This window comes from Methylophilus flavus (assembly GCF_042678905.1).
GTDB lineage: Bacteria > Pseudomonadota > Gammaproteobacteria > Burkholderiales > Methylophilaceae > Methylophilus > Methylophilus flavus.
This window is the reverse complement of record NZ_JBHTLN010000001.1, coordinates 173,015-230,359: the sequence shown is the minus strand read 5'-3', so window position 1 is coordinate 230,359 and position 57,345 is coordinate 173,015. Positions and strand designations below refer to the sequence as shown.

Annotated in this window: 57 protein-coding genes and 1 tRNA gene (2 of these 58 only partly in view); 35 read left to right on the top strand and 23 right to left on the bottom strand. The window is 49.8% G+C overall.

Translation table 11 applies throughout. From position 1 onward, the window contains the following. The 5 genes in view from ACFQ2T_RS01085 to der are tightly spaced (at most 34 nt apart) and all read left to right on the top strand, a layout consistent with a single transcriptional unit that may run on beyond the window. Positions 1-146, top strand: partial view of an ATP-binding cassette domain-containing protein gene (locus ACFQ2T_RS01085; protein ID WP_379029325.1) — the final stretch only. 679 nt of this gene lie to the left of the window's left edge; 146 of the gene's 825 nt are visible here — the last part of the coding sequence; the start codon falls outside the window, past its left edge; it ends in the stop codon at positions 144-146. A 10-nt stretch (positions 147-156) separates the two neighbouring features. Next, positions 157-966: an ATP-binding cassette domain-containing protein gene (locus tag ACFQ2T_RS01080; RefSeq protein ID WP_379029322.1), complete on the top strand. Its 810-nt coding sequence runs from the start codon at positions 157-159 to the stop codon at positions 964-966. 32 nt (positions 967-998) lie between these two features. After that, positions 999-1,637: a YfgM family protein gene (locus ACFQ2T_RS01075; protein WP_379029319.1), complete on the top strand. Its 639-nt coding sequence runs from the start codon at positions 999-1,001 to the stop codon at positions 1,635-1,637. Positions 1,638-1,671: 34 nt separating this feature from the next. Continuing rightward, positions 1,672-2,859, top strand: coding sequence for an outer membrane protein assembly factor BamB (gene bamB / locus ACFQ2T_RS01070; RefSeq protein ID WP_379029316.1), 1,188 nt, complete (start codon positions 1,672-1,674; stop codon positions 2,857-2,859). Continuing rightward, a complete protein-coding gene (der, locus tag ACFQ2T_RS01065) occupies positions 2,859-4,292 on the top strand; it encodes a ribosome biogenesis GTPase Der (protein WP_379029313.1) in 1,434 nt (477 codons plus the stop codon). Before bamB ends, der begins: the two co-directional genes overlap by 1 nt. Before the next feature lie 95 nt (positions 4,293-4,387). Here der and ACFQ2T_RS01060 read toward each other — a convergent pair whose 3' ends face one another. The 5 genes from ACFQ2T_RS01060 to ACFQ2T_RS01040 form a co-directional block, all read right to left on the bottom strand. Further along, entirely contained in the window at positions 4,388-4,846 is a 459-nt protein-coding gene (locus tag ACFQ2T_RS01060) for a GNAT family N-acetyltransferase (RefSeq protein ID WP_379029310.1), read from the bottom strand. A 90-nt stretch (positions 4,847-4,936) separates the two neighbouring features. After that, a complete protein-coding gene (locus tag ACFQ2T_RS01055; protein ID WP_379029308.1) occupies positions 4,937-5,917 on the bottom strand; it encodes a S49 family peptidase in 981 nt (326 codons plus the stop codon). Positions 5,918-6,008: 91 nt separating this feature from the next. Further along, the gene (locus ACFQ2T_RS01050) at positions 6,009-6,359 is read right to left on the bottom strand and encodes a Rieske (2Fe-2S) protein (RefSeq protein WP_379029305.1); all 351 of its coding nucleotides are present in this window, start codon (positions 6,357-6,359) and stop codon (positions 6,009-6,011) included. Continuing rightward, complete coding sequence (locus tag ACFQ2T_RS01045) at positions 6,356-7,027, bottom strand: HAD family hydrolase (protein ID WP_379029302.1); 672 nt, start codon at positions 7,025-7,027, stop codon at positions 6,356-6,358. Before ACFQ2T_RS01045 ends, ACFQ2T_RS01050 begins: the two co-directional genes overlap by 4 nt. A 33-nt stretch (positions 7,028-7,060) precedes the next feature. After that, complete coding sequence (locus tag ACFQ2T_RS01040) at positions 7,061-8,179, bottom strand: pseudouridine synthase (protein ID WP_379029299.1); 1,119 nt, start codon at positions 8,177-8,179, stop codon at positions 7,061-7,063. Between the two features lie 606 nt (positions 8,180-8,785). Between ACFQ2T_RS01040 and ACFQ2T_RS01035 the strand changes: the two genes are divergently transcribed. Next, entirely contained in the window at positions 8,786-11,569 is a 2,784-nt protein-coding gene (locus ACFQ2T_RS01035) for an Rne/Rng family ribonuclease (RefSeq protein ID WP_379029297.1), read from the top strand. 126 nt (positions 11,570-11,695) lie between these two features. Here the strand turns inward: ACFQ2T_RS01035 and crcB are convergent, their stop codons facing one another. Beyond that, positions 11,696-12,067 (bottom strand): fluoride efflux transporter CrcB, encoded by a 372-nt coding sequence (gene crcB, locus ACFQ2T_RS01030; RefSeq protein WP_379029295.1) that lies wholly within the window; start codon positions 12,065-12,067, stop codon positions 11,696-11,698. 94 nt (positions 12,068-12,161) lie between these two features. On the opposite strand from crcB, the gene glgA reads away from it, so the two are divergent. After that, complete coding sequence (gene glgA, locus ACFQ2T_RS01025) at positions 12,162-13,616, top strand: glycogen synthase GlgA (RefSeq protein WP_379029292.1); 1,455 nt, start codon at positions 12,162-12,164, stop codon at positions 13,614-13,616. Positions 13,617-13,762: 146 nt separating this feature from the next. Here the strand turns inward: glgA and orn are convergent, their stop codons facing one another. After that, complete coding sequence (orn, locus tag ACFQ2T_RS01020) at positions 13,763-14,329, bottom strand: oligoribonuclease (protein ID WP_379029290.1); 567 nt, start codon at positions 14,327-14,329, stop codon at positions 13,763-13,765. 118 nt (positions 14,330-14,447) lie between these two features. Here orn and ACFQ2T_RS01015 point away from each other — a divergent pair, with 118 nt between their 5' ends. Genes ACFQ2T_RS01015 through rsgA form a run of 3 tightly spaced genes read left to right on the top strand, consistent with a single transcriptional unit; the run spans position 14,448 to position 16,868 of the window. Next, positions 14,448-15,695 (top strand): M48 family metallopeptidase, encoded by a 1,248-nt coding sequence (locus tag ACFQ2T_RS01015; protein ID WP_379029287.1) that lies wholly within the window; start codon positions 14,448-14,450, stop codon positions 15,693-15,695. Then, positions 15,692-15,991 (top strand): cytochrome c, encoded by a 300-nt coding sequence (locus ACFQ2T_RS01010; protein WP_325240868.1) that lies wholly within the window; start codon positions 15,692-15,694, stop codon positions 15,989-15,991. Before ACFQ2T_RS01015 ends, ACFQ2T_RS01010 begins: the two co-directional genes overlap by 4 nt. Before the next feature lies 1 nt (position 15,992). Further along, complete coding sequence (gene rsgA / locus ACFQ2T_RS01005; protein ID WP_379029284.1) at positions 15,993-16,868, top strand: ribosome small subunit-dependent GTPase A; 876 nt, start codon at positions 15,993-15,995, stop codon at positions 16,866-16,868. A 202-nt stretch (positions 16,869-17,070) separates the two neighbouring features. Here rsgA and ACFQ2T_RS01000 read toward each other — a convergent pair whose 3' ends face one another. Beyond that, entirely contained in the window at positions 17,071-18,942 is a 1,872-nt protein-coding gene (locus tag ACFQ2T_RS01000; protein WP_379029281.1) for a PQQ-dependent dehydrogenase, methanol/ethanol family, read from the bottom strand. Between the two features lie 372 nt (positions 18,943-19,314). On the opposite strand from ACFQ2T_RS01000, the gene ACFQ2T_RS00995 reads away from it, so the two are divergent. Beyond that, positions 19,315-20,442: a GntR family transcriptional regulator gene (locus ACFQ2T_RS00995; RefSeq protein ID WP_379029278.1), complete on the top strand. Its 1,128-nt coding sequence runs from the start codon at positions 19,315-19,317 to the stop codon at positions 20,440-20,442. A gap of 334 nt (positions 20,443-20,776) precedes the next feature. Here ACFQ2T_RS00995 and ACFQ2T_RS00990 read toward each other — a convergent pair whose 3' ends face one another. The 5 genes from ACFQ2T_RS00990 to ACFQ2T_RS00970 form a co-directional block, all read right to left on the bottom strand. Further along, positions 20,777-21,304, bottom strand: coding sequence for a PepSY domain-containing protein (locus ACFQ2T_RS00990; protein ID WP_379029275.1), 528 nt, complete (start codon positions 21,302-21,304; stop codon positions 20,777-20,779). Between the two features lie 175 nt (positions 21,305-21,479). Continuing rightward, positions 21,480-22,274 carry a thymidylate synthase gene (locus ACFQ2T_RS00985; RefSeq protein WP_379029273.1) on the bottom strand — a complete coding sequence of 265 codons (795 nt, stop codon included), beginning with the start codon at positions 22,272-22,274 and terminating at the stop codon, positions 21,480-21,482. A 14-nt stretch (positions 22,275-22,288) separates the two neighbouring features. Further along, positions 22,289-23,722, bottom strand: coding sequence for a threonine synthase (gene thrC, locus ACFQ2T_RS00980; RefSeq protein ID WP_379029270.1), 1,434 nt, complete (start codon positions 23,720-23,722; stop codon positions 22,289-22,291). 62 nt (positions 23,723-23,784) lie between these two features. Beyond that, the gene (locus ACFQ2T_RS00975) at positions 23,785-25,098 is read right to left on the bottom strand and encodes a homoserine dehydrogenase (RefSeq protein ID WP_379029267.1); all 1,314 of its coding nucleotides are present in this window, start codon (positions 25,096-25,098) and stop codon (positions 23,785-23,787) included. A gap of 60 nt (positions 25,099-25,158) precedes the next feature. Continuing rightward, the gene (locus ACFQ2T_RS00970; protein ID WP_379029264.1) at positions 25,159-26,385 is read right to left on the bottom strand and encodes a pyridoxal phosphate-dependent aminotransferase; all 1,227 of its coding nucleotides are present in this window, start codon (positions 26,383-26,385) and stop codon (positions 25,159-25,161) included. 161 nt (positions 26,386-26,546) lie between these two features. On the opposite strand from ACFQ2T_RS00970, the gene ACFQ2T_RS00965 reads away from it, so the two are divergent. Next, a complete protein-coding gene (locus ACFQ2T_RS00965; RefSeq protein ID WP_379029261.1) occupies positions 26,547-26,936 on the top strand; it encodes an Mth938-like domain-containing protein in 390 nt (129 codons plus the stop codon). A gap of 10 nt (positions 26,937-26,946) precedes the next feature. Here the strand turns inward: ACFQ2T_RS00965 and ACFQ2T_RS00960 are convergent, their stop codons facing one another. Further along, positions 26,947-27,495, bottom strand: a complete 549-nt coding sequence (locus ACFQ2T_RS00960) for a DUF1439 domain-containing protein (RefSeq protein ID WP_379029258.1) — start codon at positions 27,493-27,495, stop codon at positions 26,947-26,949. Between the two features lie 79 nt (positions 27,496-27,574). Between ACFQ2T_RS00960 and ACFQ2T_RS00955 the strand changes: the two genes are divergently transcribed. Continuing rightward, a complete protein-coding gene (locus tag ACFQ2T_RS00955) occupies positions 27,575-28,072 on the top strand; it encodes a Tfp pilus assembly protein FimT/FimU (protein WP_379029255.1) in 498 nt (165 codons plus the stop codon). 92 nt (positions 28,073-28,164) lie between these two features. Here ACFQ2T_RS00955 and fabB read toward each other — a convergent pair whose 3' ends face one another. Continuing rightward, positions 28,165-29,388, bottom strand: coding sequence for a beta-ketoacyl-ACP synthase I (fabB, locus tag ACFQ2T_RS00950; RefSeq protein ID WP_379029253.1), 1,224 nt, complete (start codon positions 29,386-29,388; stop codon positions 28,165-28,167). A 64-nt stretch (positions 29,389-29,452) separates the two neighbouring features. Next, positions 29,453-29,968, bottom strand: a complete 516-nt coding sequence (gene fabA, locus ACFQ2T_RS00945) for a 3-hydroxyacyl-[acyl-carrier-protein] dehydratase FabA (RefSeq protein WP_379029250.1) — start codon at positions 29,966-29,968, stop codon at positions 29,453-29,455. 264 nt (positions 29,969-30,232) lie between these two features. Between fabA and ACFQ2T_RS00940 the strand changes: the two genes are divergently transcribed. The 7 genes from ACFQ2T_RS00940 to ACFQ2T_RS00910 all read left to right on the top strand — a co-directional run bounded on the left by ACFQ2T_RS00940 (position 30,233) and on the right by ACFQ2T_RS00910 (position 36,891). Further along, the gene (locus ACFQ2T_RS00940; protein ID WP_379029247.1) at positions 30,233-31,249 is read left to right on the top strand and encodes an AAA family ATPase; all 1,017 of its coding nucleotides are present in this window, start codon (positions 30,233-30,235) and stop codon (positions 31,247-31,249) included. 27 nt (positions 31,250-31,276) lie between these two features. Next, complete coding sequence (locus ACFQ2T_RS00935; RefSeq protein WP_379029244.1) at positions 31,277-32,134, top strand: DUF58 domain-containing protein; 858 nt, start codon at positions 31,277-31,279, stop codon at positions 32,132-32,134. Positions 32,135-32,146: 12 nt separating this feature from the next. Continuing rightward, positions 32,147-33,160, top strand: a complete 1,014-nt coding sequence (locus tag ACFQ2T_RS00930; protein WP_379029241.1) for a hypothetical protein — start codon at positions 32,147-32,149, stop codon at positions 33,158-33,160. A gap of 4 nt (positions 33,161-33,164) precedes the next feature. Beyond that, positions 33,165-34,151: a vWA domain-containing protein gene (locus ACFQ2T_RS00925; protein ID WP_379029238.1), complete on the top strand. Its 987-nt coding sequence runs from the start codon at positions 33,165-33,167 to the stop codon at positions 34,149-34,151. Next, positions 34,136-34,675: a hypothetical protein gene (locus ACFQ2T_RS00920; protein WP_379029236.1), complete on the top strand. Its 540-nt coding sequence runs from the start codon at positions 34,136-34,138 to the stop codon at positions 34,673-34,675. Before ACFQ2T_RS00925 ends, ACFQ2T_RS00920 begins: the two co-directional genes overlap by 16 nt. Positions 34,676-34,714: 39 nt before the next feature. Further along, a complete protein-coding gene (locus ACFQ2T_RS00915) occupies positions 34,715-35,743 on the top strand; it encodes a vWA domain-containing protein (RefSeq protein ID WP_379029233.1) in 1,029 nt (342 codons plus the stop codon). Between the two features lie 113 nt (positions 35,744-35,856). After that, the gene (locus tag ACFQ2T_RS00910) at positions 35,857-36,891 is read left to right on the top strand and encodes a VWA domain-containing protein (protein WP_379029231.1); all 1,035 of its coding nucleotides are present in this window, start codon (positions 35,857-35,859) and stop codon (positions 36,889-36,891) included. A 10-nt stretch (positions 36,892-36,901) separates the two neighbouring features. Here the strand turns inward: ACFQ2T_RS00910 and ACFQ2T_RS00905 are convergent, their stop codons facing one another. After that, positions 36,902-37,402, bottom strand: a complete 501-nt coding sequence (locus ACFQ2T_RS00905) for a hypothetical protein (protein ID WP_379029228.1) — start codon at positions 37,400-37,402, stop codon at positions 36,902-36,904. Positions 37,403-37,459: 57 nt separating this feature from the next. On the opposite strand from ACFQ2T_RS00905, the gene ygfZ reads away from it, so the two are divergent. Then, positions 37,460-38,464: a CAF17-like 4Fe-4S cluster assembly/insertion protein YgfZ gene (ygfZ, locus tag ACFQ2T_RS00900; RefSeq protein WP_379029225.1), complete on the top strand. Its 1,005-nt coding sequence runs from the start codon at positions 37,460-37,462 to the stop codon at positions 38,462-38,464. A 66-nt stretch (positions 38,465-38,530) separates the two neighbouring features. Here ygfZ and ftsB read toward each other — a convergent pair whose 3' ends face one another. The 4 genes from ftsB to ACFQ2T_RS00880 form a co-directional block, all read right to left on the bottom strand. Continuing rightward, positions 38,531-38,905, bottom strand: a complete 375-nt coding sequence (gene ftsB, locus ACFQ2T_RS00895; protein ID WP_379029222.1) for a cell division protein FtsB — start codon at positions 38,903-38,905, stop codon at positions 38,531-38,533. 43 nt (positions 38,906-38,948) lie between these two features. Continuing rightward, positions 38,949-40,235, bottom strand: a complete 1,287-nt coding sequence (gene eno / locus ACFQ2T_RS00890) for a phosphopyruvate hydratase (RefSeq protein ID WP_379029219.1) — start codon at positions 40,233-40,235, stop codon at positions 38,949-38,951. A 67-nt stretch (positions 40,236-40,302) separates the two neighbouring features. After that, complete coding sequence (kdsA, locus tag ACFQ2T_RS00885; RefSeq protein WP_379029216.1) at positions 40,303-41,142, bottom strand: 3-deoxy-8-phosphooctulonate synthase; 840 nt, start codon at positions 41,140-41,142, stop codon at positions 40,303-40,305. An 18-nt stretch (positions 41,143-41,160) separates the two neighbouring features. After that, positions 41,161-42,798, bottom strand: coding sequence for a CTP synthase (locus ACFQ2T_RS00880; RefSeq protein ID WP_379029213.1), 1,638 nt, complete (start codon positions 42,796-42,798; stop codon positions 41,161-41,163). Between the two features lie 87 nt (positions 42,799-42,885). Here ACFQ2T_RS00880 and ACFQ2T_RS00875 point away from each other — a divergent pair, with 87 nt between their 5' ends. Then, positions 42,886-43,770 carry an NAD(P)H-hydrate dehydratase gene (locus ACFQ2T_RS00875; RefSeq protein WP_379029211.1) on the top strand — a complete coding sequence of 295 codons (885 nt, stop codon included), beginning with the start codon at positions 42,886-42,888 and terminating at the stop codon, positions 43,768-43,770. 31 nt (positions 43,771-43,801) lie between these two features. Here the strand turns inward: ACFQ2T_RS00875 and smpB are convergent, their stop codons facing one another. Further along, the gene (gene smpB / locus ACFQ2T_RS00870; RefSeq protein WP_379033855.1) at positions 43,802-44,290 is read right to left on the bottom strand and encodes an SsrA-binding protein SmpB; all 489 of its coding nucleotides are present in this window, start codon (positions 44,288-44,290) and stop codon (positions 43,802-43,804) included. Between the two features lie 47 nt (positions 44,291-44,337). Between smpB and ACFQ2T_RS00865 the strand changes: the two genes are divergently transcribed. Both ACFQ2T_RS00865 and ACFQ2T_RS00860 read left to right on the top strand, forming a co-directional pair. Then, on the top strand, positions 44,338-44,772 hold the full coding sequence (locus ACFQ2T_RS00865) for a type II toxin-antitoxin system RatA family toxin (protein ID WP_379029208.1): 435 nt from the start codon (positions 44,338-44,340) through the stop codon (positions 44,770-44,772). An 8-nt stretch (positions 44,773-44,780) separates the two neighbouring features. Then, on the top strand, positions 44,781-45,134 hold the full coding sequence (locus tag ACFQ2T_RS00860) for an RnfH family protein (protein ID WP_379029205.1): 354 nt from the start codon (positions 44,781-44,783) through the stop codon (positions 45,132-45,134). Positions 45,135-45,151: 17 nt separating this feature from the next. On the opposite strand, the gene ACFQ2T_RS00855 is transcribed toward ACFQ2T_RS00860, so the two are convergent. Beyond that, on the bottom strand, positions 45,152-45,637 hold the full coding sequence (locus ACFQ2T_RS00855; RefSeq protein WP_379033853.1) for a DUF4124 domain-containing protein: 486 nt from the start codon (positions 45,635-45,637) through the stop codon (positions 45,152-45,154). A gap of 169 nt (positions 45,638-45,806) precedes the next feature. Here ACFQ2T_RS00855 and guaB point away from each other — a divergent pair, with 169 nt between their 5' ends. From guaB to ACFQ2T_RS00800, 11 genes are all read left to right on the top strand, one after another. After that, complete coding sequence (gene guaB, locus ACFQ2T_RS00850) at positions 45,807-47,264, top strand: IMP dehydrogenase (protein WP_379029202.1); 1,458 nt, start codon at positions 45,807-45,809, stop codon at positions 47,262-47,264. 118 nt (positions 47,265-47,382) lie between these two features. Beyond that, the gene (gene guaA / locus ACFQ2T_RS00845) at positions 47,383-48,990 is read left to right on the top strand and encodes a glutamine-hydrolyzing GMP synthase (protein WP_379029199.1); all 1,608 of its coding nucleotides are present in this window, start codon (positions 47,383-47,385) and stop codon (positions 48,988-48,990) included. Between the two features lie 44 nt (positions 48,991-49,034). Further along, a complete protein-coding gene (trpS, locus tag ACFQ2T_RS00840; protein WP_379029196.1) occupies positions 49,035-50,054 on the top strand; it encodes a tryptophan--tRNA ligase in 1,020 nt (339 codons plus the stop codon). 71 nt (positions 50,055-50,125) lie between these two features. Beyond that, entirely contained in the window at positions 50,126-50,623 is a 498-nt protein-coding gene (locus ACFQ2T_RS00835) for a GreA/GreB family elongation factor (RefSeq protein WP_379029193.1), read from the top strand. A 6-nt stretch (positions 50,624-50,629) separates the two neighbouring features. Further along, positions 50,630-51,235, top strand: coding sequence for a nitroreductase family protein (locus ACFQ2T_RS00830; protein ID WP_379029190.1), 606 nt, complete (start codon positions 50,630-50,632; stop codon positions 51,233-51,235). A gap of 60 nt (positions 51,236-51,295) precedes the next feature. Further along, the gene (locus ACFQ2T_RS00825; protein WP_379029187.1) at positions 51,296-52,891 is read left to right on the top strand and encodes an ABC-F family ATPase; all 1,596 of its coding nucleotides are present in this window, start codon (positions 51,296-51,298) and stop codon (positions 52,889-52,891) included. A 253-nt stretch (positions 52,892-53,144) separates the two neighbouring features. Further along, on the top strand, positions 53,145-53,639 hold the full coding sequence (locus tag ACFQ2T_RS00820; RefSeq protein ID WP_379029184.1) for a Spy/CpxP family protein refolding chaperone: 495 nt from the start codon (positions 53,145-53,147) through the stop codon (positions 53,637-53,639). An 81-nt stretch (positions 53,640-53,720) separates the two neighbouring features. Beyond that, positions 53,721-54,482: a response regulator gene (locus ACFQ2T_RS00815; protein ID WP_379029181.1), complete on the top strand. Its 762-nt coding sequence runs from the start codon at positions 53,721-53,723 to the stop codon at positions 54,480-54,482. 13 nt (positions 54,483-54,495) lie between these two features. Then, positions 54,496-55,878, top strand: coding sequence for an ATP-binding protein (locus tag ACFQ2T_RS00810; protein WP_379029178.1), 1,383 nt, complete (start codon positions 54,496-54,498; stop codon positions 55,876-55,878). 75 nt (positions 55,879-55,953) lie between these two features. Continuing rightward, positions 55,954-56,044 (top strand) — tRNA-Ser (locus ACFQ2T_RS00805). Positions 56,045-57,298: 1,254 nt separating this feature from the next. After that, positions 57,299-57,345: the start of an acetamidase/formamidase family protein gene (locus ACFQ2T_RS00800; RefSeq protein WP_379029176.1), read on the top strand. The gene runs 1,411 nt beyond the window's last position; 47 of the gene's 1,458 nt are visible here — the first part of the coding sequence; the start codon lies at positions 57,299-57,301; the stop codon falls past the right edge of the window.

The following is a 57,345-nucleotide window of genomic DNA, read 5'->3' as shown; positions in this document are numbered from 1 at the left end:
GCGAGATTGTGGAAGTGGGCAGCGTCACCCAGGTTTTAAACCAACCGCAACATCCCTACACCAAAGCTCTGCTGGCCTGCGTGCCGGATGCAGAGGGTAAAAAAACACTGCAGCCCATGACCTATGACTGGTTAACACCGGCCTGATGGAGCGTACATGTCTGATTTAATTCTGCAAGCCCGCCACCTGACTAAAACCTATATCCAGCGCACTGGCGCACTAGGCCTGGGTAACCAGAATATTCATGCACTGGACGATGTCAGCCTGCAACTCAAACGAGGCACGACGCTGGCTATCGTTGGTGAATCCGGCAGTGGAAAATCTACACTGGCGCGCGGCATTTTACGGTTATTACCGCTGGATAGCGGTGAAGTCGAGTTTGATGGCATCAACTTCCTGGCATTGGATAAAGCGGCATTGCGCAGTGCCCGTCGCGATATCCAGATGATTTTCCAGGACCCGTTTGCCTCGCTCAACCCAAGAATGCGCGTTGGCGACATTATTGGCGAAGGCCTGGTGATACACCGCATAGGCACTGCCAGTGAGCAAAAAGACATGGTCAGCCAGATACTGAAAAAAGTGGGCTTGCAGGCAGAGGATGCGCAAAAATACCCGCACCAGTTTTCCGGTGGCCAGCGTCAGCGTATAGGCATCGCACGCGCCCTGATTTTGCAACCAAAACTGGTGGTGTGCGATGAACCGGTATCGGCACTGGATGTTTCGGTGCAGGCACAAATTTTATTGCTTTTAAAGCAGTTGCAAAAGGAAATGGGGCTCAGCTACCTGTTTATCACCCACGATTTAAGGGTGGTCAGGCATATTGCCGACGAGGTACTGGTGATGCAAAAAGGCAAAGTAATTGAGCAAGGAAGCGTAGAAAACATTTATAATGCACCCCAGCAAATTTATACACAACAATTACTTAGCGCAATTCCCGGTCATGGCTTGCGTGCAGCAACCGCATAATCAATCAAACAAAAAACAAGCAGGAAAATAACATGGCGTACGATTTGGAAGAACAGGAACAACTGGACGAATTCAGAGTTTGGTGGAACAAGAACGGCAAGATGGCGATCCGCCTGATAATAGCCGCTATCGTGGCCTATGCCGGATGGCAGGGCTACCAGTCCTGGATGAACAGCAAGGCAACCGCAGCTTCTACTGCTTATCAAACCCTGGTCAGCAATTCATTGCAGGATGTAGATACTAAAAAAGCCGGGCAAATCAGCAAAGAGGCTGAAGTCATCCAAAAAGATTACAGCATGACGCCTTATGCTGGCAGAGCAGCTTTGTTTGCTGCGCGCGCACTGCATCAGGCCAAGCAAGGCGAAGCGGCTGAGAAACAGCTGCAATGGGCAGTGGCTGAAGCCAAAGAGCCAGCGATCAAGCAAATGGCAGCGATTGAAATTGCCGGCCTGCAAATCGAGCGCAATGCACTGGATGATGCCAAGAAAACGCTGGAAGCCATCAACGACAGTGGTTTTGACGGCCTGAAAAACAGCATGCTGGGTGATATATATATCGCGAAAAAACAGGAAAAAGAAGCGAAACAGGCTTATATCCAGGCACTTAAAGGCCTGGACCCGGAAGGTAAGCTGTTCTACCTGACACAGCAAAAACTGGATGCACTGGGGTAACATGCGACGCTTTTCCCGCCTCTCTGCCGTGGCTATGAAAAAGCCAACCTCGCTAAACACATTGGCGCTGGCCGCCTTGTTGTTGCTTGGCAGCAGCCTGACTGCTTGTACTGCATTCAATGATGTAAAAACCAACTTAAGCGAAAGTATTTTTGGCGCAGAACCTGCTAATCCGCCAGTAGAGCTTGAAGAAATCAAGAGTTCTTACGAAATGCGTACTGCTTGGTCTACCGACGTAGGTGAACCGGGGCGTTTTACTTATGCGCCAGTGCTGGCAGACAACCTGATTTATGCTGTCAATGCTGAAGGTACAGTCACGCAACTGTCTGCAGATAACGGTAAAATATTATGGCAAACCGAGCTCAACGAGCCTATCAGTAGCAGTGCTGGCCTGGGCGGTGGATTAGTATTGGCAGGCACCAGCAAGGGGCATTTATATGCGCTGAATGTGAATGGCAAAAAACTGTGGAGTGCCATCCTCAGCAGCGAAATTCAGGGACAGCCACGCTATTTTGATGGTACGGTGATTGTACGTACCAGTGATCATCACATTTATGGCATTGATGCCGCCGATGGCCGCCGCAAATGGGTATATGAACGCGCCACCCCTTCACTCTCACTGAAGAATCAGGCCGGCATTGTGGTCGATGGCGGTGCTGTCTATGCTGGCTTTCCTGGTGGCAAACTGGTGGCCATTCGCGCAGATAATGGCAAGCTGCTGTGGGAAGCCACCGTTGCCCAGCCTAAAGGCGTGACCGAAATCGAGCGCATTGCTGACATTACCAGCCTGCCGTTTGTCGATGGCGCTTTCGTCTATGTGGTCGCCTATCAGGGCAAAGTCGCGGGCGTTGACCGCCAGCGTGGCCAGATTGCCTGGAGCCGTGATATTTCCAGCTATGTAGGTCTGACCGTTGATAACAGCAAGATTTATTTAAGCCACACCATTGGTTCTGTCTATTCACTGGACAATACCAATGGCAAAACCTTCTGGCGCCAGGGTAACCTGGGCTACCGCCACCTGACCGTACCGCTTCCATTGAGCAATGTGGTGGCGGTGGGTGATCTTGAAGGCTATATACACCTCCTCAGTCAGGATGACGGCAGCTTCGTAGGCCGCACTCAGCTTGGCTCCAAACCAATCATGTCACTGGTTGCAGGGACTAATAACCAGTTTCTGGCTCAATCACGTGATGGGCACATTTATGCCGTCACATACAAGTAATGTTACCTACCATTGTTCTAGTTGGCCGACCAAACGTCGGCAAATCCACTTTATTTAACCGCCTGACTAGGTCGCGGGATGCGCTGGTTGCAGACCTGCCCGGCCTGACACGCGACCGCCACTATGGCCGTGGCCTTGGCGCCAGCCAGCCATACCTGGTCATTGATACCGGCGGCTTTGAACCCACTGCCGATAGCGGCATCCTGAAAGAAATGGCCAAGCAGACCCTGCTTGCCATTGATGAAGCCGATGTCATCATTTTCCTGGTTGATGCACGCGCCGGTCTCACGCCACAGGAATTTACCATTGCGCAGACTTTGCGTGTTGCACAACGCCCTGTGCTTCTGGCCGTCAATAAAACCGAAGGCATGCGTAAGGCCGTGGTCAGCGCAGACTTTCACGAACTTGGTATAGGCGAACCACTATCCATTTCTTCAGCGCATGGCGAAGGCGTGCGTGACCTGATCGAAATCGCGCTGGAAACCATTGCCGATAAGATCGAAGAAGAGTCTGCACCAATTAACCCGGATACGCCCAGGATCGCCATTGTTGGCCGCCCAAACGTCGGCAAATCTACCTTGGTGAATGCCCTGCTGGGTGAAGACCGCGTGATTGCATTCGACGAGCCAGGCACTACGCGCGATTCAATTGAAATCGAACTTGAAAAAGACGGCAAGAATTACATCATTATTGATACTGCAGGCGTACGCAAGCGCGGCAAAGTGTTTGAAGCGGTAGAGAAATTCTCTGTTGTTAAAACCATGCAGGCGATTGAAGATGCCAACGTCGCCATCCTAGTGGTCGATGCCAAGGAAGGCATCACCGAGCAGGATGCGCACGTCGCGGCCTATATCCTGGATTCAGGCCGTGCACTGGTAGTTGCCATCAATAAATGGGATGGTTTGCAAGACGATGAGCGCGAGTGGATCAAGCGCGAAATCGACCGTAAATTGCAATTCCTGGACTTTGCCAAATTCCACTATATTTCAGCCTTGCGTAAAAAAGGCCTCAACGAATTACTGGGTTCGGTAGATGTCGCATTCAAGGCCGCCATGGCCAAACTGGCAACGCCACAATTGACCCGTGTACTCGGTGAAGCAACCACACAACACCAGCCGCCAATCACGCGTGGCATACGCCCAAAATTGCGCTATGCGCACCAGGGCGGTAGCAACCCGCCGATTGTAGTCGTGCACGGCAACCACATCGATGGCATTAAAGATAGCTATACACGCTACCTGGAAGGCATCTTCCGCAAAGCCTTCCAGCTGGTGGGTACGCCATTACGCGTGCAATATCACAAAGGCGATAACCCGTTTGATAAAGAAGATGAACGCAAGCCAGGTGAAGGTCTGGTGACCATGCGCCGGCGTAAGAACGAGTTGCGCGCTAAGTTGAAGCAACGCAACGAAAAGAATAAAACCAAAAAATAATGCTTTATTGAATCAGGTTTTGACCCGGATATACGGGGGTTAAAACCTGATATAACCGTTCTGGCTTAATGGTCTGATTTAAAAAACGCTGTCATTCAAAGTTGTATCTGATAAGTCTGCCAGTGCGTGTGCTCTGCGATCCTGTCATAACAAGCCCTGGCGGGCTGATTATCATCTGCTGTCACCCAACGTACCACTGACCACTGCTGGGTCTGCCCAATACCAACAACCGCTGTAATCAATTGCCCGGCAATCCCCTGCCCTCTTGCTTCAGGCACGACGAATAGATCGTCCACATAGCCGCCCATACTGGCCGCCAAAGGGCGCACAAATGTCCGGTAATGCAAAAACCCTAGTACATTCCGCTCTTCATCCACCGCAACCAGCCCATAAATCAATGGTGCTGATTGATGCATCCACTGCCAAACCTGATCACGCATGACCTGCGTTTGCTCAACGTCATAAAACTCAGCATACGCGGCATATAATTGATTCCAACCGGCGTAATCATTTGCCTCAATTGTGCGTATCGTGAACGGGAGATTATGTGTCATACCGTGACATTCCAATGAATAAAACAACGTTAAAAACAATAAAAAAAGGGACCTAAAGTCCCTTTTCAAAAATTAAGAAGATGCTGGTGATTATCGCAACATAGGTAACAGGTTTTTAGCGTTCAGGCCAAGCTCTTGCCCCATACTCGCGCCCAGCTTTTTGGCAAAACGGTCAACCACTGTTTCCTGATACGTGAAATCCACAATCTCGGACTGCTTGATCACTTCACGCGCGACATAATCCGCACTGCCTTCTGCATCAGCCAGGCCAAGTTTGATACTTTCTTCACCATTCCAGAACAGGCCGCTGAAAGTCTCTTCATTTTCTTTTAGGCGGTTACCACGGCCTTCACGCACGACCTTGATGAATTGCTGGTGAATCTGGTCCAGCATGTCTTGTGCAAAAGCCTTTTGTTTTGGATTCTCAGGCGAGAACGGATCCAGCATGCCTTTGTTTGCACCGGCAGTCATCAGACGACGCTCTACGCCTATTTTTTTCATCAGCTCGGTAAAGCCATAGCCATCCATCAACACACCAATAGAACCGACGATACTGGCTTTATCGACAAATATTTTGTCAGCTGCCACAGCAATGTAATAACCACCTGAAGCGCAAATATCTTCTACCACCGCATAAACAGGCACGTCAGGATGCAATTTGCGCTGGCGGTGGATTTCATCGTTGATGATACCTGCCTGTACCGGACTGCCGCCCGGGCTGTTGATACGTAAAATAATGCCTTTTGTGCCTTTATGGTCGTAGGCATCTTTCAGGCTGCTGATAACGGCGTCAGCATTCACCTGACCACCAGCTTCAATCACGCCATTGAGATCAATCAATGCTGTATGTGCCAGTGATGAGTTTTTGTTTGCTCCTACCCAGCCCAGCAGCATCAACAGCAGAAAGAACAGGTAGATAAAGGTTAAAGATTTGAACAAGACCGACCAGCGTCTTGATACTTTCTGCTCTTGCAAGCCGGCCAATGCTATTTTTTCCAGGCTGCTAATCGCAGAACCCTGCGAATGCTGGCTATTTTTCAGTTCTGGCGACTGCTGGTTTTCTTCTTGCATAACTCAACTTTCATTAATAAATTTTAGTCACTCTAACAATTCTAATCAGTTTGCCACTATTTAGTCATCATGCCGTAAAAATAAAACTGTTTTAGAACTGATCCAGATGTACCGTCACGATGCCATCTCGCTCGCTCACCGGAATCGGCGACAGCGATTTACCCTGGCATGGACCGACGATACAACGCCCGTTTTGTGGTGAATACATGGCGCCATGGGTCGCACAAATCAACCACTCCTGCGTCATATTGAAAAATTTTCCGTGTTCCCAGTCCAGTTCCACCGGCACATGCGCGCAACGGTTGACGTAAGCATAGACTTTGCCCTGAAAACGAACGACAAATCCACTGGCGTGCGGCCCCAATGCAGGCATGGGAAAACGCAGGCCATCGCCTTTTTCCAGCAAATCCGCACTATCAAATGTCAACACGGCTTCACTCATGTAGATGCCAGTAACCAGGCACTCAATGCTGCCACATCATGAAACATGTTATCCGGGGAATACTGCTGCAAATGCGTGGCAGTTTGCGAGCCGTAAGTCACCGCGGCTGTGATCACGCCGGCATTTTTACCCATTTGCATATCGTATTGCGAGTCGCCTATCATCAAGGTACGTTCCGGCATCACCACCAGTTCATCCATCAACTCATCCAGCATTTGCGGATGCGGTTTTGAAAAGCACTCATCCACCGTTTTCGTGGCGCTGAAATATTTAGCCAGACCGGAAAGCTGTAAGGCAGCATTTAGTCCGCGACGGCCTTTACCGGTCGCCACCGCCTGCTTACAGCCTTTTCGGGCAATACTGGCAATCGTTTCCGTAATGCCGGAAAACAGCAGGATAGTTTCTTCAGCCGCGTAATAGTTGCGGTTGTAATGGGTAATCAGCGCTTGTGCCTGTTCACTAGGGATACTGCCATAAAGCACTTCAATCGATTCACGCAGGCCCAGGCCTATGATGCTGCGCGCACGCGCTTCACTAAGCGCAGGCAAGCCTGCCTCATCGGCGGCCTTGATCAATGCCTGTGTGATCATGCCAGTAGAGTCGGCAATCGTGCCATCCCAATCCCAAACAATCAAATCAAACTGCTTCACAGTGTCGCTTTCTATCATTTATTTCGATTCTTTTATTATTTAGCACTACCATTATTTACTACTAAGTTGACGCTGATGTTGCAAAAAAGCGTCCAACTCTGCCGGTAATGGTGCAACCAGGTGCAGAGGCTCACCGGTCAGGGGATGCGCGATCCGCGTTTCACTGGAGTGCAAATACATCCGCTTCAATTTTTGCTTGCTCAACTGTTTGTTGAGCGTGAAGTCACCATATTTATCATCGCCAAGGATGGGAAAACCCAAATGCGATAACTGTACGCGCAACTGGTGTGTACGTCCGGTGATCAGTTTGGCCTGTAGCAGGCTGAACTGCCCCAGTGCTTCCTGCAGATAAAACCAGGTTTCAGAAACCTGTGTTTCAACTTCGAACCTGCCTTTGGAAGCCTGCTGTTTGGCAATCACGCCAGCAGATTTGAGCGATTTCCTGCCGCCTGGTTCATTGTTGAGCAAAGGCTGGTCGACGACATGCACACGCCGCTCGCCACTTTCAGTCACATACTTTTGCAGATCCAGAATGACTTTCTTTTTTGCTTCCAGCCACTGTCCCTGTACCATCATGACATAACGTTTATCCATTTTGTGCTGGCGCATGGCTTCATGCAGCGCCGTCAATGCAGAGCGTTTCTTGGCAATCATCAGCACGCCGGAGGTTTCCCTGTCCAGCCTGTGCACCAACTCTAAAAATTTAGCCTGCGGGCGTTCCAGGCGCAACTGTTCAATCACACCGAGGCTGATGCCGCTGCCGCCATGCACAGCCATGCCCGCTGGTTTATTCAGGGCCAGCATGGCGTCATCTTCATAAATCACCATCTCGGCGAGCTTGGGTCTTACTGAAGGCAATCCAGGTTTAGGAGCGGCTTCCGCCATGCGGATAGGCGGTACCCTGACCTCGTCACCCAGTTGCAGGCGATATTCGGCCGTGACGCGTTTTTTATTCACCCGGACTTCGCCGCTGCGCAATATACGGTAGACGTGACTCTTGGGCACGCCCTTCAGCACTTTGGCCAGGTAATTATCCACGCGTTGTGTTTCAGAGGCCTCATCCACCAGCAGCAAGGTCACTCTGTCACTTGCTGGTTTATCCTGGTGGACGTGCTTTTCAACGCCGTCGGACGAGGCCTGTATTGGTGATTGTGTTGAATTGGAGGTCATATGCAGGTCTTGCTTTGCTTTATCAGGACTTATAGATATACTGTCGGCATTCTGGGTCTGCGTTTTTTCCGGTATCGTCAACAATATTTCACATTGCTGACAGCGAAATAACCTTTGCGACAGCGGCCATTTTACTGGCCCTGCGTGTCAATTCAGAATCAAAAAATTTTGGTGAATACCGCTCGCCATCAAGTAGCGATAATTAATAGAAATACAAAACGCGAAAGCTCAAGCAGAATAATTAACGATATGAGCCCGGCGTTTGCCAAACCCGAATTTTAACGAATTTAGACTCTGCATAGGGTTTTATTTTAGTAGATAAATAGCGTTGGATCACACAGGTGGATAACATTGACACACCTGCCAGGCCTTTCATCAAGCTAAACTCTGTCAGATATATTGAGTATCAATATGATTGCCCTAGTGGTTCATTGACATACTTAAAGATTGTGCATATCGATGCCTGCAATGCTTCATTAGCTTTGCAATTGCCATTGCACTGGCCTCAAGTTGAATCTGGCCTCACGTTAAATTCTGGTGGTTGATTCACAACCCTGGCTCGCCCTGTACTCATTTGTATTCTGCAGCTTCGCCAAGGAGCACTGCATGAAAAGAATGTTGTTTAACGCAACGCAATCAGAAGAATTACGCGTTGCCATTGTCGATGGACAAAAACTGATAGACCTGGATATTGAACACGCTGGTAAAGAACAGCGTAAAAGCAATATCTACAAAGGCGTTATCACCCGCATTGAACCCTCACTTGAAGCCGCGTTTGTCGACTACGGTACTGACAGACACGGCTTTTTGCCTTTCAAGGAAATCTCCCGCAGCTACTTCCAGGACAAACCAGAAGGTCGCGCCCGCATCCAGGATGTGATCAAGGAAGGCCAGGAAGTCATTGTTCAGGTGGACAAAGATGAGCGCGGCAGCAAAGGCGCGGCCTTAACCACGTTTATTTCACTGGCTGGCCGTTACCTGGTGCTGATGCCTAACAATCCACGCGGAGGCGGTGTTTCCCGTCGCATTGAAGGTGAAGACCGCAATGAACTGCGCGACACCATGGCGCAACTGGAAGTGCCTAACGGCATGAGCATCATCGCGCGTACCGCTGGTATTGGCCGTACCGCTGAAGAGCTGCAATGGGATCTGAACTACCTGACACAACTGTGGCAGGCGATTGAAGATGCATCCAATTTCCAGCCTGGCGCTTACCTGATTTACCAGGAAAGCAGCCTGGTTATCCGCGCTATCCGTGATTACTTCAGTGCCGATATCGGAGAGATCCTGATCGACACCGCAGATGTACATGAACAGGCCTTGCAGTTCATGAATCACGTGATGCCGGGTAATGTGACACGCGTCAAACTGTACCAGGACGAAATCCCCCTGTTCTCCCGCTTCCAGATCGAGCATCAGATTGAATCTGCATTCTCGCGTGAAGTACGCCTGCCTTCCGGCGGTGCGATTGTGATCGACCACACCGAAGCATTGGTGTCTATCGACGTCAACTCCGGTCGCTCCATCAAGGGTGCCGATATTGAGCAAACGGCATTTAATACCAACCTGGAAGCGGCTGAAGAAGTTGCGCGCCAGATGCGTCTGCGTGACCTGGGCGGCCTGGTCGTGATTGACTTTATCGACATGGAAAACCAGCGCAACCAGCGCGAAGTTGAAAATGCGCTGCGCGATGCATTGCACCACGACCGCGCCCGAGTGCAAATGGGCAAGATCTCCCGCTTTGGCTTGCTGGAGCTGTCACGTCAGCGCCTGCGCCCTAGCCTGGGTGAAACCAACCATATGACCTGCCCACGCTGTAACGGAACTGGTCATATCCGTGGTATTGAATCCACTGCATTGCATATCCTGCGTATCACGCAAGAAGAAGCGATGAAGGACAACAGCGCGATTATCCAGGTGCAACTGCCTGTTGAAGCGGCGACTTTCCTGCTTAATGAAAAACGTGCCGATATCCACAAAATCGAACAGCGCACCGGTGTTGAAGTCATCCTGATTCCTAACATTCATATGGAAACGCCTAACTACAATATCGTGCGTATCCGTCTTGACGATGTGAATGAAGAAACCAATCAAGCCAGCTACAAAATGGTAGATCTGCCAACCGAGTCAGATTACCAGCACCGTCTGGAGCAAGCGGCTGCACCAGGCAAGGTTGAAGCCCTGGTGAAAGGCATCACCCCGGCAACTTCTGCACCTATCGTGGAAGAGAAGCCTGTGGTAGTGGCTGTAGATGCTAAAAAATCATTCTTCGGCGTGATCAAATCCTGGTTAGGCCTGGAAGAAAAAGAGGTTGTTGAGGAAACTGCGAAGCCAGCGCGTGAAAACAAGGATCAAGGTCGTGACCGCAATAAAAACCGTAACCGTCGTGACCGCGACCGTCAACGCGAACGTCCACAACAGGAACGCGGCGAACGCCCGGCTAAAGATCAGGAAGCTGCTAACAAGCCAAGACAGGACAGATCTCAGCAGGAAAGACCGCAACAATCTGCCGGTAAAGATAGACAAGACAGGCCTGACAGACAGGAAAGACAAGACAGACTGCCACGTCAGCCTGCACAGGAAGTAGCGAAAACTGACAGCAACCAGGCCGCGTTGACCGCTCAGCCAGGCGAGAACAGGGAACGTAGCGAGCGTGGCAACCGCCGTAACCGTCATGGCCGTCGCGACCGTCGTCCTCGTGATGAGTCAACTGGCAATGAGAATACTGAAGGCTTGAACAACAACGCCCAGGTGATTGAATCGCAACCGGTAGCCGCACAAGCGCCGGCCAGTGCTGAAGTGATTAGCCAGCCAGCGCCACAAGTGACTGAAGCAAAAACGATTGCGCCAGCTGAAGCGCAACCTGTTGCGAAAGTTAGCAACGTAGAGTCTGCTGAAACAGTTGCGCCAGCCAAGGCTGCCGCAGAAGCGAAAGCAACGGAAACTGCAGCAACTGACGAAAGCAGTGCAGAGAAACCTGCACGTAATCGTTCACGCGGTGGAAAAACCGGCAACAAGGCACGCGGTAAAGCAGCAGCAGAAACTTCTGAAACAGCGGCTCCAGCAATTGAACTGGTTGAAACAGCGTCATCTGCCAAAACAGCAAGCAAACAAGAAGCTTCTGCTGAAAAAGCAGAGACTGCGGAAAAGAAACCGGCAGCACGCAAACGCAAACCGGCAGCAGCCAAAACAACAGGCAATACCACTACGGCTGATACAGGCATACAATTAGTAGAAACCAAGTCTGGTGACACTAAGCCTGCAGAAGCTCCGGCAGCAGATGCGCCAGGCAAAGCCAAAAAGCCACGCTCAGCGGCCAAGTGGAAAAAAGATGAAGCCGCCGCTGGTGAAGCCAACGCTATGGTGATGGTTGAAACGCAAAAGAAATAACCAGCGTCAGCCAACAACCACTGGTTTCAAAATAAAACAGAAACCAGCAGCAATAAAAAAAGAGAGCCAGTAATGGCTCTCTTTTTTATATAACTTGCAAGATCAAGTCTTAACTCAAATCCTCGCTCACTGCCACCGCAGCACACACCAATAGCCGATTACGGTCAGCACTATCGATGCGATGACATGGCTGCTGATGTAAAGTATGGCCCAGCCGTAATGCTGCTTTTGCAGGAGTGTGAATGCTTCAGCCGAAAAAGTGGAGAATGTGGTTAATCCGCCTAGAAAGCCGGTGGTCATCAGCAAGCGCCATTCCGGTGATAAACTCGGCACTGTGTGCAAGACGCCCAATGCTACGCCCATCAATAAACCACCTACCGCATTTGCCAGGAATGTACCCATCGGGATCACCCCTATCCCATTCAGGCCAACCGACAAGCCCCACCGAATCCAGGCGCCTATACTTGCGCCAACCGCCACTGCTAGCCAGGATTTCATTTTAATGTCCTTCTAAAACCATTTCAGGCAATGTATCATAACTTGCTAGTGCCACTGCCTATCCCATTCATTCTGTTGATTTAAAGAGATTCCCTTGCGTTTATTATTTGCCACTTCAGAAATTTTCCCCATCATTAAAACAGGAGGCTTAGCAGACGTCAGCGGTGCATTACCAACTGCATTATTTGCCACCGGCCTTGACATTCAAATCGTTCTGCCTGCGTACCGTGGCATTCTCGCCACTTGTGAATCACCACACTTGCTTGGCTCACTACAAGTGTTTCACGATATCCGATGTGATATCTACCAGACCACACTGCCCGGCACGCAGATTCCATTGCTGTTGATCGACTATCCAGAACTATATGACCGCGAGGGCGGGCCTTATCATCACCCGCAGTATGGTGAATGGCAGGATAATGCCTTACGTTTTGGCGTACTCTCCAAAGTTGCCGCCCTGCTGGCGATGCCAAATGATTTACAGGTATGGCAACCGGATGTGATCCACTGTAATGACTGGCAAACCGGCCTGACACCTTATTATCTGCGCCAGATGGGCAGTAAAACCAGATCCGTATTCAGCATTCATAACTTAGCCTTCCAGGGTAACTTTCATGCCGACTGGCGCCACCGCCTGACTCTGGATGAGCAGGACTTTAAATCCGAAGGTTATGAATTCTTTGGCCATGTTTCCTTTATGAAAGCGGGATTGTACTACGCCGATGCGCTGTCTACAGTCAGCCCGACCTATGCCAAGGAAATCCAGACCGAGCAGTTCGGTTTTGGCTTTCAAGGGTTGTTGCGCTACCGTTCAGCAGATTTGACCGGCATCCTCAATGGCATAGATACGCACGTGTGGGACCCGGCAACCGATGCCTATTTGCCAGTGCACTACAGCGTCAAAAAAATGCGCTGCAAAAAAGAAGTCAAACATGCGTTACAGACCGAACTGGGGCTGGCCCTGAATGCCGACGCGCCTTTGCTTGGAGTTGTGAGCCGCCTGACGCACCAGAAAGGCCTCGATATGCTGGCGACCATTGCCCATCAACTGCTGGACAACGGCTGTCAGCTGGCGGTGCTGGGGAGTGGTGAGCCCGCGCTTGAACAGCAATATCAAACCCTGATGCAACTGTATCCCGGGCAAGTCTCGGTCACCATAGGTTATAACGAACCCCTCTCGCACCGCATCATGGCGGGTACCGATATTTTCGTCATGCCTTCGCGTTTTGAACCATGCGGGCTCAACCAGATGTACGGCCTGCGTTACGGCACTATTCCTGTGGTAGCCAACACGGGTGGCCTGGCAGACTCTGTGCATGGTGGCGTATTGAATGCGGAAGGGAAAGTGCCTGCAAAAATGACAGGTTTTGTAATGCCTTATCATAACCCCTGGACACTTTTGGTCACCTTGCGTCAGGCGATTGCGATATTTGCCAATTCTGGTCAGTGGTTACAACTACAAAAACAGGCGATGCGACAGGATGTCAGTTGGGAAACGCGGGCAAAACACTATCAAAAACTATATGAGACGCTGTTTCCAGGTGGATAAGCGCTATAAACGAAATGAGGGAGGAAAGTTGGCACAGAAGATGCTAATTACTAATCAAGCTTCTCCAAAGCTAACTTCTCCTCCCTCAAGGCGCCCAAGTAGGCGTCTTTTTTTTATCCTGCATTTGCTGCTTATTCTGGTGCCGCTTACTCTGGTTTGGCTGGCGGTGTCATGACCAGGAAATGCTCACGGTAATATTTAAGCTCATCAATAGACTCATAAATATCTGCCAATGCTTCATGACGGCTGGCTTTTTTAAAACCTGAGTAAATATCCGGGCGCCAGCGACGTGATAATTCCTTGAACACGCTGACATCTAGGTTGCGGTAATGAAAAAACTGCTCCAGCCTCGGCATGTAACGCGCCATAAAACGTCTGTCCTGACAGATAGAATTACCACACATAGGTGATTTGCTGGCAGGCACATGCTCTTTCAGAAAGGCAAGCATGGCATCCGTCGCCGCTTCTTCATCCAGGGTGGATGCTTTCACTTTTTCAATCAGGCCACTGCGCCCGTGTGTGCCCTTATTCCATGCATCCATGCCATCCAGTACAGCGTCAGACTGGTGAACCACCAGTACCGGAGACTCTGCAATCACATTCAATTGCGCGTCCGTCACCACCGCTGCCAGCTCAAGAATACGATCAGACTCTGGCAACAAGCCACTCATTTCCATATCCAGCCAGATTAAATTGTCCTGATTAGTTGCCAATTGTGTGCCTCACGTCATGATTTCCATTAAAATGAAACATTATATTCAGTTCAGTGAACAAGGTGGATATTAATCCATCAAAATAGCTAACCGAAATTACTTAGCCAATCAGATTGATATGCCTGAACTCTTTACTCAAATTTTTATTACTGTCATTGTCATCAGTCTTGCTATCCGTGTCTGGCTTGGCTTAAGGCACATCCGGCATATCCAGCAAAACCGCCAGCAGGTGCCTCAGGCTTTTGAGGAAACAATCAGTTTGGAAGCGCATCAACGTGCGGCCGATTACACCACTGCCAAAGTCAAACTGCGTTTAAGTGAAACCATCATTGAATCGGTGGTGCTAGTTGTCCTGACGCTGGGCGGCGTATTACAAAGCCTTGACCAACTCTGGCAACAATGGCTACCTGCGCATGAGATCATCCGTGGCGCCCTGGTGATTTGTTCGGCAATGCTCATATCAGGTGCTGCGACATTGCCGTTTGATTACATTCAAACCTTTAATGTCGATGAAAAATTTGGCTTTAACAAAATGTCGCGCGGCATGTTTTTTGCCGATTTGATCAAACACAGCGTGGTGGGCCTGCTATTGGGCGGGCCTCTCCTGTTCGTCGCTTTATGGCTCATGCAAGGCGCAGGCGACTGGTGGTGGTTGTACCTGTGGCTGATCTGGAGTGCCTTTAACCTGTTTATGCTGGCGGTGTACCCGATCTGGATCGCACCACTCTTCAATAAATTCACGCCTATGGAAGACCAGAGCCTGAAAGCCCGCATCGAAGCATTGATGAAAAAATGCGGCTTTGCCAGCCAGGGTTTGTTTGTGATGGATGGTTCTACCCGCTCAGGTCACGGTAATGCCTATTTCACCGGTTTCGGTAAAAACAAGCGCGTAGTGTTTTTTGACACCCTGCTTGAGAAACTCAACGCCGATGAAATCGAAGCTGTGCTCGCCCACGAACTGGGGCATTTCAAGCATAAACATGTGATCAAACGTATCGTCATGATGTTCGGCCTTAGCCTGCTCGGTCTGGCATTACTGGGTTTCCTCATGAAACAGGACTGGTTCTATCATGGCCTGGGCGTGGCACAGGCCAGCAACCATATGGCTTTATTGCTGTTTATGCTGGTTAGCCCGGTATTTATGTTTATCCTGCGTCCTTTGCTGGCGGCGTATTCACGCGTCAACGAATTTGAAGCGGATCAATATGCCTCGCAGCAGTCTCGTCCACAGTACCTGATTGATGCGTTGGTCAAACTCTACCGTGATAATGCGTCTACGCTGACGCCAGACCCATTACACTCGGCATTCTACGATTCGCACCCGCCTGCCAGTTTGCGTATTGCCAAATTGCAAACTTACGCATGAAATCACTCGCCATCACTGTTTTCTTAACATTGCTAGTCACAAATGTACAAGCGGCTAGCAAAGCTGATCTGCTGGCAGGCGAAAAACTGGTGAAAACGCATTGCATCTCCTGCCATGCCAGTAGCTTTGGCGGGGATGGCAGCGGGATTTATACCAGGGAATACCGGAAAGTACGTTCTTTCAATGGCCTGAAAGCTCAGGTCACCAACTGCAACACCATGCTCAATCTCAAGTGGTTCGATGACGATGAGCAACAGGTGGTGCAGTATCTTAATCAGGCTTACTATCATTTCTAATATGCTGGAAGAAGGCTTGATTGTCGCTGCCTTTGGCAAGCGCTATAACGTTGAGCTGGCCGATGGCCGCAAACTCAGTTGTGTCACGCGCGGCAAGAAAGTCGATAACGCCGCAGGTGACCGTGTCTCCGTCAAACTCACTTCCAATAAAGAAGGCGTCATCGAGAAAACCGCTGAGCGGGAAACGCTGCTTTATCGCAGTAATGCCTTTAAAAGCAAAATCCTGGCGGCCAATGTCACACAAATACTGATCGTACTGGCAACCCAGCCGAGCTTTTACGAAGACTTGTTAAACCGTTGCCTGGTGGCAGCAGAGGCCGCTGGCATACGCGCAGTGATCATCCTGAACAAGAGTGACCTGCCTAACCCGGATGCGGTGGAGAAGCTGGCCAGATATGCACAGCTAGGCTATATCTCATTACCACTCAACGCCAAAGAGTCGGTAGATGCATTAAGACCCATGCTCGCCGGACATACCAGCATATTGGTCGGCCAATCGGGCATGGGAAAATCGACTATCATCAACGGTTTATTGCCCGAAGTACGTAGCAAGACACAGGAAATCAGTACCACGCTGGATAGCGGCAAGCACACCACAACGGCGACACATCTATATCACCTGGATGGTGACAGCGCCATCATAGACTCACCCGGCTTGCAGGAATTCGGCTTATATCACATCGATAGCATCGCCCTTGAGTATGCATTCCTAGAATTCAGGCCGCATATTGGTCACTGCAAGTTCAATAACTGCACGCATACACACGAGCCTGGATGCATGATCCTGGAAGCGGTTGCCAAAGGTGAGATCGCCCCGGCTCGACATCAGATTTTTCAGCAGATACGTGCTGAAAACGCTGTGCATATCTACGGCTAGACGCTTAACACCATTCTCTTCAGGCCAAGGACGTTTTATGGCCGGTTACATTTCCAGCGCATACTCAAGCTCAGCACACAACTTATTCTATATTTTTGCTGCTTAATTCTATTGTTGACCTATCACAAAGCAAAACACCCTGCCGAAGCAGGGTGTTTCTAAGTCAACGTATTTCTAAAGTAACTCTGAGATAAATCTCAAATTACAGTGCAAACACGTTCAGTGCACCGCCGCCAGGAGCAGCGTTGTACTTGGTCAACTCTTTGTAACCACCAGCAGCACCCAGTGCATCGGTGTCACTTGTCATACCCAAGTTCATCGCCACGCCAGCCCAACCACCGATACCTGAGAAGATACCAACGTATTGTTTGCCTTTGTTACCGTAGGTGAATGCGTTACCGATCGCACCTGAACCCACCTGGAATTTCCACAGTTCTTTACCAGATTTGGCATCAACGGCTTTGAACCAGCGGTCCAGGGTACCGTAGAACACCAGGTCAGTTGCAGTTGTCAGCGCACCACTCCATGCGGAGAATTTCTCTTTGTTGTACCAGACTTTTTTGTTGGTCATTGGGTCATAAGCAGCAAAGCCACCCATCACGCCGTCAGGACCAGCAAACATAGTCAATGTAGCACCAACCCATGGTTGACCAGCAACATATTTAGACTCAACTGGTTCGTATGTCATACACACATGGTTCAGTGGAGAATACATCAAACCGGTTTTTGGTGAGTAAGCAGCTGGCTGCTGGTCTTTAGTACCCAACGCAGCCGGGCAGATACCTTTAGCGTTGTAGTCCTGGTGAGTTGAATAACGGCCATCTTTGCTTGGTACGCCAGTTTTCAGGTCTACATCAGCAGCCCAGTTAACAAACGGGTGTACTTTTTCAGCAGCAATCAAAGAACCGGTGTTTGCATTCCATGTGTATGCGAAACCGTTACGGTCATGGTGCCATGCGTATGTTTTGCCACCTTTGTCGAACAGGATGACTTCGTTCACGCCATCATAGTCCCACTCATCGTGTGGTGTCATTTGCATCGCCCACTTGGCTACACCTGTGTCCAGGTCACGAGCAGTCACTGTCATAGACCATTTGTTGTCGCCTGGACGTACGTCCGGGTTCCACACAGATGGGTTACCAGCACCGTAGTAAACCAGGTTTGTTTTGGCATCATATGGCCACCAGCCCCATACGGAACCGCCACCATGTTGCCAGCCATCTTTGATCGCCTGTGGTTTCAGCCAGGTACGTGTACCCAGTTCTTTTTCACCACCTTTGATTTGTGAGGCTTCAAGACGCTTGAATGAACCGCCTTCTTTGTTACCACCGTTTACGTCCTGGTAAACGGAAAGCGCGTTATACAACGGATTGTCTTTGTTGGTGTTTGCGTCGTGCAATGTTTCAGCATCCGGGCCTGTTGAGTAGGCTTTCCATGCCAATGAACCATCTTTCAGGTTGTATGCAGCGATAAAGCAACGTACGCCGAATTCAGCACCTGAACAGCCGGTCAAGACTTTGTCTTTGATCACGTGTGGTGCGTTAGTATTAGTCGCGCCAACTTTTGGATCAGTGTTTTTCACTTCCCAGATTTTTTTGCCGTCTTTAGCATCTAAAGCAACCAGCATACCGTCGTTCTGTTGCAGGAAGATTTTACCGTCGCCAAAACCCAGGCCACGTGTCACGTTATCACAGCACAAAACAGCCTGAACGCTAGGGTCTTGTTTTGGGAAATAGGACCAGACGATTTTCTGGTTATCGTTCAGATCCAGCGCATAAATGTTGTTCGGGAAAGCAGATACCAGGTACATCATATTGCCTACAACGACTGGAGAACCTTCGTGGCCACGGTTAACACCGGTAGCGAATGTCCAGGCAGCTTTCAGGTTTTTGATATTACCTTTGTTGATTTGTGCCAGGCTGCTGTAGCCCTGGTTATTGTGTTGACCGCGTGGATGTGCCCAGTTATTCGGGTCTTTCATAGCGGCTTCCTGGTCAGCAGCGGCAAAAGCCAGTACTGGCAAGGCAATTGCTACGCTGGCAGCTACGCCAAAAGCAGTTTTGATTTTCATCATAGTTATATCTCCGGAGATAAATCACATGTAGCAATATTGTAAAAATATTGAATAAACGTAAAAACATATACGCGACGCTTAGTTTGCTACCGGACTAGGCTTCCAGTGCTGTTACTCATCCTGTTACAGATGTATCACTTTATTAAGCGGTTGTAACTGTAATATAGATAAGGCGTGATGACAGCCAGCCAGTTTCGGGTTTTATTCATGGGCCAGACAAGGAATTTTTCCGAAAACTTTGTTGAATTGCATTTCTTTTGTATCATGCCTGCATTGGAGGACACGTCCTAGTGTGATCTTCAGGTAATTGCGGCACCTTCTTCAAGAGGGTATCGCGTTTTTACTTGATAAGAATGAAGGCAAACACTGGCCGTGCTCAGACCCTGGCATTATTCCCTGGTATTAGATAAAGAAGCTGCTGCCTCTATCCATCAGCAATTGATAGTCCATTTCCGCACCATGATCGAAGGCGGATCGTGGCTGGGCGGCAGCGCCCTCCCCAGCTCGCGCGATATTGCGCAACGTCTTGGCATCAACCGTAAAACGGTTTCCCGTGTCTATGAAGAATTATCAGCACTGGGGCTGATTTATACCCAGCCCAAGCGCGGCACCTTTGTCACGTTAACCGCGCGTGCCAAAGACGCATCTACGGCGGTGTCACCTGATTTTGATAGCCATGCAGCTGCCTTGCCTAGGCCACAGGCAGACCTTAACTCCCATAGTATCCACACCCTGATCCAGAAAACCAGCCTGCATCATATCAGGCGCGCTGCATTGCATATGCACAAATTGCAAACGCATGATTACGATGCGACCGGCCTGTTTAACCTAAAGCATATGCTGGCAAACTTGTTAGCGCATGAAAAACGCTTCCTGGTATCGCCTGACCATATTGCCTGCGGCAGTTGGCTCGCGCTCCAACATGCGGTGCTCCACAGCCTCAGCCCTGAAGACGGTTTACTACTGGTAGACCATACTATCAGCCAAACACTGGTTACTCTCCTGCAAAAACAGGGGATTCATGTGATTAAAATGGCGGAAACCGCAGGCAACAAGGCATCCATTTTTGCCGAACAGATCGAGAAATATTGCATCAACTATCCGGTATCCGCCTTATGGTGCAACACTTCTGCCCTGTTCAATAACCAGAATTATGTGGCGGATCAGGCTTTGCTGGCGCAAAAACTGGCTGACTATCGCCTGTTGCTGATTGATGACCAGCGCAGCAGCTTTCCACTGAGCCAGGAAAGCCCGCCGCCATTAGCCAGCAAATATGCCAGAAGCCTGATGCTGGGAAGCTTGTACGGCGACTTTTGCGATACTTTTAACCTTTGCTATGTCGCCAGCAACGAAAACCTCTCCAGCGCTTTCCTGGGCGCATTGAATGAGCAGCACCAGCAAGCTTCCTTACTGAATATGCTGGCGCAAAGTGAGCTGATCAAACGCGGTGAATATAAAAAGCTGCTGACGGGAATACATCGCTTTTTGCAGGCTGCTTGATCCAGACAAGAACTAACTGGTTGTAAAAAGGCAAAAATACAACCAATCGGTTGTAATAAACCACCAATAATTCGGGAAAATTTCCCATTGACACAAAAAAACGTTTTTTCAATCATGCGCTTAAAAAGCGGCTTCAGCCTGGCATGTAAAATGCTATTTATCAGACAGGGAGTGAACTATCACTAGGACCGATATGAGCAACTGCAAACTTGCTCCTATCGGGGTAGACGCTCCCTAACTTGCATATTGATCTCATGCAAAAAAGGCACCGCGCATGCGGTGCCTTTTGACTGACATGAATGCCGGCTTAAAAGCTGGCAATTCAAATAAGTTATTACTCTTGGCCGATTTGGTAGACTTCGTAGCTGGTTTCAACGATTTTACCAGTGGTCGCATCAACTTCCACTTTCACTTCTTCGTTATCAGCTTCCAGAATATCAAACTCGTAAGATGCTTTACCGTCTGGCTCAAGCTCATACTCTGTTTCAACTACTTTACCTGGATGTGCAGCCAGTGCAGTTGCTTTCGCATCTTCTTCAGATACTTTGGCTAATGCCTTGAATCTTTCGTCATCAGCAGTCACTTCTTCTTCTACTTCAGTGACCTTGCCAGTTTTGGCATTGCACTCGATATCCCATGCTTTGCCATCGTTAGATTGCACGTCAAACTCGTATACTAATTGCTTGCGCTCTGATTTGGCTTCCAGTTTAACGATTTTGCCGTCATGCTTGGATAAGGCTGCCTTTACGCACTTGCCCAGGCTATCGTAGGCTTTTGGCTTGATGGTTTCGTGGTCAGCAAATGCCTGACCGGACAATACACCGCACAGCGCGGCAGTGATAAGTGACACTTTTATTTGCATTTTGATCTCCTTGTTAAATGTCATGATTGAGGTGCGATGCACAAGCTAGGGACTCTTGCATCACGATACATAACGCGAAAAAGGATATCAAAAACAGCTTATTTTGTTGCAAAAATTACATCTTGTTAACAAAATGGCTAGAAATAGCCACTTGTCAATCATTTTAGCCACTGGACTATACGGCGACTGGCGCCTTGATGGCCGGATGTGGATCATAACCTTCCAGCATGAAATCCTCAAAACGGAAATCAAAAATATCTTTTACTTCAGGGTTAATACGCATGGCGGGTAAGGCGCGTTCAGAACGCGACAACTGCTCCTTCACCTGCTCCATGTGGTTGTTGTAGATATGCGCATCACCCAGCGTATGCACAAAATCGCCCAATTCCAGATCACAGACCTGTGCCACCATCATGGTCAGAAGCGCATAGGATGCTATGTTGAATGGCACACCAAGGAATATATCTGCGCTGCGCTGATACAGCTGGCAGCTCAACTTGCCATCTGCCACATAAAACTGGAAGAATGCATGACAAGGCGGCAATTTCATCTGGTCCACATCGGCGACATTCCAGGCAGACACGATCAAACGACGCGAATCAGGTGTTTTCTTGATCTGATTGACGACCTGAGTGATCTGGTCAATATGAGTGCCGTCAGGTTTTGGCCAGTTACGCCATTGATAACCATACACCGGGCCGAGGTTACCTTCAGCATCTGCCCATTCATCCCAGATTTTCACGCCGTTTTCTTTTAAATAGGCAATATTGGTACTGCCTTTTAAAAACCAGAGCAACTCATGAATAATGGATTTCAAATGGACTTTTTTGGTGGTCAGTAAGGGGAAGCCTTCTGCCAGATTGAAACGCATCTGGTAGCCAAATACCGAAATCGTGCCGGTGCCGGTACGGTCGGTTTTCTTGTGCCCGTGTGCAAGCACATGGTTAAGCAGGTCATGATACTGTTGCATGTACGGGCTCCTGATTAAGTGTTAGCGACTATAAAGGCTTTGATGGCATCAACGCTGGCATCCATGACGGTGGATTTCTGCGGCAAGTCTTCCAGGCCATGCAGGCTGTCCGGACGTTCAGGCTTTTCACCCAGCGCTTCGACGATCGCATCTTCAAACTTGGCAGGCAAAGCCGTTTCCAGCACCAGCATGGGCACGTGCGGATTGCGTTTTTCCAGCGCGACTTTCAGGCCATCGGCCGTATGCGTATCAATGGTGACGCCATATTTTTCTTTGGTTGCACGGATGACTTGCAGGCGGTTAGTATGGTTACTGCTACCTGAAATAAAACCAAAATCTTTCACTTGGTCAAAGTAGCCATCTGCATTCAAGTCAAACTTGCCGCCATGATCGACAGCGGTCCATAACTCGCGCACCCTGGCGCTATCCTGCCCTACCAGGTCATACACAAAGCGCTCGAAATTAGAGGCTTTACTGATATCCATGGATGGGCTGGACGTATGGTAGGTATTGGCCGCGCCGCGCGGGGCATACACACCAGTCTTGAAGAATTCATCCAGCACGTCGTTTTCATTGGTCGCGACGATCAATTGATCTACCGGCAAACCCATCATGCGCGCGATATGCCCGGCACAGACATTACCAAAGTTGCCGCTAGGCACGGTAAAGCTGACTTTCTGGCTATTATTGGCAGTGACCGCCAGGTAACCTTTGAAGTAATAAACGATTTGCGCAGCAATGCGTCCCCAGTTGATAGAGTTAACGGCACCGATTTTATATTGCGCCTTGAAAGTGTGGTCGTTAGACACGGCTTTGACGATATCCTGCGCATCGTCAAATACGCCTTTCACGGCAATATTAAAGATATTGTCATCTTGCAGGCTGAACATTTGTGCAGTCTGGAAACGGCTCATCTTCTGGTATGGCGACAGCATAAACACCCGCACGCCTTTTTTGCCACGCATGGCATATTCCGCGGCAGAGCCGGTATCACCTGAGGTTGCACCCAGGATATTGGTGGTCTGGCCGGTTTTGGTCAGTACATATTCGAACAAATTGCCCAGCAATTGCATGGCCATGTCTTTAAAGGCCAGGGTTGGCCCATTGGACAGGCTCAACAGGTACAAATTGTCTTCCAGCTTTAGCGTAGGCGTGATGTCTTCGGCAGACTGACCGGCACGTGCATATTCATATACTTCTGCCCGGTAAGTCTTGTCGATAATGGTTTTAAGGTCAGCGTGCGGAATATCGCTGTTATCCACCAGGCGAGACAATATGGCAAATGCCAGCTCGCGGTAATTCATACCGCGCATGGCGGTCAGGTCAGCATCGCTGAATTGCGAGTATTGCTCAGGCAGATACAGGCCGCCATCCGGCGCCAGGCCGCCCAATAATATTTCACTAAAACTCAAAGCGGGCGATTGTCCGCGGGTACTGATATATTTCATTCCATTTAACCTGATGTATTAGCGCCGATCCAGAAATTATTCCGCAATCAGCATGGCAATCGTTAGCGGGACAATGTTTCCAGACGGATTTTGGTCAATGCACCGTCAATGGCGGGCAACGCCTCGATCTTGGCAATGGCGGCATCCATGATTTTTTCCTGCGTGGTATGCGTCAGGATGATGATATCAGCCTCGGCCTCACCTTCTTCCGGCTCTTTTTGGAGCATGGCATCAATGGAGATTTTCAGGTCTGCCAGAATCTTGGTCACATCTGCCATCACGCCCGGCTTGTCAGACGCACGCAAGCGCAGGTAGTAACCAGAATGCACATCAGCGATCGGCAATACCGGCAAAGCCTGCTGCTGATCCAGCTGATAGCCGAGGAAAGCCACGCGTTGTTCAGCGCTAGTGCCTTGCAGGCGGGCAATATCCACCAGGTCAGCAACGACTGCACTGGCCGTCGGCTCTGCACCTGCACCGGCACCGTAGTACAAGGTTGGTCCAACAGCATCGCCCTTCACTACCACGGCATTCATGGCGCCATCAACGTTGGCGATCAGGCGTTTTTCAGGAATCAGGGTTGGATGTACACGCAACTCCACACCAGCTTCTGTCTTTTTGCTGATGCCCAACAACTTGATTCTATAACCTAACTCTTGCGCATACCGGATATCCTGGCTGGTCAGTTTGGTAATGCCTTCGGTGTAAGCCTGCTCAAACTGCATGGGCGTGCCAAAGGCAATGCTGGCCATAATAGTCAGCTTATGTGCAGCATCAATGCCTTCAACATCAAAGGTCGGGTCCGCTTCCGCATAACCCAAACGCTGCGCTTCTTTGAGCACATCGGCAAAGGCCAGGCCTTTGTCGCGCATCTCGGTCAGGATGAAGTTGGTCGTGCCGTTGATAATACCGGCCACCCATTCGATTTTATTGGCACTCAAGCCTTCACGCAGTGCCTTGATGATAGGAATACCACCCGCAACCGCTGCTTCAAATGCAACAATCACGCCCTTTTCAGCCGCTGCTTTAAAAATCTCGTTGCCGTGCACTGCTAGTAAAGCCTTGTTGGCTGTGACCACATGTTTGCCATTGGCGATCGCTTTTAACACCAGTTCTTTGGCGATGGTATAGCCACCGATGAGCTCGACCACGACATCCACTTCAGGGTTATTCACTACTGCAAAAGCATCATCAGTCACATTCACCTGGCCGCCAGTGATTTGCCTGGCCAATTCAAGATTACGGTCTGCTACCTGCACAATACGGATATTGCCGCCAATACGGCGTGCAATCTCTGACTGGTTACGCGTAATCACAGTGTATGTGCCGCCGCCTACAGTGCCGATACCTAACAAACCTACTTTTAATTCTTTCATATTCACATTCTATAACTTAGTCACACTTTAAAATGAATCAGTAACACGCTGTGGCACGCGCTACTTTGCATGTTTCTTGCGGTAGCCGTCCAGGTAACGGCCTATGCGGGTCATCGCCTCTGTCAGGTCATCGACATTGGGTAAAAACACCACCCTGAAATGGTCAGGTGAAGGCCAGTTAAAGCCGGTGCCTTGTACCAGCAATACTTTTTCTTCCAGCAATAAATCCAGAATAAATTGCTGGTCATCCTGGATAGGATAGATTTTAGGATCCAGCCTGGGGAACAGGTACATGGCCGCTTGCGGCTTGACACAGCTGACACCGGGTAAGGCGGTCAACATGTCATAAGCCAGGTCACGCTGCTTGCATAAACGTCCGCTGGGTGCCACCAGGTCATTGATACTCTGGTAGCCGCCCAATGCAGTTTGGATCGCCAACTGCCCTGGCACATTGGCGCATAACCGCATCGAGGCCAGCATATTCAGGCCTTCGATGTAATCCTTGGCAGGTTTTTTGTCACCAGAGATAATCATCCAGCCCGAACGATAGCCACAGGCGCGATAGTTTTTGGATAACCCGTTAAACGTCACGAACAATACATCATCCGCCAGCGAGGCAATTGAAGTATGCGTGTTACCGTCGTACAACACCTTGTCGTAAATCTCATCGGCGAAAATAACCAGGCCATGGTGACGCGCAATCTCGATAATGCCTTCCAGAATCTCTTGAGGATACAGCGCGCCAGTCGGATTGTTAGGGTTAATAATGACAATGCCCTTGGTGTTGGCAGTGATCTTGTTTTCGATATCCTTCAGGTCTGGCAACCAGCCTGATTTCTCATCACAGATATAATGACGCGCACTGCCGCCAGCCAGATTCACTGCCGCTGTCCACAATGGATAATCCGGCATCGGGATCAATACCTGGTCACCATTATTGAGCAGGCCCTGCATCGCCATCACAATCAGCTCAGACACGCCGTTACCAATGATGATGTCGTCTATGGTCACCCCTTCAATATTTTTTTGCTGGGTGTAATGCATGATGGCTTTACGCGCCGCAAACAGGCCTTTGGAGTCGGTGTAGCCGGAAGCCTGGTCCATGTTATGGATCACGTCCTGCACAATTTCTTCAGGTGCGTTGAAACCGAATGGCATCGGGTTGCCGATATTCAGCTTGATAATGCGTTGCCCGTCCTCTTCCATCTGGCGCGCACGTTGCAAAACGGGGCCGCGGATGTCATAGCAAACGTTGCTGAGTTTATTGGATTTATTGACTGGCTGCATACACTGTTAACAAACACATTTAGCGTGTGTTAAGCTCTTAAAGTAAAACTTTCATTCTACCTGCAAACCCTTGCTTCATCAATGAACGACATGATCAGATCATGGTCTTGCAAGAGAGATTGAATGTTTTATTTTTGAATGTTTAGAGATGAGCACGACGCATGAAATTACACCTGCATAAAAGCGATCAGCAATACCAGATCAATGGCGTGGATAGCCAGGCGATTACCATCAATCACCAGCCATATGCGCAGCCGCTGATCATCAGTGACGATGCCCTGAGTACCGACTGGTTTAGCGGCGACTGGGAAAGCCTGGGTGCGCAGGCACTGGAGGCGATCCTGGCATTCAAGCCTGAAGTTGTGCTCTTGGGTACCGGAGACAAACAACGCTTTGTGCACCCCAAGCATCTGCAGTCTTTTTTAAATGCACATATCGGGGTGGAATGCATGACCACCGCAGCGGCTTGCCGCACATTCAATATCCTGACCGCAGAAGGCCGTAAAGTGGTGGCTGCGCTATTGCTGGAAAAACATTTGATGACAGCCTAAGCGGCTTTAATTATTGCGGCTTCAAGGTCACTTGCACTTCGTCGGCGGTGACGCGCAAGTCAGTCGGCTGGTAGTGCGCGCCGCCATAGACCAGCTCTTCCGGCTTTACCTCGTACAATACCAGTTGATTCAACCACTTACTGCCTATCTCTCTTGCCATTTTTTGCAGCATGCCATTCCATTCGCTATTGGCCCCATCCAGCTGAATCGCATCAATCGCAGGCTGATCCAGTATTACCGCATGACGGGCCGCATCAAATTTAAGCAATCCTGACAAACTTGCTTTACCGGTGGCCGAGTTGGCCAACAGGTCGCTGCCGATGTTGGCATCCATGGTGGTATGAATTCTGCCCGAGGCGGGGTCTAGCGTGACCAGCGCATTGGAAAGCTGCACATGAAATACCCTCATCACCGTGAACGGTTTTGCCAGCTTGCTGTTCAGCTTTTGCTGAATCTGGCTGGCACTCATGCTGACCGTACGTTCACCCATCATGGTGGCACACTGACTCAGCAACAGGACGACTACCAGCGCTGAAAAAATGGTTTTAAAAAGACGCATTTGTAAGCCTTCATTAACACTTGCAACATTCATCAAAAATTGACATTCGCTTCATCTGGCTGCGGTAATATACCGCGCGATGCGTAAAAATCATACGACCAATTATGGCTTCACTTTAGTCGAACTGGTGATTGTCATGCTGATCATGTCAGTGCTGGCAGTCACTGCTTACGCACGCATGTCGAAAACAGATTCACAGGCAAGACTGGCATCACTGCAGTCATTCAAAGCCACAGTATTGTCAGTCGCCACCATGGCGAAAGGCATGTGCATCTCTGATCCGCAATGCGATATCGATCAATACCAGACAACGTCTTCAACGACGATTGAAGGCAAACCCATTTTATTCACCGGCAGATATCCGGTGGGTTTGGCACCTAATGGCGCGGCAGGATTAGACCAATTGATGATGCCTGGCAGATTTACCATTCAACCGGCACTTTCTGATACCAACCGTGCCACTTACTTCCTGGCCGGTGCGCATGACGAAAATCATTGCAAGCTGGAATACAGCATCACTTCTGCACCTTCAAACCCTTCAGTATTATCCGTCACCATAGACAGCAGCGGCTGTTAAGCAAATCCTCAGGCATTTAAAATGCTGCGCTAAAAAAAATAAAAGTGTGCTCCTGATTCCAGGAACACACTTTTGATGATGCTGACTGATGCCTAGAGATTTTTGGTGGACAGTGTCAATGTGGCGTTAGTGCCACCAAAACCAAAGCTGTTCGACAACGCAGTCTCTACTTTGGTCGAAGTGATCGGCTCACGCACAATATTCAAGCCTTCCGCTGCCGGATCCAGGTTATCAATATTGGCAGAAGCCGCAATAAACCCGTGTTGCATCATCAGCAAGGTATAAATCGCTTCATTGACGCCCGCTGCACCTAACGCATGACCAGACAAGGATTTGGTCGAAGCGATGGCAGCCTTGCTATCGCCAAATACTGTGCGGATAGCCTCAAGCTCTTTGGTGTCGCCTACCGGTGTGCTGGTGCCATGGGTATTGATGTAATCAATCTCGTTGATATCGATACCTTGCAGCGCCTGCTGCATGCAGCGAACAGCGCCTTCACCGCTTGGTGCGACCATGTCATAACCATCCGACGTTGCACCATAACCAACCACTTCAGCATAGATGTGTGCGCCGCGGGCTTTGGCATGCTCGTACTCTTCAAGCACGACGATGCCGCCACCACCGGAAATCACAAATCCGTCACGGTCAGCATCATAAGTACGCGAAGCCTTGTCAGGGGTTTCGTTATATTTGCTGGAGAGTGCACCCATGGCATCAAACAGGTAGCTCATGGTCCAGTGCTCTTCTTCACCGCCACCGGCAAACACAATGTCCTGTTTATTCAGCTGGATCTGCTCCACGCCAGCACCGATACAGTGTGCACTGGTAGAACAGGCGGAGCTGATGCCGTAATTGACACCTTTGATTTTAGCGCCAGTTGCCAGGCACGCCACAATGCCGCTGCTCATGGTTTTGGTCACCATATAAGGGCCGACACGGCGTATGCCTTTTTCAGCCAGTGTATCGGTGCCTTCCAGCATGCTCTCTGTAGAAGTACCACCCGCCCCGACAATCAGGCCGGTGCGTACATTGGAAACCAGGTCTTCCGGCAGTTTGGCATCGGCAATCGCTTCCTGCATCGCCAGCCAGGCATAGGCGTGCCCTTTGGCCATAAAGCGCAACAATTTGCGATCTATCAGCGCCTCGACATCCAGATTTTTGATAGAGCCAGCCACATGCGAACGCAGACCACGCTCGGCATATTCCGGTTGATAGGTAATGCCTGAACGGCCTGCTTTCAGGCTGTCCAGCACTTCCTGCTTGTTATTACCAAGACTTGATACGATACCAAATCCTGTAATCACTACGCGACGCATTGCGCCTCCTTAGACTTCAACACTATAGATTTCAGAACTATAGATTTCAACACTATAACGACTTCTAGAAATTGTCTGTGGTGGTAAACAGGCCAACACGCAAATCATGGGCATTATAAATCTCACGGCCATCAATTTCCATGCGTGCGTCTGCAATACCCATCACTAATTTACGCATGATCACACGTTTCAAATCAATGTGGTAACGAATCATTTTAGCGGTAGGCAATACCTGGCCGGTAAATTTGACTTCACCTGACCCCAGTGCGCGACCACGTCCAAGGCCACCTTTCCAGCCAAGGAAAAACCCTACCAGTTGCCACATGGCATCCAGGCCCAAACAGCCAGGCATGACCGGGTCACCGGTAAAGTGGCATTGGAAAAACCATAAATCGGGGCTGATATCCAGTTCTGCAATGATCTCGCCCTGCCCGTATCTACCACCTTCATCAGATATTTTAACGATCCGGTCAAACATCAACATTGGTGGCAAAGGCAGCTGTGCATTGCCTTCACCGAACATCTCACCCCGGCCACAGGCCAATAGTTCTTCTTTACTGAAACTGCTTTTTCCAGACATGTAATTTTAATTTTTCGGATAAAAACAATATTTTCGCCGGAAATCGCGTTTAGTCAAAGCTTTTTGTCAGCCCATAAATATACAGACCTGTATACTTTTGAATAAAATCTAGGTAAGATTCCCTAAATTGTTACGGAATTTTACATATTAGAAATTATCGTTTTATCAGGGTTTGGGCGATAATCTGCGACAAATGCCTGTTAAGAAATTACAATTTAGTTACAATTAACTTTCAAAAAATTATATTACGTCAGGAAATCAGCAATGCATGATCAACAACTAGCCGATTGGCGAGTACACGCGTTAAAACTTGAATCAGAAGTCAATAAAGTGGTGGTCGGTCAGGAAAGCCCGGTGCGGTTGATTACGACTGCAGTATTTGCACGAGGCCATGTATTGCTTGAGGGTGATGTCGGTGTAGGTAAAACGACGCTGCTGCGTGCCTTTACCCGCGGTATTGGTGGTGGTTACCAACGGATCGAAGGCACGATTGACCTGATGCCGAATGATCTGGTCTACCACACTTACCTGGGTGAAGATGGTAAGCCGCATGTGAGCCCGGGTCCGTTGCTGATGTCTGGTCAGGATTTGTCGATCTTCTTTTTTAACGAAATCAACCGTGCCCGCCCGCAAGTGCACTCCCTGATGTTGCGTGTGATGGCGGAACGTACGCTGACTGCGTTTAACAAAGAACATTACTTCCCGCATATGCTGGTATTCGCGGACCGTAACCAGGTGGAAAGAGAAGAAACCTTTGATATCCCATCCGCGGCACGTGACCGCTTCATGATGGAAATCCCGATTTTAGTGCCACCTGCGCACGACATTATGGAATCGCTGATTTTTGATACCCGCTTTCATGATGTAGACCAACTGATCAGCAATGTCGAAGCCGATGTACTGAAATTTGATCAGCTCAACAGCTTTGCCAAAGTCATACAGGAAAATATTTCTGCCAGCCCTGCCCTGCGCAAGTACGCGTTAAATCTGTGGTTAGCCACTAAAGACCCGCTGGCTTATGGCATCAAGGTATCCAATGTGGATATGAAACGCCTGGTGTTGTCCGGCGCCAGCCCTCGCGGTATGGGTATGCTGCTGCGTGCTGCCCGCGTCAATGCCTGGTTAAATGAACGTGATGCGGTAGTCCCTGAGGATATCCATGCCGTATTCCATGAAACCATTGCCCACCGCCTGGTATTCAGCCCGGTATACGAAATGCGCCGTACGGAAATCGCGCGTGAAATGCTGTCCGGCATTATCAATGCTGTCTCTGCGCCTTAATGCACGACTGAACTGACCGCATATCCTATGGATTACATCAAGGAATTCAGCTACCACATCAGCTGGCGCTCACGCTCCCGCCGACCTGGTCGCCATAAAAGTAACCAGCGCGGCATGGGCATGGAGTTTCGTGGTCATACCACACTGCTGTCATATCCCGACCCGCGCCGCATTGATATCCGCCAAACCATACGCGACCCGATGGAACAGGTATATGTGCGCATTTTCAACCAGAAAAGCGCAACACCGGTGTTTGTCATGTGTGACCTGTCAGGGTCCATGCAATATGGTGTGCCGCATACCAAACTGACCACGGCAGCGGAAATCACGCGTTCAGTGGCGCAATCAGCGACCCGTAACGGCGATCCGGTGGCCTTTGTCGGTTTTGATGATGAACTCAGGGATGAGTGGCTGAGTACCTTATCCGCCAGGCCACACAGCATGCTGGAACTGGCTGATCGCCTGGAAAATCATTTGCCGAGTGAAGTAGGTGCCGGGGCATTGATCCATAGTGCCCGCCTGCTGCCACGTGAACGCGCATTGATTTTCCTGGTTTCCGACTTCCATATGCCGCTGGAACACCTGGAAGAAACCCTGTTGCTAATGCTACGCCACCACATCGTGCCGGTGGTGTTATGGAACAGCACCGAATATAAAGACCTGCCGGAGTTTGGCATCACCAGCATTAACGACCCGGAAACAGGTGAGCGCCGTACCCTGTTCCTGCGTGCGTCTTACCGGCAACGGATACTGGATACCTTTGCTGCCAGACGCAAGGCCATCGAAGATATATTTATGAAATTTGATATGCAGCCATTTTTTGTGGAAGACACGTTTGACGCAGACCTGCTGTCCGACTATTTCCATCAATACGTGACTGTCTGAGGAATGCGATTGATGAAAGCGCCTAAAACCCTGTTCACCTGCTTGTTCCTGGCTATGCTGGTCTCGGCCACATTGCCCGCAAGTGCCGATGTGACTTTGCCTAACGTGGATAATAAATTTGTCAGGGTCAAGGAAATCAATCCGACCCGTGATGCCGGCTATGTGGTTGGGGACAAGCTGGAAAGAACTATTATCCTGACTGTGAAAAAACCTTACGAGTTGATCCGCGAATCATTACCGATCGTGGGCTATGAACACCGCTATCGCGGCCAGGTGTCAGGCGTTGAGCTGACTGGCATCAGTGTGGAAGATGAAACATTCTCAGACCGCAGTGTGCATACCATCCATTTGGTTTACCAGGTATTCAAATCAGGTCGAGTAGTAAAACCAGCCATCCTGCGCGGCGAGATCGTCAAGCTGCGCCATAACGGCAAAACCGAACTGCGTCAGTTACGCTTTCCCTCGTTTAATTTCAGGACTTCACCGCTGTCAGTCTACGGTGAAGTCAATCTCAAGAGTGAGATGAGCCCGCTGATTCCGCCTTTCACACTGAGCACGGTCAAAGAAGAACAGGTATTAAAAATCGCGGCAGGCGTGCTGGCTCTCAGCCTGCTTGGCTTGCTTTATATTCTGGGCGCCAATACCTGGCTGCCCCGCATGGGTGGCGCTTTTGCCAAGGCTTATCGCAAAGTAGGCAAACTGCCTGACAATGAAGAAGGCCTGAAACAAGCCATAGGCGTGGTACACCAGGCCATGCAGCAAGTGGCAGGACACAGCGTATTCGGCAATAACGTAGAGCAATTTATACAGGAAAAACCCGCCTACCAACCCGCGAGGCCAGAGATTGACCGTTTCTTCCACCTCTCCCGCCAGGTATTTTTTGATGCCAAAACCTCGCTGGAATTAGGCATGCCTGCCAAGCAATGGCTACGCACATTTTGCCGCCATATGCGCGATTGCGAACGTGGCCTGACACCAGACCTGCAAGCTGACTTGAGTCCTAATTTGCAATCAGGGGCGAAATAGCATCATGGCATTCACTCACCCCTGGGTATTGTGGGCGTTACCGCTGGCATTGTTGCCATTGCTTCTGGAACGCTCCCACAGCAAACATTACTCCTGGATAGGCTTGCTGCCGCCAGATCCTTTGTCTAGCATCATAGGCCTGTTACTGAAAGCATTGGCAGCACTCAGCATCCTGTTTGTGATTTTAGGGCTGGCAGGGCCGCACACGCTGGAACAGAAAGCATTGCGTACCGGCATAGGCGCCCAGATCGGCCTGGTGCTGGACCGCAGTGCCAGTATGGATGATGCTTTTGTCGGCGATAAAGATGGCCATATCGGCGAAACCAAATCCGTCGCAGCCGCGCGTATCATTACCAACTTTATTAAAGGCCGCCGCAATGACATGATGGGCGTCATCACCTTCAGTAACTCGGCCATGTATGTGTTGCCTCTGACCGAGAACAAAGATGCTGTGCTCTCTGCGGTGCAGGCAACAGCTGGCAACTCCCTGTTCCAGACGAATATTGGTGGCGGTTTGACCAGTGCGGTGGAATTGTTTAAAGATGTGCCTGACTCAGGCTCACGCGCGATCATCCTGATCTCTGATGGCGCCGGGCGCGTCAGTGATATGGTGCAGCAAAAACTGCGTGACTGGCTGCAACGCTACAACATAGGTTTGTACTGGATCGTGCTGCGCCAGCCAGGCGGCATCACTATTTTCGACCCGAAATACACAGCAAGCGGTTATGACGGCCATATGCCGACAGAAGTATTGTTGTACCAATATTTCCAGACCCTGCGCACGCCGTTCAATGCTTATGAAGCTTCTGATCCGAAGTCACTGGAAACAGCGATTGCCGACATCAACAGCAAAGAAAAAAAACCGATTCAATATATGGAAAAAATCCCCGGCCATGATTACACCAACGTGTGTTACTGGATTGCGATCGTCATGATTGCCTTCCTGCTGGCAGTTAAATATCTGGAGATCAACACATGGCGCTCAGCGTAAAAAAACTGGTCATCGGCCTGATCGTGGTGGCCGTGGCTGCCACAGCCACCATGGCTTACACCTGGCAACGCATACAACAGGCCAGAGCATTTAATGAAGCTGTCACCTCCGCGAAAACGCCGCAAACCGACCAGCAAAGTTTTGAGGCCAAATATGCCGTGGCCTACTGGCTGGCAAAAAACGAACGCTATAAAGAAGCCACTTTGCTGTTTGCCAAACTGATTGACGGCACCACGCCTGTACAACGTGCAGCCATCCTGCATAACATAGGCAATATGTTTTTCCTCAAGGCGATCCAGGTCACCGGCGGCAACGACAATAACACGCGCGATGAAGTGGAATACCTGCTGACGCAGGCCATGACCTCTTACAAAAGCGCCCTGAAAGCAGATAACAATCACTGGGGCACACGCCGCAACTATGACCGTGTGCTGAGCTTGCTGCCGGAAAAACCGACACCTGGCGTGGGCGAATCTGACAATCCCGGCCTGATCATGGGCAACATCCCCAATGGTCTGCCTTAACCAAATGCATGATCACTTACATTTTATAAACTGAAAAGTATGCATATCTGGCTCAGAAGATTTATCAAACATCGCGATTCAGTCCTGCTGGGGTTGGCGCTGCTATTCCTGCTGGGCGCTATTTTGCGCCCCAGCATTCCGTTCAAGCACAATATCTACACTTACTTTCTGGTAGCGGATATTTCGCAGAGTATGAATACCAAGGACATGGTCATCCGCGGCAAGAAAGTAACGCGTCTTGCCTATATGCAGAACATGATGCATGAAGTGGTAGGCTCCCTGCCCTGCGGCACCAAAGTAAGCATCGGGCTGTTTGCCGGTAACTCGGTCGCCGCCATGTATTCGCCGATTGAAATCTGCCAGAACTTTGCCGCCATCCAGGATACGATAGACCACCTCGATTGGCGTATGGCATGGTCAGGCAACAGCCGCCTGCGTGAAAGCCTGTTAGTGACCGCTAAAGTGGTTCGCGGCATGTCTGAAGCTTCGCAAGTAGTCTATTTCACTGATGGCGAAGAAGCGCCCAGACTGCATGCTTTCAATACGAAAAACCTGGAAGAGTTTCAAGGTGGGGACGACTGGATTTTTGTCGGCATCGGATCAGAAGAAGGCGATGCTATCCCCAAACTCAGCGAAGATAACCAGGTGATTGGTTATTGGTCTAACGAGAGCTTTGCGATGCAACCAGGGATTGCGCAGATTTCTGAAAGTACCCTCGGCGTGCGCGATGACAACATCGCCGGTGAAAATGACCGCTATATATCCAAGATGGCCGCTGAATACATGCAAAGCCTGGCGCAGGAAATCGGCGCCAAGTTTATTAAAGGTGATAGCAGCTACACTGTGATACAGGCCATGAAAGCCCAAAAACCTGCGCGCCGCGATATTGCCCCACTGCCACTTGGCTGGTTATTCGCCACCTTGGGCGGTTTATGTATTGTTGGTACTTACGCCAGCCGTCACCCATTACGCCAGATAAAACAAAACCTGAAGATTTACCATCATGAGATCAGGTCCAGGCTATTTACACGCAGTGAGGCGATCGCGCACGACAACCATTTTCAATAACTTTGTTAACGCCTGATTTACCTCGGACATCCTAGGCCAGTGATGCAGGCACATCATGAAAGAAATACGGAATAAGTCGCAGAGACTTACTCCTTATTTCCTGGATAAGGACCATGAAAAATCACTGGCTTAAGTATTGGCTCAAACATCGCGACACCCTCTTGCTCGCATTGGCTTTACTCTGTTTACTCGGGGCTATCCTGGTTCCCACTGTTCCGATCAAACGTAACGTACATACCTATTTCCTGATCGCTGACGTCACCCAGAGCATGAACGCCAAGGACATGTCGCTGAATGGTCGCACAATCAGCCGTTTGGACTACACCAAACGCATGATGCATGAGATAGTGGCCCAGCTACCCTGTCACACCCGCCTCAGCATAGGCCTGTTCGCCGGTGATGCCGTGGCGGCACTGTATACGCCGCTGCAGGTCTGCCAGCATTTTTCTGCGATTCATGAAACCATAGACCATCTTGATTGGCGCATGGCCTGGACTGGCAACAGCCAGTTACGTGAAAGCCTGGTGATCACAGCAAAACTACTGCGCCAAATGCCGGAAGCCACCACCGCGGTATATTTTACCGATGGCGATGAGGCACCATTGCTGCATGCGTTCAATACCCGCAACCTCAAGGATTTTCAGGGTGCGGACGGCTGGTTCTTTGTCGGCATCGGGTCTGAAAAAGGCACAGGCATTCCAAAACTCACGGAAGATAACCAGATGATAGGTTACTGGTCGAACGAAAGCTTTGCAGTACAGCCTAACATCGCCCAGGTGACTGCCAGCAAAAGCAGTGGTCGCGATGACAGTGTTGCGCTTTCAGATTATGACCGCTTTATTTCGAAACGTGACGGTCCTTACCTGCAAAAACTGGCCCAGGAAATAGGTGCAGAATATATCAACGGTGATGACACCTACGAGGTGTTGCAGGCCATACAATCAAGCAAATCACCGCGCCATGAAGTCGTACCCTTTTCTATCGCCTGGATACTGTCTACCCTTGCAGGCATATGTTTGCTGGCAACCAGCCTGCACCGGGAGTCGATACGCCAGTTCAAACATACCTTCGGGCTATATCGCAAACAGGTGAAATCCAGATTTTTTTCACGCAGTGACTCGGTCGCGCACGACAATCATTTTCAATAATATCAACAATTTATTCGCGCAGGCCCCAGCTTAGCCAAACACGTAAAGCTTTTTGTGAGGCTGTATCCGCTTGGTCAAACAAGATCAGCAGGCGGGTTGGTCGCAGCCATCGCCACAGCCTGTCGCCAGACAGAGTCATCTCTTCATCCAAAGCTTCCGGCTGCAATTCCAGATAGTCGATATGCAACACCATCAGCGAATGATGGACAACACTATCCGGTAACACTTTGATATGCCAGCGTTGACCTGACATATTGGTTACTGTCATCTCGCCAAACACATCAACATGCAGTATTAGCGGACTAAATTTCCAGCGGGTAGCGACCAGTTGTGTCCATTGCCAGGCACAGGTGACTACATAGATGACAGTCCCTGCGATCGTCCATATCACAGGCAAAGAAACCCAAAGGCTCAACAGCACCGCCATTGAAAAAACCAGCCACCACCCCCATAAAAATTTAGAAGGATGAAAGCGCAATACAATTTCAGTTGGTAAAATAGGTTTTTTCATCACGTCTGCACGAAGTCGATTGATTCCACATCACTCGCACTCCACAGGAAGGTCTTTATGTCCAGCGCAACATGGCAACAGTTCTTAATCTCACAAAGTGCTCAATTTAACGACTCGGGTGAAGCTGCTTTTATTACACCGGATGCACCTGCGTCCGGTCAGTTATTCGACCTGTCCAGCAATGGCCTGATCGCTGTCAGCGGCGATGATGCGCTGACGTTTCTGCAAGGACAGTTTACCAATGATATCAAACTGGTGCAGGAAGCTGCGCAATTCACCGGCTACTGTACGGCAAAAGGCCGTTTGCTGGCACTGTTTTATGCCTTCAGTATCAATGAAATTATCTATCTGCAATGCCCGCGTACGCTGATTCCGGAATTGGTCAAACGCTTGCGCATGTTCGTCATGCGCAGCAAAGTGGTGGTAGAGGATGTCAGTGAGCAGTTTGTCATCCTTGGACTGGCAAGTGCGGATTCGGCAGCGAATATTCAACACCTGCCTCTGCATGCGCATCAAAGCAGCCAAACGCCATTCGGCACCCTGATTAGATTGCCAGACAGCCACGGAAAACAGCGAGCGCAGCTAATCATCGCTATTGCTCAGGCAGAACAAGCGTGGACAACTCTAGCGGCCACTTTCAATCCTACCGATAGCCAGCAATGGGATGCGCTGGAGATACAGGCAGGTATTCCGCAGGTATATAAAGCAACCCAGGAACAATTCGTGCCACAAATGGTGAACCTGGATGCATTGAACGGCATCAACTTCAAAAAAGGTTGCTATACCGGCCAGGAGATTGTGGCGCGTACGCATTACCTGGGCAAAGTAAAACGCCGCACACTCCTGGCGACCTTACCTGACACAGAGACTGCACCTCAAGTTGGCGACCCAGTGCTTGATGCTAAGCAGCAGGAAGCAGGCCAGTTAGTGCGTGTTGCACCGAACAAACAAGGCGGCTGGTCGCTGCTGGCAGAATGCAGATTGGAAGCCCAGTCTGCAGGCAGTATTTACTGGCAGGAATATGAATTAGTTTTTTCAGAGCTGCCGTATACGCTGGCTTGATTTCATTCACTGTTAAAAAATAATGGCGCTTTAAGCGCCATTATTTTTTTGTGACTATATAAGAGATCAGTCTGATACTGCGGGCGAAGTGGCTGGAGCAGCAGACGCTGGCGCAACAGGCATGACTGTATCCTTAGGTGGCGTGGCAGTGATGACACTGGCTGGTGCGGCAGGATTAGGGTTCTTGCGCTGCATTACCTGGTAGAACACTTCGTCCTGCTTGATCATGCCCAGTTCGCTGCGCGCACGCTCTTCCACCGCTGATTGGCCTTGTTTCAAGTCGCGCACTTCAGCACGCAATGTTTCATTCCGTTGCCGGTAATAATCATTGCGTTTTTCGTGCGCCTCAATCTGTTGCGAATATCGCCAGACGCGGGACCAACTGCCCTTGCCCAGCCACAATGGATATTGCAGCAGGGCAATCAGGACAATGAAGATCATAGTCAGTTTGCGCACATCGGCCTAGATGCGTTATCAGGCTTGATTACTTGAACAACTGGTAAAACGCTGACAAACCAGCGTAGCTAGTCGCGTCGCCCAACTCTTCTTCAATCCGCAGTAACTGGTTATATTTAGCTACGCGCTCTGAACGGCACAATGAACCGGTTTTGATCTGCAAGGCATTTGTAGCGACTGAGATATCCGCAATCGTCGTATCTTCTGTCTCACCGGAACGATGTGAAACTACAGCGGTGTAGTTAGCACGCTTAGCCATCTCGATCGTCTGGAAAGTCTCAGTCAGGGTACCGATCTGGTTCACTTTGATCAGCACAGAGTTAGCTGCACCTTTCTGGATACCTTCGCGCAGGATTTTCGGGTTGGTCACGAACAAGTCATCACCGACCAACTGCGTGGTTTTACCCAGGCGCTTGGTCAACAGATCCCAACCATCCCAGTCGAACTCGCTCATACCATCTTCGATGGTGATGATTGGGTATTTACCAGCCAGCGTCGCCAAATAATCACTGAACTCGGCAGAGCTCAATGAAGCGCCTTCTGATTCCAGGTGGTATTTACCATCTTTATAGAACTCGGTACTTGCGCAATCCAGGCCCAGGTAGATATCTTTACCTGGCTCGTAACCGGCGGCTTCGATCGATTCCATAATCAATTGCAAAGCTGACTCGTTAGATGGCAAGTTAGGTGCAAAACCACCTTCGTCACCTACTGTGGTAGCCAGGCCTTTGTCATGCAGAGTTTTCTTCAAGGCATGGAAAATCTCAGCGCCAGCGCGTAGAGCTTCACGGAAAGTTGGCAAGCCAGCCGGTACAATCATAAACTCCTGGATATCCACAGAGTTGTCTGCATGCGCCCCACCGTTGATGATGTTCATCATAGGGGTAGGCAATTGCATAAATGCAGAGCCACCCAGGTAGCGATATAACGGTAAACCGCTTTCTTCAGCTGCTGCGCGGGCACAGGCCATGGAAACACCCAGAATCGCATTGGCACCCAGGCGGTCTTTGTTCTCGGTACCATCCAGCTCGATCAATGTCCTGTCGATAAAGCTTTGCTCTTCAGCATCCAGTCCCAGAATCGCTTCGGTGATTTCGGTATTTACATTTTCAACTGCAGTTAATACACCTTTGCCCAGATAGCGGCTTTTATCGCCATCACGCAGTTCTACCGCTTCTTTTGTGCCGGTAGAGGCGCCTGAAGGTACTGCAGCACGTCCAATGACACCACTTTCAAGTAACACATCGACTTCAACGGTCGGGTTGCCGCGGGAATCCATAATCTCACGGGCGATAATATCTACAATTGCGCTCATACTATTTTCCTTATGTTTTTTAACTTAAAACTTTACGAATATCTGCGATGCATTGTGTCTGGCAGGCTTAAAGCGTTTGCTCCGCGAACCCTGCTTTTTTAACTAATCTGTCCAGGTCAACCAGCAAATGCAGTAAATCCTCCATCTTGCCTAATGGCCAAGCGTTAGGGCCATCCGAAAGCGCCTGGCTTGGGTCAGGGTGCGTTTCCATAAATACACCGGCAATCCCACTGGCAACCGCTGCGCGAGCCAATACCGGCACGAACTCACGTTGACCGCCACTTTTTTCGCCCTGCCCGCCAGGTTGCTGTACAGAATGCGTGGCATCAAACACCACCGGGCAACTGGTTTCACGCATGATAGCCAAGCCACGCATATCAGAAACAAGGGTGTTGTAACCAAATGAAGCCCCACGTTCGCAGACCATAATGTTGTCTACACCGCCGTTAGCCTCTTTGGCTTTATTCACTACCTGTTTCATATCGCCAGGGGCCAGGAACTGGCCTTTTTTGATATTGACCGGCTTACCGGATTGCGCACAGGCAACAATAAAATCTGTCTGGCGGCACAGGAAAGCTGGCGTTTGCAGCACATCGACTACGGCGGCCACATGCGGCACCTGTGCTTCTGTATGCACGTCAGTCAGGATAGGCACGTTTAATTGTGCACGCACCTCGTCCAGTATCCTCAGGCCTTCATCCATACCAAAGCCACGGAAAGTCTTGGTGGAGCTGCGATTCGCTTTGTCATAAGACGATTTATAGATAAAAGGCACGCCCACGCGTGCCGCCATCTCTTTTAATTGCCCGGCGGTATCGATCGCCATTTGCTTGGACTCAATGACACAAGGCCCTGCAATGATGAACAGGGGATGCTCCAGACCCACCTCAAAACCACATAACTTCATGATGTTCCTTGTTTTCTTTTAGGCGTTACTTTTGTTTTTCTGCGTCAGTGCTGCTTGGACATAAGCTTTAAACAAAGGGTGCCCGTGTCTTGGGTTGGAAGTGAATTCAGGGTGGAACTGGCACGCCACAAACCAGGGATGCTCAGTCTGCGGCAACTCAATCATTTCACACAATTCTTCACGCGGCGTACGTGCTGAAACCACCAGGCCAGCGGCTTTCAGCTGGTCCACATAATGGTTGTTGACTTCGTAACGGTGACGGTGGCGCTCGTTGACTTCACTACCGTAAATGCTTGCTGCCAGAGTATTTGGCTCAATCGGCGAGATTTGTGCACCCAGACGCATTGTGCCACCCAGGTCGGAATGTTCATCGCGTTTTTCAATCTTGCCGGTGGCGTCCTGCCACTCATCAATCAGGCCGATCAGCTTGTGTTCAGTCGTTGGGTTGAATTCGGTACTATTGGCATCCTTGAATCCTGCCACATTGCGTGCAAACTCGATAACCGCCAATTGCATGCCCAGACAGATGCCCAAGTAAGGCACTTTATTTTCACGCGCAAATTGAATCGCCTTGATCTTGCCTTCAGTACCACGCACACCGAAACCGCCAGGAATCAGGATAGCATCCATACTGGTTAAGGCATCGGTGCCGGACTTTTCGATATCTTCACTGTCGATATAGTGGATCTTGACTTTAGACTCAGTGTGTATGCCCGCGTGTATCAAAGCTTCGGTCAATGATTTGTAAGATTCGGTCAGGTCGACATATTTACCGACAAAGGCAATATCCACTTGTGCTTTAGGGTTTGCTACGGCATAGCTGATTTTCTGCCAGGCAGACAAATCCGCCGCTTTAGCCAGGATATTCAGTTTATGACAGACGATTTCGTCCATCATTTGCTCATGCAGCAAGCCAGGGATTTTGTAAATTGAGTCACTATCAATCGCGCTGATCACCGCTTCGAACGGCACGTTAGTGAACAAGGCAATTTTGCGTTTTTCATCTTCCGGGATTTCACGTTCGGCGCGGCACAGCAGGATATCCGGCTGGATACCAATTTCGCGCAGTTCCTTCACCGAGTGCTGTGTAGGTTTGGTTTTTAACTCGCCAGCGGTCGGAATCCAGGGCAATAAGGTCAAATGCACATAACAGGCATTGTTTCTGCCCTCTTCAAACCCCATCTGCCGAATCGCTTCCAGGAAAGGCAAGGACTCGATATCACCCACCGTACCTCCGACTTCAACAATCGCCACATCGGCGCCTTCTGCACCGCGTTTGATATGCGCTTTAATTTCATCGGTAATGTGCGGGATCACCTGTACGGTTTTACCCAGGTACTCACCGCGACGCTCTTTCTTGATCACAGTTTCGTAAATCTGGCCGGTGGTAAAGTTGTTGCGCTTGGACATTTTGCTGCTGATAAAACGCTCGTAATGTCCGAGATCCAGATCAGTTTCCGCACCGTCATCGGTGACGAATACTTCACCATGCTGGAATGGCGACATGGTGCCTGGATCTACGTTGATATAAGGGTCAAGCTTGAGCATGGTCACTTTAATGCCACGCGATTCGAGGATAGCGCCCAGACTAGCCGCTGCGATACCTTTTCCAAGAGAAGAAACTACACCGCCGGTTACGAATACATATTTGGTCATGGATGAGGTACTTTGAGGTTTGTTGCAGACGGGAGAACATTTTACCGTAAAGCCCCCTCGCCCACAATGAAGCAAAGGGATAAAATCTTGCACAAACTCGCTAATACACACATACAGGCATACAATCCAGCCATGTCTCACTATCAGTCAAACTCGCCTGCCCTGTGGCAATCCTTATTGCCTCAGCCGGATAGCAATAGCCATAAATACAGCCGCGGCTATGTGATGATTCAGGGTGGATACCCGGTAACGGGCGCAGCCAGGCTGGCAGCGTTAGCCGCAGCACGCAGCGGTGCTGGCATCACGGCGATCGCGGTGCCTGCGGTGGCTTTAAATATATATGCCAGCCAGTTACTCAGCATCATGGCGAAACCCTATGCCAGCACATTAGATTTATATGCACTCATTCACGACCCCAGGATAGGTGCTTTCCTGATCGGCCCCGGGGCAGGCGCCAGTAAAGAAACCCGCGAGACCACGCTAACGATGTTACAAACGGCTAAACCGGTCGTGATTGATGCGGACGCACTCACAGCTTTTTCCAGAAAATCGGATAGCCTGAAAAAGGCAATCATTGGGCAATGTGTGCTGACACCACATGACGGCGAGTTTGAAAAATTGTTTGGCTTGCGGCCCGCAGTGCAACTCCCTGAAAGGATTGCCCAGGCACTGGTAGCGGCGAAGCAAACCAATTCCAATATTTTACTTAAGGGCGCAAACACGATTATTGTCGGGCCTGACGAACGTGTCATCGTCAATGAAAATGCGCCAGCCACCCTCGCCACCGCAGGTGCAGGTGATGTACTGGCAGGATTGATCACAGGATTACTGGCACAAGGCATGCCATCATTCGAAGCCGCAGCTGCGGCGGTATGGCTGCACAGCGAGGCAGCTAAACTCTATGGGATGGGATTAATTGCTGAAGATTTGCCGGGATTGATCCCAAAAGTGTGGCATCAACTCACCGCTTGAAAAAATTAGAGTAGGCAAAGAAAATAAAGAATTAACGACTACGCACTTTGTTTTTCAGCAACTGGCTTTGCTCTCGTTTCCAGTCTTTTTCACGCTCCACATCGCGCTTATCATGCTGTTTCTTGCCTTTGGCAAGGCCAATCTGGACTTTTACACGGCCACGGGTGAAATGCATATCCAGCGGCACAATGGTGTAACCCGCACGTTCCACCTTACCGATCAGCTTGCCGATCTCCTCGTTATGCAGCAATAACTTACGTGTACGGATCGCATCCGGGCGTACATGTGTAGAGGCGGCACCTAATGGCGTCACATGGCAACCTATCAGGTAAATTTCGCCACGCATAATCACCACATATGCTTCTTTCAGGTTGATGCGGTTATCGCGGATGGCTTTGACTTCCCAGCCTTCGAGCACCACACCGGCCTCGTACTTCTCTTCGATAAAGTAGTCAAAAAACGCTTTTTTATTTTGCGCGATGGTCATAAAGCTGGCTTGCTGGCTTAAATCACTTAAAATAGCATTTTAACCCAAAACCAAACTCCGTTCCGGCGCTATAGTTAATAATGGCTCAAGTAGAAAAAACAGTATTGGTCATGCACTCCTGCGAAACCATGTTTCAACTGGTGGATGCGGTAGAAGATTACGCCAGCTTTTTACCCTGGTGTGGCGGCAGTGATGTGATTGAACGTACAGATCAGGTGACGCAGGCCACTATCCATATTCGTTATCACGGCATCGTCCAGCATTTCACCACCCGCAACCACAAGCAGTTTCCGCATCAGATGGATATCACGCTGGTGGATGGCCCCTTCAAACAGCTGACCGGGCACTGGCACTTTATTCCCTTGCGTGAAGATGCCTGCAAAATCGAGTTCAAACTGGAATACGTGTTTGCCAATGGCCTGATTGAACGCATTATTGCGCCGGTATTCAGCCATATTGCCAACACCTTTGTTGACAGCTTTGTGAAGCAGGCAAACAAACTGTATTCCAGGTAAATTGATATATGAGTGAAGCGCTTTCGGACATGATGACAGTGGAAGTCGCTTATGCACTGCCACAAAAACAGTGGCTGATGGCTATCACTGTCCCAACCAAGACGACTGCACTGCAAGCCATTCAACATTCAGGGCTGTTGCTGGAGTTTCCTGAAATAGCAATTGAGCATTGCAAGATTGGTATATTTGGAAAAGTAGTTCACCGCGATGCGGCATTACAGCCTTTGGACCGGGTTGAGATTTACAGGCCATTAATCGCTGACCCTAAAGCAGCGCGCAGACTGAGAGCTGCGATTAAAAACACGGTTACTGAAAAGAGCCAGGCTGCCAAAAGTGGTCAGCAAAAACGTAAAAGCAGATAACAACTCAAAGGTCAGCGTTACTCAACTGGACAATTTTCGTCAATCTCAAACTGGGCACGCGCCAGGTTTTCGCGAATCTGCTCATCGCTTAAATACTCTTTTTCTCCTACTTCATTCACCGTTTGCATACGCCCACCCACTGCATAATTACGGTAATTCGAACGTGCTGCCGCACAGTTCTGTGCTTTCATACGCGTTTCTGCAGCCTTGGCAACAGCTGCAGCTTCATCCGACATCGGTTGTTTTTTCTGACCTTTTCCATCGGCAGTTTCTTTTTCTGCTGCAACTTGCTGCGCATCCTCTTTATAAGCATCGGCGCGGGTAAGCGGATATTCGTTAGAGACCTTGGTGGCTTTGATCTCCTTGACATTTTGCTTGCCTGCCGGGGGCGGGACATCCGAATAATTCATTACGCCTTTTGCGTCGCGCCACTTGTAAATCTCGGCGTGCGCGGACATCTGCAACATGCATGCGATCAATACAATATTCCGAATCACTTCCATTAATCTCACGTTTAATTCCCGCCTCAACAGTATGTGCCCATGCCCACCATCCGAAATAGCCATGCATAAACCATGCCAGAGAGTGCCGATTTCGCAGTCAAAAATGCAAAACGCTTTGTCAAGGCAAAACGAAATCGGTATAATTATATTTTGGAGATAAGGATTCCTCATGCGTTTGTTGCAACAAGCTCTAACCTTTGACGACGTTTTACTCGTTCCAGCCCATTCTACAGTGATGCCTCGTGATGTAAGCCTGCGCACAAAACTTACAAAAAACATCACACTTAATATCCCACTACTTTCTGCCGCCATGGATACCGTGACGGAAGCCCGCATGGCAATTGCCCTGGCACAGCTAGGCGGCATGGGCATTATTCATAAGAATATGTCGGTCGAGATGCAGGCTTCACGCGTCTCCCGCGTTAAACGCTTTGAATCTGGTGTCGTGATTGATCCGGTGACCATACACCCGGCAATGACCGTGCGTGAAGTAATTGAGCTCACCAAGCACCATAAAATTTCAGGTTTACCCGTATTACAAGATGGCAAAGTGGTCGGTATTGTCACCAACCGTGATTTGCGTTTTGAAACGAATTTAGACCAGGCTGTCAGCAATGTCATGACCTCGCAAGACCGCCTGGTGACTGTACGTGAAGGCGCCAGCCGTGAAGAAATCATGGGCCTGCTGCACAAGCATAGACTGGAACGCCTGCTGGTGATTGGCGAGCAATATGAGCTTAAAGGCCTGATCACAGTCAAAGACATTCAAAAATCCACCGACCACCCGCTCGCCTGTAAAGATGAAAAAGGCCGTTTGCTGGTTGGCGCTGCGGTAGGTGTAGGTGATGGCACTGATGAACGTATCGCAGCGCTGGTTGAAGCCGGTGTCGATGCGATTGTTGTCGATACCGCACACGGCCACTCCCAAGGCGTGCTGGATCGCGTGAAATGGGCTAAAACCCGCTATCCCAACTTGCAAGTCATTGGTGGCAACATCGCGACTGCCGATGCCGCTTTGGCACTAGTAGACCATGGTGCCGATTGCGTCAAAGTCGGCATAGGCCCAGGCTCCATTTGTACCACGCGTATCGTGGCCGGTGTAGGCGTACCGCAAATCACTGCCATCAGCAATGTGGCCAAGGCACTGGAAAAATCCGGCGTACCATTTATTGCCGATGGCGGCATCCGTTTCTCAGGTGATATTTCCAAAGCAATTGCAGCCGGGGCCAATAGCGTCATGCTGGGCGGCATGTTTGCAGGCACTGAAGAAGCACCGGGTGAAGTCGAGTTATATCAGGGGCGTTCTTACAAGTCATATCGAGGCATGGGTTCCATCGGTGCCATGCAAAAAGGGTCTTCTGACCGCTATTTCCAGGAAACCTCTAATGCTGACAAACTGGTTCCGGAAGGCATTGAAGGCCGTGTACCTTACAAAGGCAGCGTACTGGCGGTTGTGCATCAACTGATGGGTGGGCTGCGCGCCTCCATGGGTTATGTCGGATGCTCCACGATTGAAGACATGCGCAGCAAAGCCGAATTCGTACAGATCACCAGTGCCGGCATGCACGAATCGCATGTGCACGATGTGCAAATTACTAAAGAAGCACCGAACTATCGTATTGATTAAATCTTGCGTATTGATTAAATCTAACTGTTTAAACTAAACCTGGCCACAGAGGACACAGAGGACACAGAGACTTTTCTCTGAACCCTCTGTGTCCTCTGTGCACTCTGTGGCTAAAAAAATGTCTCACTCAAAAATCCTTATTCTTGATTTCGGTTCGCAAGTAACGCAGCTGATCGCCCGCCGTGTCCGCGAAGCCCACGTATATTGTGAAATTCATCCCTGTGATGTGTCTGATGACTTTGTGCGCAACTTTGGCGCAGATGGCATCATTCTTAGCGGCAGTCATGCCAGCGTGTATGAAGAAGAAACCGACAAAGCGCCGCAAGCCGCGTTTGAACTGGGCATTCCGGTGCTTGGCATCTGTTACGGCATGCAAACCATGGCGCAACAACTGGGTGGCAAGGTAGAAGCCGGGCATAAACGTGAGTTTGGCTACGCGCAAGTACGCGCCCGCGGTCACTCTGCCCTGTTCCGCGATATCCAGGATGCGACTAATGCTGAAGGCCATGGGCTGATTGATGTGTGGATGAGCCATGGCGATAAAGTCACCGAATTGCCAGGCGGATTTAAAGTCATTGCCAGCAATGACACGACACCGATTGCAGCGATGGCAGACGAAGACCGCAAGTTCTACGCAGTGCAGTTCCACCCGGAAGTGACGCATACCAAACAAGGCCAGGCCATGCTTGAGCGTTTTGTACTAGAAATCTGTAGTGCGAAACCAGACTGGGTCATGGGCGACTATATCGCCGAAGCGGTAGCCAATATCAAGGCACAAGTCGGTAATGAAGAAGTCATTTTAGGTTTGTCCGGCGGTGTGGATTCCTCCGTGGCCGCCGCGTTGATACACCGCGCGATCGGCGACCAGCTGACCTGTGTATTTGTTGACCATGGCCTGTTACGCCTGAACGAAGGCGATATGGTGATGGAAATGTTTGCCGGCCGCCTGCATGCCAATGTGATCCGTGTCGATGCCAGTGAACAATTCATGGGCAAACTGGCCGGTGTCAGTGACCCTGAAGCCAAACGCAAGATCATTGGTGGCGAGTTTGTAGAAGTATTCAAGGCTGAAGCTGCCAAGCTGAAAGCCAGCGGTGCCGGTCATAAAGGTGCCACTTTCCTGGCACAAGGCACGATTTATCCGGATGTGATTGAATCCGGCGGCGCCAAATCGAAAAAAGCAGTCACCATCAAGAGCCACCACAACGTCGGTGGCTTACCTGAGCAGTTGGGACTGAAATTGCTGGAACCTCTGCGTGACCTGTTCAAGGATGAAGTGCGTGAACTGGGTGTAGCCTTGGGCTTGCCGCGCGACATGGTCTACAGACACCCTTTCCCCGGCCCTGGCCTGGGCGTGCGCATTCTGGGTGAGGTGAAAGCGGAGTTTGCATTATTGTTGCAACGTGCAGATGCCATTTTCATAGAAGAGTTACGCAATACCGTAGACGAGAAATCCGGCAAAACCTGGTATGACCTGACCAGCCAGGCATTCACCGTGTTCCTGCCGGTCAAATCAGTAGGCGTGATGGGCGATGGCCGTACTTATGACTATGTAGTGGCCTTGCGCGCAGTGGTCACCAGTGACTTTATGACTGCTCACTGGGCAGAATTACCTTATAGCCTGCTGGGCAAAGTATCTAACCGGATTATTAACGAAGTGCGCGGTATCAACCGTGTGGTCTACGATATTTCCGGCAAGCCACCGGCCACTATCGAGTGGGAATAACCTTTAACTTTGATTCGATCTCATATTAAACAGAGAACAAGACGATGAGCACAAAACCGATTATCCTCACTGGCGACCGCCCAACCGGACCTTTGCATCTGGGGCATTTTGTCGGCAGTTTGCGCACCCGCGTGAAATACCAGCACGAATACAAGCAATATGTAATGCTGGCTGACGCACAGGCGCTGACCGACAATATGGATGATATTGATAAAGTGCACCGTAACGTGGTCGAAGTGGCGCTGGATTACCTGGCGGTGGGTATAGACCCCAAGCTTTCAACTATTTTTATCCAGTCTCAGGTGCCAGAACTGACTGAACTGGCATTTTACTACCTGAACCTGGTCACCGTCGCGCGCCTGGAAAGAAACCCGACCGTGAAAGAGGAAATCCGCCTGCGTGATTTTGAGCGCGATATTCCGGCCGGTTTCCTCACCTACCCTGTCAGCCAGGCGGCTGATATCACTGCATTTAAGGCGACACTGGTACCAGTAGGTGAAGACCAGATTCCGATGATTGAGCAAACGAATGAAATCGTGCGCCGCTTTAACCGTACATATAAAAATGCCAGCACCAAGCAGGAAATCCTGGTGGAAACCAAAGCCCTGGTGCCGGAACTGGGCCGTTTGCCGGGCATTGACGGCAAAGCCAAAATGAGTAAATCATTGGGCAATGTGATTAACCTTGGCGCGACTGCTGATGAGATCAGCAAGGCAGTGAAAAAAGTCTATACCGATCCGCTACATTTGAAAATTGAAGATCCTGGCCATGTAGAAGGCAATATTGCTTTTACCTACCTGGATGCGTTTGACACCGACAAAGCCACCGTGGCCGAACTGAAAGCGCATTACACGCGTGGTGGCCTGGCAGACAGCATCGTTAAAAAGCGCCTGGAAGCGGTATTGCAGGAAATGCTGGAACCTATCCGCACCCGCCGTGCCGAACTGGCTGAAGATAAAGGCTATATTTTGCAGTTGCTGCGTGAAGGCACCGAGCAGGCACGCGAAGTGGCAGCACAAACCATGAGTGAAGTGCGAGCTGCACTCGGTTTAACTTATTTCTAAGGGTTAACCTAATTTTTAGGGTTAACCTATTTTAATTACTCCAACAAACAGGAAACGATTACACATTAAGCATGAGTCGCGGATTCGTAAAGGAAGACGACCTTGAGCGAGCTGGCACTGACTTGCCGGAACGCCCTGTCAGTCCGCATGCAAATTATGTGACTCCAAACGGCCTGCAGCAGTTACAACAAAGCGCTAAAACGCTTGAAAGTGAGCGCGTTGAATACACCAGGCGCAAGGAAGATACCAATGCGCAACAAAAACTGGCAGAGATAGACCGCGATTTGCGTTATTTTGTGGCCAGGCTGGAATCGGTTCAACTGGTTACACCAGAGCAGCAGCCACAACATACCGTGTTGTTTGGCGCTAAGGTCACGGTAGAAGATGAAGACGGTGAGCAGCAGCAGTTCCAGATAGTCGGTGAAGATGAAGCCGATATCGCCCAGCACAAAGTCAGCTATGTCTCGCCGCTGGCTAAAGCATTACTGGGCCGTAAAGTTGGCGATAGCTCCACCTGGCAACGCCCGGCTGGCCCTTTGCAATTAGATATTTTAAAGATTGAGTATTGAAGAATAATGAAAGTATCACAAGCTATAAACGAACGGCGTTCTGTCAAAAGCTACGACCCCAGCCATCGGATGACAGAAGCGGAGATTGAGCAACTGATGTCGCTGGCGATGCTCTCCCCGACTGCATTCAATATCCAGCACTGGCGCTTTGTAGTGGTGACTGACCCGGTGCTTCGTCACCAGATACGTGCCGTGAGCTGGAACCAGACACAGGTGACTGATGCTTCGTTGCTGATTATTTTGACTGCCGACCTTAAAGCCTGGGAAAAAGACCCGGCACGTTATTGGGTCAATGCGCCCAAGCAAGCAAGTGATTACTTGGTAAAGGCTATTCATGACTATTACACTGATCATGCGCAGGCCGAGCGCGATGAAGGCATGCGCTCTGGCGGTATGGCAGCCATGACTTTGATGCTGGCAGCAAAGGAAATGGGCTATGACACCTGCCCTATGGATGGCTTTGATTTTGACGCCGTTGGTAAACTGATTAACCTGCCTGCCGACCATGTACCGGTCATGTTCGTCGTGGTTGGCAAGCCACTGGAAGCTGCCAAGCCGCGTAGCGGGCAACTGCCACTTAATGAAGTCGTCATTTACAACCGCTTTGAATAATTTTGCGTGACTTTGAATAAAGAGCGCAGCCTTAATTAACTATTTTTTGAGAGTTCTTGCATGTTAGTTGCAAACAATATCACCATGCAGTTTGGTTCCAAGCCACTGTTTGAAAACGTTTCCGTTAAATTCGGCGACGGTAACCGTTACGGCCTGATCGGTGCCAACGGTTGCGGTAAATCTACCTTTATGAAGATCCTGGCTGGCGTACTGGAACCTACCAGCGGCAATGTCAGCCTGGACCCCAATGAGCGTATGGCTTTCCTGAAACAGGACCAGTTCGCCTACGAAGACCAGCGTGTGCTGGACGTCGTGATGATGGGCCACGAACAGATGTGGAAAGCGATGCAGGAGCGTGATGCGATTTACGCCAATCTGGAAGCGACTGAAGATGATTACATGCGCGCCGCCGAACTCGAAGGTGAATTCGCAGAATATGACGGTTACACGGCTGAAGCGCGTGCTGGTGAATTACTGCTAGGCGTAGGCATTCCTATTGAGCAGCACACCGGCCCGATGAGCGCGGTTGCGCCAGGCTGGAAACTGCGCGTATTGCTGGTACAGGCCCTGTTCGCGAATCCGGACGTATTGCTGCTCGATGAACCGACCAACAACCTGGATATCAACACCATTCGCTGGCTGGAAGACATCGTCAACAACCGTGACTGCACCATGGTCATCATTTCGCATGACAGACACTTCCTGAACCAGGTCTGTACGCATACCTGTGACATGGATTACGGCAAAATCACCTCATACCCAGGTAACTACGACGATTACATGGAAGCCAGCATTGCTGCACGTAACCAGCAGGCCAAAGACAACGCCAAAGCCAAACAGCAGATTGCCGATCTGCAGGACTTTGTGCGCCGCTTCTCGGCCAACGCGTCTAAAGCCAAACAGGCCACCAGCCGCGCCAAGCAGATCGATAAAATCAAGGTGGAAGAATTCAAGCCCTCCAGCCGCCAGTATCCGTTTATCCGCTTTGAATATGACGAGCGCGAAAAACTGCACCGCAACGCGGTAGAACTGAAAAAACTCAGTCATGGTTTTGATAAACCCTTATTCAACGGCGTTGAAATGATGTTTGAAGCCGGTGAAAAAGTGGCCATTATTGGTGAGAACGGCATAGGTAAAACCACTTTCCTGCGCTGCCTGGCTGGTGACTTACAGGCCAAACATGGTGAAGTGAAATGGGCAGAAAAAGCCAACCTCGGTTATTTTGCGCAAGACCATGAATACGAGTTCGAAAAGGGGGAAGACCTGTTTGAATGGATGACGGCACAACGCCAGCAGGGTGACGATGACAACACCGTGCGCAGTATGCTGGGCCGTTTGCTGTTCCCTACCGAAGCGACCAAGAAGTCAGTCAAAGTGCTTTCCGGTGGTGAAAAAGGCCGCATGCTGTATGGCAAGCTGATGCTGGCGAAAACCAATGTGTTATTGATGGACGAGCCGACCAACCATATGGATATGGAATCCATTGAAGCGCTGAACACTGCGCTGGATAAATACAAAGGAACATTATTCTTTGTCAGCCATGACCGTGAATTTGTCAGCTCGATTGCTACCCGTATTATTGAAATCAAGGCTGATGGCATTGTAGATTTCACGGGCAATTATGAGGACTATCTAGCCAGCCAAGGCATAGCCTAAGTAATCACGTGATAAGTGACTGCGCGAGCGACCTACTTCGTTGTGCGGTGCTCGAAATCCTCATGTACTTGATGTACATTCCGGTTTCTGTGCTCCGTACGCCTCGTATCTCATCTCGCTCGCTCACTTCTCTATCCGGATTACTGCGATACATTCCGATACATAGCCCAGCCTTCCCGACAAACACCCGATACATTCGGGTGTTTTAATGTCAACATTGCAATTTCGCAATGATGATTGAAAAGGATACATCATGAAATTAAAACAATTGGCTATCGCAAGTACTTTGGCTTTGGTATCCATGACTGCCTTTGCAGATCATGGCCCTACCTGCGGTAAAGGCAAGTTCGACAAAACAACCTGGCAAGAGCACCGCGCAGAACATTTTGAAAAGCATCAGGAAAGATTGCACACAGTTCTGCAACTGACTGCCGCTCAGGAAAGTGCCTGGAACACATATAAATCACAAATCAAACCTAAAGACAAAGCTGAACACCCTGACGTCGCTGCTCTGGAAAAGCTGAACACCGTGCAGCGCCTGGACAAAATGGAAGCGCTGGGCAAAGAACGTGATGCTGAACATGCGCAACGCTCAAAAGCGATCCGCACTTTCTATGCGCAACTGAACGACTCGCAGAAAAAAGTATTTGATGAGAATGCGTTCCCGCATCCTCACCATGGCGGACGTGGTCACGATCATGGTGGCCCGCAGCATGACAAACCACACCATGATAAACCGCAGTCATAATCGTAGCTGATGACTATAAACCGGCCTGAATGGCCGGTTTTGTGCTCAAATATTTACTTCAACTCATAGAGATAACCAGCGATGACAGAAACCAGCCACGATATCCATGTTCTGGTGGTAGACGATGATGATGCGATCCGTGATCTGCTCTGCGATTTCCTGCAGGAAAACCAGCTGAGCACTCATCAGGCCGCCAATCATGCGCAAATGTGGCAGGTCCTGCAACAAAAGATACCGGATGTCGTCATCCTGGATATCAACATGCCGCAGCGTAATGGCATAGAGCTATGCCGTGAACTGCGTGAATCGCCCAAATACCACAGCATCCCCATCATTATGCTGACTGCACGCACCAGCTCGCTGGATACCATCATGGGCCTGGAAACCGGCGCCGATGATTATGTTGCCAAACCGTTTGAGCCGCTGGAATTGCTGTCGCGCATCCGCAGTGTAGTACGCCGCAGCCGCATGGTGGCAGAAACTGCTGGCAAGCATTCAGAAGAACTAGATAACGGCATTTTGCGCCAGATTGCTTTTAACGAATGGACGCTGGATATCCAGAACCGCACGCTGATTGATAAATTCAACACCAGCATTCCCCTCTCCAACGCAGAATTCAAGTTCTTGCGCTTTATGCTGCTGCACGCCAACCGTCCGCTCAGCCGTGACCAGTTGATGGAAGAAATGCATGGCCGTGAAGCCGGACCTTTCGACCGGTCTATCGATTTGCAGATCAGCAGAATCCGGCAAAAAGTAGAAGTCGATAGCAAAAATCCCACCGTGATCAAGACCCTGCGCAATGAAGGCTATTTGCTCACTGCCGATGTGCGCTATCTGAAATAAGGGACCTGAAGATATGTTGAAAAACCTGCTAGGGGCCATGTCAGTCAGGATTTTCCTGATAGCCGTGATCGGCATCCTGCTCACCGCCACCGTCGTCAATGTGCTCGGCCAGCGCGATTCGCGCGTCAATGAATCACGCCTGCGCGACCAGTTTGCGTTTGACCGCATTGAAAGCATGATCCGTATCCTGGAAATCACCGTGCCCGAAAAGCGCTCCGAAATCCAGGATGTATTCAAACGCATGGGCAGCAGTTTAAAGCTGGGCGCCGTGCCGCCAAAAAACGCGCCTGCCCTACCGGCAGAACTCGAAAACCTGAATACCCTGCTGGTACCGGAAATTGCCGATGTGATCAGCATCACCTCCCAGGGCCGCTGTAGTTCACGTAACCGTCCGCCTGAACCGCCACGTGACTTTGGCCCGCCGCCACCGCCTCAACCTGGCTATTGCCTGGCGGTATATACGCATCTGCAGGACAACACACCGGTACTGATCCAGCTACGATATGGCGGACACCGGCCACCTCCGGGTCACCCGCCTGAGCGTAATCCGTTGGCCTTTGTGCTGGCGTTACTGGGGCTGATCAGCATTATCTGGGTGGTTGCCTCAGTAGCAACGCAACCATTACGCAAACTTGCAAACGCCGCCCTGCAACTGGCGCGCAACATAGAAAACCCGCCTTTGCCGGAAAATCAGGGCTCGACTGAAGTACGCCATGCTGCCAAAGCTTTTAATGAAATGCAGCGCAGTATCCTCAAACATGTGCAGGAACGTGGCTTTATCCTTGGCGCGATTGCACATGACCTGCAAACGCCGCTGACCCGTCTACGCTTGCGCCTGGAGAAAGTCAAAGACGCCGAACTCAAGCAAAGCCTGGTCAATGACCTGACCGCGACACAGGAAATGGTGCGCGAAGGCCTGGATTTTGCGCGGCTGTGCAGCGAGAGCGTGGATAAAAACCGTGTAGACCTCATCGCCCTGGCGACCGCAGTATGTGATGACTTTGAAGAAGCCGGTCATGCTATCCATAAAATTCTGCCCGACGAAGCTATCACCATCATGGGCTCGGCACACCTGCTCACGCGCGGCCTGAACAACGTGCTGAATAATGCAATTCATTATGCACAATCGCCTACGCTCACTATCCAGGTGAAAGAGTCTCGAGTGCTGTGCACTATCTCGGACGAAGGCCAGGGTATTCCGGCACAAGAGCTGGATAACGTTCTGGAACCTTTCAGAAGGCTGGAAGATTCCCGCTCACGCCATACTGGTGGTACGGGCTTAGGATTGTCTATTGCGCGCATGATCGTTGAAAAGCACGGCGGCAGCATGACCTTGAGCAATAAACTGGCACCGGCATCTGGATTAGTGGTTCAAATCGACTTGCCTTTGAACTGAGCCAGCACTTGAATCCGCTGGTCAGCAAGGTGTAGACTAGCGCCCTTTCCAGTCATTATATTGCTGCGAAAAAACGGAGAAGTGGCAGAGCTGGTTGAATGTACCTGACTCGAAATCAGGCATACGTGAAAGCGTATCGAGGGTTCGAATCCCTCCTTCTCCGCCAGCAGGTTCCTAAGTGATTGAATTAAAAAATAATCAATAGACTCATATAGATAGATGCTTCAAGTGTTACATATAATTGTTACACTTGAGGTATTACAGTGCGCAAAAAAATCCATATGATTACCCCTTCAGTTACACTCCAGCCCACCTCTAATTATTAACACATTAAAATCTACTTACAATCGGGGCAAACAACAAGGGAGGTATAGTTAATGAATCTATCTAGCAATAAATGGAGCTATGTATTACTGCTACTGACTTCAACCTTAATTGCAGGGTATAACTTGCAATTGAAGTTTATACAATGGCACTCCAGAACTTCTGAAGATCACCTATATGATTTAATTGATTTGGCGTATCTGAGCCTAGTTACCTGCATTGTGGTTTTTATAATGGTGGTGTTACCTAGTGCGTTACTCATTAACCTCTTGCAGAAGAGGCTAGACAGCCCTGTAATTGCCAGTAGTAACTCTGAGCTTAAATACATTAGCTCAGTAACCATAGCGGTCTGTACAGTGCTTATCGTTGTCACAATATTGTTCTGGCTTAACTCTACGTATATGTTCTTCTCCTGACTACAGATAAAGCAAAAACCCCACATGGGTAAGCGCAGAGATGTGGAGAAATAACACTCAGGAGCCGTCTTATATGAAAGTTAAATTAATCCGTCTTGCTAAAGCTGTGGGATTCATAGCATTGGTTTATATATTCTCATTAATTTTTATTTGGTCTATCACTTGGGAGGAGTTTTTGGGTGTTAAAGGATGGGGCTAACTATCATTATTCAGGAATAATTCCCATATACACAATTAATGATTCCCTGCATTCTAGCTAAGGGCTATTTGCCAACTAGGACAGGCTGAGATGAGGCAACTTGTTTCAACCTGGGCGAATCAGCCCTTCCCCGATTCTTGGAATGTATGGCTCTCCGAGTTTATAAGGCATCTGCATAGGTGCCTTTTTCTTTTGTGGGTCTGGATGCTTAAGTCTCTCATAACACCAACCCTTCCAGCAAAAACATCTTTCTTCCCCCCAGTATTCCTGATTGCCTACGTTGTTTAACGTATTAATAAACAATAGCTTAGGTGCGAGCATAGGGTCATCAACGAGCACCATTAACATGCTTGGCTGATGGTTAACCTGTGCAGTACTGGAACTCGCATACAACCCGCCATCCGCCCACGACCATGAATTCAGAATCTGTGATTTTGAATAAAAGTATTTATGTATCTTTAACTCAGTGGAGTCTTTTAATATGGCGGATCATACTTGCAGTCCCGGTTGTAATCATGGCATTACCCC

What these genes read in the sequence shown, in the direction of transcription:
- ACFQ2T_RS01080 (WP_379029322.1), top strand. Translation starts at nt 157, where the DNA reads ATGTCTGATTTAATTCTGCAAGCCCGCCACCTGACTAAAACCTATATC.
- ACFQ2T_RS01075 (WP_379029319.1), top strand. Translation starts at nt 999, where the DNA reads ATGGCGTACGATTTGGAAGAACAGGAACAACTGGACGAATTCAGAGTT.
- bamB (WP_379029316.1), top strand. Translation starts at nt 1,672, where the DNA reads ATGAAAAAGCCAACCTCGCTAAACACATTGGCGCTGGCCGCCTTGTTG.
- der (WP_379029313.1), top strand. Translation starts at nt 2,859, where the DNA reads ATGTTACCTACCATTGTTCTAGTTGGCCGACCAAACGTCGGCAAATCC.
- ACFQ2T_RS01060 (WP_379029310.1), bottom strand. Translation starts at nt 4,846, where the DNA reads ATGACACATAATCTCCCGTTCACGATACGCACAATTGAGGCAAATGAT.
- ACFQ2T_RS01055 (WP_379029308.1), bottom strand. Translation starts at nt 5,917, where the DNA reads ATGCAAGAAGAAAACCAGCAGTCGCCAGAACTGAAAAATAGCCAGCAT.
- ACFQ2T_RS01050 (WP_379029305.1), bottom strand. Translation starts at nt 6,359, where the DNA reads ATGAGTGAAGCCGTGTTGACATTTGATAGTGCGGATTTGCTGGAAAAA.
- ACFQ2T_RS01045 (WP_379029302.1), bottom strand. Translation starts at nt 7,027, where the DNA reads ATGATAGAAAGCGACACTGTGAAGCAGTTTGATTTGATTGTTTGGGAT.
- ACFQ2T_RS01040 (WP_379029299.1), bottom strand. Translation starts at nt 8,179, where the DNA reads ATGACCTCCAATTCAACACAATCACCAATACAGGCCTCGTCCGACGGC.
- ACFQ2T_RS01035 (WP_379029297.1), top strand. Translation starts at nt 8,786, where the DNA reads ATGAAAAGAATGTTGTTTAACGCAACGCAATCAGAAGAATTACGCGTT.
- crcB (WP_379029295.1), bottom strand. Translation starts at nt 12,067, where the DNA reads ATGAAATCCTGGCTAGCAGTGGCGGTTGGCGCAAGTATAGGCGCCTGG.
- ACFQ2T_RS01015 (WP_379029287.1), top strand. Translation starts at nt 14,448, where the DNA reads ATGCCTGAACTCTTTACTCAAATTTTTATTACTGTCATTGTCATCAGT.
- ACFQ2T_RS01010 (WP_325240868.1), top strand. Translation starts at nt 15,692, where the DNA reads ATGAAATCACTCGCCATCACTGTTTTCTTAACATTGCTAGTCACAAAT.
- rsgA (WP_379029284.1), top strand. Translation starts at nt 15,993, where the DNA reads ATGCTGGAAGAAGGCTTGATTGTCGCTGCCTTTGGCAAGCGCTATAAC.
- ACFQ2T_RS01000 (WP_379029281.1), bottom strand. Translation starts at nt 18,942, where the DNA reads ATGATGAAAATCAAAACTGCTTTTGGCGTAGCTGCCAGCGTAGCAATT.
- ACFQ2T_RS00990 (WP_379029275.1), bottom strand. Translation starts at nt 21,304, where the DNA reads ATGCAAATAAAAGTGTCACTTATCACTGCCGCGCTGTGCGGTGTATTG.
- ACFQ2T_RS00985 (WP_379029273.1), bottom strand. Translation starts at nt 22,274, where the DNA reads ATGCAACAGTATCATGACCTGCTTAACCATGTGCTTGCACACGGGCAC.
- thrC (WP_379029270.1), bottom strand. Translation starts at nt 23,722, where the DNA reads ATGAAATATATCAGTACCCGCGGACAATCGCCCGCTTTGAGTTTTAGT.
- ACFQ2T_RS00975 (WP_379029267.1), bottom strand. Translation starts at nt 25,098, where the DNA reads ATGAAAGAATTAAAAGTAGGTTTGTTAGGTATCGGCACTGTAGGCGGC.
- ACFQ2T_RS00970 (WP_379029264.1), bottom strand. Translation starts at nt 26,385, where the DNA reads ATGCAGCCAGTCAATAAATCCAATAAACTCAGCAACGTTTGCTATGAC.
- ACFQ2T_RS00965 (WP_379029261.1), top strand. Translation starts at nt 26,547, where the DNA reads ATGAAATTACACCTGCATAAAAGCGATCAGCAATACCAGATCAATGGC.
- ACFQ2T_RS00960 (WP_379029258.1), bottom strand. Translation starts at nt 27,495, where the DNA reads ATGCGTCTTTTTAAAACCATTTTTTCAGCGCTGGTAGTCGTCCTGTTG.
- ACFQ2T_RS00955 (WP_379029255.1), top strand. Translation starts at nt 27,575, where the DNA reads ATGCGTAAAAATCATACGACCAATTATGGCTTCACTTTAGTCGAACTG.
- fabB (WP_379029253.1), bottom strand. Translation starts at nt 29,388, where the DNA reads ATGCGTCGCGTAGTGATTACAGGATTTGGTATCGTATCAAGTCTTGGT.
- fabA (WP_379029250.1), bottom strand. Translation starts at nt 29,968, where the DNA reads ATGTCTGGAAAAAGCAGTTTCAGTAAAGAAGAACTATTGGCCTGTGGC.
- ACFQ2T_RS00940 (WP_379029247.1), top strand. Translation starts at nt 30,233, where the DNA reads ATGCATGATCAACAACTAGCCGATTGGCGAGTACACGCGTTAAAACTT.
- ACFQ2T_RS00935 (WP_379029244.1), top strand. Translation starts at nt 31,277, where the DNA reads ATGGATTACATCAAGGAATTCAGCTACCACATCAGCTGGCGCTCACGC.
- ACFQ2T_RS00930 (WP_379029241.1), top strand. Translation starts at nt 32,147, where the DNA reads ATGAAAGCGCCTAAAACCCTGTTCACCTGCTTGTTCCTGGCTATGCTG.
- ACFQ2T_RS00925 (WP_379029238.1), top strand. Translation starts at nt 33,165, where the DNA reads ATGGCATTCACTCACCCCTGGGTATTGTGGGCGTTACCGCTGGCATTG.
- ACFQ2T_RS00920 (WP_379029236.1), top strand. Translation starts at nt 34,136, where the DNA reads ATGGCGCTCAGCGTAAAAAAACTGGTCATCGGCCTGATCGTGGTGGCC.
- ACFQ2T_RS00915 (WP_379029233.1), top strand. Translation starts at nt 34,715, where the DNA reads ATGCATATCTGGCTCAGAAGATTTATCAAACATCGCGATTCAGTCCTG.
- ACFQ2T_RS00910 (WP_379029231.1), top strand. Translation starts at nt 35,857, where the DNA reads ATGAAAAATCACTGGCTTAAGTATTGGCTCAAACATCGCGACACCCTC.
- ACFQ2T_RS00905 (WP_379029228.1), bottom strand. Translation starts at nt 37,402, where the DNA reads ATGAAAAAACCTATTTTACCAACTGAAATTGTATTGCGCTTTCATCCT.
- ygfZ (WP_379029225.1), top strand. Translation starts at nt 37,460, where the DNA reads ATGTCCAGCGCAACATGGCAACAGTTCTTAATCTCACAAAGTGCTCAA.
- ftsB (WP_379029222.1), bottom strand. Translation starts at nt 38,905, where the DNA reads ATGATCTTCATTGTCCTGATTGCCCTGCTGCAATATCCATTGTGGCTG.
- eno (WP_379029219.1), bottom strand. Translation starts at nt 40,235, where the DNA reads ATGAGCGCAATTGTAGATATTATCGCCCGTGAGATTATGGATTCCCGC.
- kdsA (WP_379029216.1), bottom strand. Translation starts at nt 41,142, where the DNA reads ATGAAGTTATGTGGTTTTGAGGTGGGTCTGGAGCATCCCCTGTTCATC.
- ACFQ2T_RS00880 (WP_379029213.1), bottom strand. Translation starts at nt 42,798, where the DNA reads ATGACCAAATATGTATTCGTAACCGGCGGTGTAGTTTCTTCTCTTGGA.
- ACFQ2T_RS00865 (WP_379029208.1), top strand. Translation starts at nt 44,338, where the DNA reads ATGGCTCAAGTAGAAAAAACAGTATTGGTCATGCACTCCTGCGAAACC.
- ACFQ2T_RS00860 (WP_379029205.1), top strand. Translation starts at nt 44,781, where the DNA reads ATGAGTGAAGCGCTTTCGGACATGATGACAGTGGAAGTCGCTTATGCA.
- ACFQ2T_RS00855 (WP_379033853.1), bottom strand. Translation starts at nt 45,637, where the DNA reads ATGGAAGTGATTCGGAATATTGTATTGATCGCATGCATGTTGCAGATG.
- guaB (WP_379029202.1), top strand. Translation starts at nt 45,807, where the DNA reads ATGCGTTTGTTGCAACAAGCTCTAACCTTTGACGACGTTTTACTCGTT.
- guaA (WP_379029199.1), top strand. Translation starts at nt 47,383, where the DNA reads ATGTCTCACTCAAAAATCCTTATTCTTGATTTCGGTTCGCAAGTAACG.
- trpS (WP_379029196.1), top strand. Translation starts at nt 49,035, where the DNA reads ATGAGCACAAAACCGATTATCCTCACTGGCGACCGCCCAACCGGACCT.
- ACFQ2T_RS00835 (WP_379029193.1), top strand. Translation starts at nt 50,126, where the DNA reads ATGAGTCGCGGATTCGTAAAGGAAGACGACCTTGAGCGAGCTGGCACT.
- ACFQ2T_RS00830 (WP_379029190.1), top strand. Translation starts at nt 50,630, where the DNA reads ATGAAAGTATCACAAGCTATAAACGAACGGCGTTCTGTCAAAAGCTAC.
- ACFQ2T_RS00825 (WP_379029187.1), top strand. Translation starts at nt 51,296, where the DNA reads ATGTTAGTTGCAAACAATATCACCATGCAGTTTGGTTCCAAGCCACTG.
- ACFQ2T_RS00820 (WP_379029184.1), top strand. Translation starts at nt 53,145, where the DNA reads ATGAAATTAAAACAATTGGCTATCGCAAGTACTTTGGCTTTGGTATCC.
- ACFQ2T_RS00815 (WP_379029181.1), top strand. Translation starts at nt 53,721, where the DNA reads ATGACAGAAACCAGCCACGATATCCATGTTCTGGTGGTAGACGATGAT.
- ACFQ2T_RS00810 (WP_379029178.1), top strand. Translation starts at nt 54,496, where the DNA reads ATGTTGAAAAACCTGCTAGGGGCCATGTCAGTCAGGATTTTCCTGATA.